The 57,671-nt window shown below is 49.8% G+C and carries 50 protein-coding genes and 1 tRNA gene (2 of these 51 running past the window's edge); 22 read left to right on the forward strand and 29 right to left on the reverse strand.

Features of this window, described 5'->3' with window-relative positions; all coding sequences use genetic code 11:
- The 3 genes in view from H6F93_RS32695 to H6F93_RS32705 are tightly spaced (at most 25 nt apart) and all read left to right on the forward strand, a layout consistent with a single transcriptional unit that may run on beyond the window.
- On the forward strand, positions 1-1,028 hold the 3' end of the coding sequence (locus tag H6F93_RS32695; RefSeq protein ID WP_190690379.1) for a glycoside hydrolase family 31 protein. It extends 1,420 nt beyond the left edge of the window; only the last 1,028 of its 2,448 coding nucleotides appear in the window; the start codon falls outside the window, past its left edge; the stop codon is at positions 1,026-1,028.
- Between the two features lie 3 nt (positions 1,029-1,031).
- The gene (locus H6F93_RS32700) at positions 1,032-1,265 is read left to right on the forward strand and encodes a hypothetical protein (RefSeq protein ID WP_190690382.1); all 234 of its coding nucleotides are present in this window, start codon (positions 1,032-1,034) and stop codon (positions 1,263-1,265) included.
- A 25-nt stretch (positions 1,266-1,290) separates the two neighbouring features.
- On the forward strand, positions 1,291-2,850 hold the full coding sequence (locus tag H6F93_RS32705) for a mercuric reductase (RefSeq protein ID WP_199314312.1): 1,560 nt from the start codon (positions 1,291-1,293) through the stop codon (positions 2,848-2,850).
- A 15-nt stretch (positions 2,851-2,865) separates the two neighbouring features.
- Here H6F93_RS32705 and H6F93_RS32710 read toward each other — a convergent pair whose 3' ends face one another.
- Positions 2,866-3,681 (reverse strand): tetratricopeptide repeat protein, encoded by an 816-nt coding sequence (locus H6F93_RS32710; protein ID WP_190690385.1) that lies wholly within the window; start codon positions 3,679-3,681, stop codon positions 2,866-2,868.
- 323 nt (positions 3,682-4,004) lie between these two features.
- Between H6F93_RS32710 and H6F93_RS32715 the strand changes: the two genes are divergently transcribed.
- Positions 4,005-5,411, forward strand: coding sequence for an aspartate ammonia-lyase (locus H6F93_RS32715; protein WP_190643459.1), 1,407 nt, complete (start codon positions 4,005-4,007; stop codon positions 5,409-5,411).
- 10 nt (positions 5,412-5,421) lie between these two features.
- On the opposite strand, the gene H6F93_RS32720 is transcribed toward H6F93_RS32715, so the two are convergent.
- A complete protein-coding gene (locus tag H6F93_RS32720; protein WP_190690388.1) occupies positions 5,422-8,034 on the reverse strand; it encodes a M1 family metallopeptidase in 2,613 nt (870 codons plus the stop codon).
- 138 nt (positions 8,035-8,172) lie between these two features.
- Here H6F93_RS32720 and H6F93_RS32725 point away from each other — a divergent pair, with 138 nt between their 5' ends.
- The 4 genes from H6F93_RS32725 to H6F93_RS32735 all read left to right on the forward strand — a co-directional run bounded on the left by H6F93_RS32725 (position 8,173) and on the right by H6F93_RS32735 (position 10,715).
- Positions 8,173-8,682, forward strand: a complete 510-nt coding sequence (locus H6F93_RS32725) for a GNAT family N-acetyltransferase (RefSeq protein ID WP_190690391.1) — start codon at positions 8,173-8,175, stop codon at positions 8,680-8,682.
- A gap of 168 nt (positions 8,683-8,850) precedes the next feature.
- Entirely contained in the window at positions 8,851-9,810 is a 960-nt protein-coding gene (locus H6F93_RS32730) for a class I SAM-dependent methyltransferase (RefSeq protein WP_190690394.1), read from the forward strand.
- Between the two features lie 251 nt (positions 9,811-10,061).
- Entirely contained in the window at positions 10,062-10,196 is a 135-nt protein-coding gene (locus tag H6F93_RS34900) for a hypothetical protein (protein WP_277882894.1), read from the forward strand.
- Positions 10,197-10,205: 9 nt separating this feature from the next.
- Positions 10,206-10,715: a hypothetical protein gene (locus H6F93_RS32735; RefSeq protein WP_190690397.1), complete on the forward strand. Its 510-nt coding sequence runs from the start codon at positions 10,206-10,208 to the stop codon at positions 10,713-10,715.
- Positions 10,716-10,730: 15 nt separating this feature from the next.
- On the opposite strand, the gene H6F93_RS32740 is transcribed toward H6F93_RS32735, so the two are convergent.
- The 8 genes from H6F93_RS32740 to H6F93_RS32775 all read right to left on the reverse strand — a co-directional run bounded on the left by H6F93_RS32740 (position 10,731) and on the right by H6F93_RS32775 (position 23,663).
- A complete protein-coding gene (locus H6F93_RS32740; RefSeq protein WP_190643454.1) occupies positions 10,731-11,597 on the reverse strand; it encodes a 6-pyruvoyl trahydropterin synthase family protein in 867 nt (288 codons plus the stop codon).
- Positions 11,598-11,869: 272 nt separating this feature from the next.
- Positions 11,870-13,783, reverse strand: a complete 1,914-nt coding sequence (locus H6F93_RS32745; protein WP_190690400.1) for a peptidoglycan D,D-transpeptidase FtsI family protein — start codon at positions 13,781-13,783, stop codon at positions 11,870-11,872.
- 5 nt (positions 13,784-13,788) lie between these two features.
- Positions 13,789-14,334: a hypothetical protein gene (locus tag H6F93_RS32750; protein WP_190690402.1), complete on the reverse strand. Its 546-nt coding sequence runs from the start codon at positions 14,332-14,334 to the stop codon at positions 13,789-13,791.
- Between the two features lie 596 nt (positions 14,335-14,930).
- Positions 14,931-16,814 (reverse strand): biosynthetic-type acetolactate synthase large subunit, encoded by a 1,884-nt coding sequence (gene ilvB, locus H6F93_RS32755; protein WP_524538057.1) that lies wholly within the window; start codon positions 16,812-16,814, stop codon positions 14,931-14,933.
- 216 nt (positions 16,815-17,030) lie between these two features.
- The gene (locus H6F93_RS32760; RefSeq protein WP_190690410.1) at positions 17,031-17,684 is read right to left on the reverse strand and encodes a hypothetical protein; all 654 of its coding nucleotides are present in this window, start codon (positions 17,682-17,684) and stop codon (positions 17,031-17,033) included.
- 5 nt (positions 17,685-17,689) lie between these two features.
- Positions 17,690-19,156 (reverse strand): glycosyltransferase family 2 protein, encoded by a 1,467-nt coding sequence (locus H6F93_RS32765; protein WP_190690413.1) that lies wholly within the window; start codon positions 19,154-19,156, stop codon positions 17,690-17,692.
- A 154-nt stretch (positions 19,157-19,310) separates the two neighbouring features.
- The gene (locus H6F93_RS32770; RefSeq protein WP_190690415.1) at positions 19,311-20,750 is read right to left on the reverse strand and encodes an acyltransferase family protein; all 1,440 of its coding nucleotides are present in this window, start codon (positions 20,748-20,750) and stop codon (positions 19,311-19,313) included.
- A gap of 630 nt (positions 20,751-21,380) precedes the next feature.
- Entirely contained in the window at positions 21,381-23,663 is a 2,283-nt protein-coding gene (locus H6F93_RS32775; protein WP_190690417.1) for a RelA/SpoT family protein, read from the reverse strand.
- Between the two features lie 370 nt (positions 23,664-24,033).
- Here H6F93_RS32775 and patD point away from each other — a divergent pair, with 370 nt between their 5' ends.
- The 3 genes from patD to H6F93_RS32790 all read left to right on the forward strand — a co-directional run bounded on the left by patD (position 24,034) and on the right by H6F93_RS32790 (position 26,522).
- Positions 24,034-24,396, forward strand: a complete 363-nt coding sequence (gene patD, locus H6F93_RS32780; protein ID WP_190643446.1) for a heterocyst frequency control protein PatD — start codon at positions 24,034-24,036, stop codon at positions 24,394-24,396.
- Between the two features lie 50 nt (positions 24,397-24,446).
- Positions 24,447-25,001: a zf-TFIIB domain-containing protein gene (locus H6F93_RS32785; RefSeq protein WP_190643445.1), complete on the forward strand. Its 555-nt coding sequence runs from the start codon at positions 24,447-24,449 to the stop codon at positions 24,999-25,001.
- 150 nt (positions 25,002-25,151) lie between these two features.
- Positions 25,152-26,522 carry a GH1 family beta-glucosidase gene (locus tag H6F93_RS32790; RefSeq protein ID WP_190690419.1) on the forward strand — a complete coding sequence of 457 codons (1,371 nt, stop codon included), beginning with the start codon at positions 25,152-25,154 and terminating at the stop codon, positions 26,520-26,522.
- Here the strand turns inward: H6F93_RS32790 and cax are convergent.
- From cax to H6F93_RS32820, 6 genes are all read right to left on the reverse strand, one after another.
- Positions 26,519-27,613 carry a calcium/proton exchanger gene (gene cax / locus H6F93_RS32795; RefSeq protein WP_190690421.1) on the reverse strand — a complete coding sequence of 365 codons (1,095 nt, stop codon included), beginning with the start codon at positions 27,611-27,613 and terminating at the stop codon, positions 26,519-26,521. The two genes, H6F93_RS32790 and cax, sit on opposite strands and share 4 nt — an antisense overlap.
- A 180-nt stretch (positions 27,614-27,793) precedes the next feature.
- Positions 27,794-28,117, reverse strand: a complete 324-nt coding sequence (rbp, locus tag H6F93_RS32800) for an RNA-binding regulator (protein ID WP_190643442.1) — start codon at positions 28,115-28,117, stop codon at positions 27,794-27,796.
- A 283-nt stretch (positions 28,118-28,400) separates the two neighbouring features.
- Positions 28,401-28,865: an ABA4-like family protein gene (locus tag H6F93_RS32805; protein WP_190690423.1), complete on the reverse strand. Its 465-nt coding sequence runs from the start codon at positions 28,863-28,865 to the stop codon at positions 28,401-28,403.
- Between the two features lie 71 nt (positions 28,866-28,936).
- Positions 28,937-30,655, reverse strand: a complete 1,719-nt coding sequence (locus H6F93_RS32810) for a diflavin flavoprotein (RefSeq protein WP_190690424.1) — start codon at positions 30,653-30,655, stop codon at positions 28,937-28,939.
- Between the two features lie 281 nt (positions 30,656-30,936).
- A complete protein-coding gene (locus tag H6F93_RS32815) occupies positions 30,937-32,163 on the reverse strand; it encodes an AI-2E family transporter (RefSeq protein WP_190690427.1) in 1,227 nt (408 codons plus the stop codon).
- A gap of 218 nt (positions 32,164-32,381) precedes the next feature.
- A tRNA-Gly gene (locus tag H6F93_RS32820) sits at positions 32,382-32,453 on the reverse strand.
- Between the two features lie 217 nt (positions 32,454-32,670).
- Here H6F93_RS32820 and H6F93_RS32825 point away from each other — a divergent pair.
- The 3 genes from H6F93_RS32825 to H6F93_RS32835 all read left to right on the forward strand — a co-directional run bounded on the left by H6F93_RS32825 (position 32,671) and on the right by H6F93_RS32835 (position 35,029).
- The gene (locus tag H6F93_RS32825) at positions 32,671-33,294 is read left to right on the forward strand and encodes a calcium-binding protein (RefSeq protein WP_190690430.1); all 624 of its coding nucleotides are present in this window, start codon (positions 32,671-32,673) and stop codon (positions 33,292-33,294) included.
- 219 nt (positions 33,295-33,513) lie between these two features.
- Positions 33,514-34,047: a Dps family protein gene (locus H6F93_RS32830; RefSeq protein WP_190643437.1), complete on the forward strand. Its 534-nt coding sequence runs from the start codon at positions 33,514-33,516 to the stop codon at positions 34,045-34,047.
- A 133-nt stretch (positions 34,048-34,180) separates the two neighbouring features.
- Positions 34,181-35,029 carry a FecR family protein gene (locus tag H6F93_RS32835; RefSeq protein ID WP_190690433.1) on the forward strand — a complete coding sequence of 283 codons (849 nt, stop codon included), beginning with the start codon at positions 34,181-34,183 and terminating at the stop codon, positions 35,027-35,029.
- Between the two features lie 48 nt (positions 35,030-35,077).
- On the opposite strand, the gene H6F93_RS32840 is transcribed toward H6F93_RS32835, so the two are convergent.
- The 4 genes from H6F93_RS32840 to H6F93_RS32855 all read right to left on the reverse strand — a co-directional run bounded on the left by H6F93_RS32840 (position 35,078) and on the right by H6F93_RS32855 (position 38,151).
- A complete protein-coding gene (locus tag H6F93_RS32840) occupies positions 35,078-35,434 on the reverse strand; it encodes an SPOR domain-containing protein (RefSeq protein ID WP_199314316.1) in 357 nt (118 codons plus the stop codon).
- 131 nt (positions 35,435-35,565) lie between these two features.
- Positions 35,566-36,336 carry an MBL fold metallo-hydrolase gene (locus H6F93_RS32845; RefSeq protein ID WP_190690438.1) on the reverse strand — a complete coding sequence of 257 codons (771 nt, stop codon included), beginning with the start codon at positions 36,334-36,336 and terminating at the stop codon, positions 35,566-35,568.
- Positions 36,337-36,394: 58 nt separating this feature from the next.
- Positions 36,395-37,051: a hypothetical protein gene (locus tag H6F93_RS32850; protein WP_190690441.1), complete on the reverse strand. Its 657-nt coding sequence runs from the start codon at positions 37,049-37,051 to the stop codon at positions 36,395-36,397.
- Positions 37,052-37,065: 14 nt separating this feature from the next.
- Positions 37,066-38,151: an ABC transporter substrate-binding protein gene (locus H6F93_RS32855; RefSeq protein ID WP_190690444.1), complete on the reverse strand. Its 1,086-nt coding sequence runs from the start codon at positions 38,149-38,151 to the stop codon at positions 37,066-37,068.
- A 186-nt stretch (positions 38,152-38,337) separates the two neighbouring features.
- On the opposite strand from H6F93_RS32855, the gene H6F93_RS32860 reads away from it, so the two are divergent.
- From H6F93_RS32860 to H6F93_RS32870, 3 genes are all read left to right on the forward strand, one after another.
- The gene (locus H6F93_RS32860; RefSeq protein ID WP_190690447.1) at positions 38,338-38,499 is read left to right on the forward strand and encodes a hypothetical protein; all 162 of its coding nucleotides are present in this window, start codon (positions 38,338-38,340) and stop codon (positions 38,497-38,499) included.
- On the forward strand, positions 38,483-38,677 hold the full coding sequence (locus H6F93_RS32865) for a hypothetical protein (protein WP_190690451.1): 195 nt from the start codon (positions 38,483-38,485) through the stop codon (positions 38,675-38,677). The genes H6F93_RS32860 and H6F93_RS32865 overlap by 17 nt, the downstream gene beginning before the upstream one ends.
- Positions 38,678-39,012: 335 nt before the next feature.
- A complete protein-coding gene (locus tag H6F93_RS32870) occupies positions 39,013-40,128 on the forward strand; it encodes an aromatic ring-hydroxylating oxygenase subunit alpha (protein WP_190690454.1) in 1,116 nt (371 codons plus the stop codon).
- On the opposite strand, the gene H6F93_RS32875 is transcribed toward H6F93_RS32870, so the two are convergent.
- Together H6F93_RS32875 and H6F93_RS32880 are read right to left on the reverse strand one after the other, a co-directional pair.
- The gene (locus H6F93_RS32875; RefSeq protein WP_190690457.1) at positions 40,121-41,296 is read right to left on the reverse strand and encodes an AI-2E family transporter; all 1,176 of its coding nucleotides are present in this window, start codon (positions 41,294-41,296) and stop codon (positions 40,121-40,123) included. The two genes, H6F93_RS32870 and H6F93_RS32875, sit on opposite strands and share 8 nt — an antisense overlap.
- A gap of 33 nt (positions 41,297-41,329) precedes the next feature.
- A complete protein-coding gene (locus H6F93_RS32880) occupies positions 41,330-42,553 on the reverse strand; it encodes a homocysteine biosynthesis protein (RefSeq protein WP_190690459.1) in 1,224 nt (407 codons plus the stop codon).
- A 105-nt stretch (positions 42,554-42,658) separates the two neighbouring features.
- On the opposite strand from H6F93_RS32880, the gene H6F93_RS32885 reads away from it, so the two are divergent.
- Positions 42,659-43,183 carry a hypothetical protein gene (locus H6F93_RS32885; protein ID WP_190690462.1) on the forward strand — a complete coding sequence of 175 codons (525 nt, stop codon included), beginning with the start codon at positions 42,659-42,661 and terminating at the stop codon, positions 43,181-43,183.
- Positions 43,184-43,539: 356 nt separating this feature from the next.
- Here the strand turns inward: H6F93_RS32885 and H6F93_RS32890 are convergent, their stop codons facing one another.
- The 3 genes from H6F93_RS32890 to H6F93_RS32900 form a co-directional block, all read right to left on the reverse strand.
- The gene (locus tag H6F93_RS32890) at positions 43,540-45,498 is read right to left on the reverse strand and encodes an ABC transporter ATP-binding protein (RefSeq protein ID WP_190690463.1); all 1,959 of its coding nucleotides are present in this window, start codon (positions 45,496-45,498) and stop codon (positions 43,540-43,542) included.
- Between the two features lie 133 nt (positions 45,499-45,631).
- A complete protein-coding gene (locus tag H6F93_RS32895; RefSeq protein WP_190690465.1) occupies positions 45,632-46,624 on the reverse strand; it encodes a pentapeptide repeat-containing protein in 993 nt (330 codons plus the stop codon).
- A gap of 62 nt (positions 46,625-46,686) precedes the next feature.
- Positions 46,687-48,015, reverse strand: coding sequence for a hypothetical protein (locus H6F93_RS32900; RefSeq protein WP_190690468.1), 1,329 nt, complete (start codon positions 48,013-48,015; stop codon positions 46,687-46,689).
- 697 nt (positions 48,016-48,712) lie between these two features.
- Here H6F93_RS32900 and H6F93_RS32905 point away from each other — a divergent pair.
- Complete coding sequence (locus H6F93_RS32905) at positions 48,713-50,512, forward strand: metallophosphoesterase family protein (protein WP_242043733.1); 1,800 nt, start codon at positions 48,713-48,715, stop codon at positions 50,510-50,512.
- A 103-nt stretch (positions 50,513-50,615) separates the two neighbouring features.
- Here the strand turns inward: H6F93_RS32905 and H6F93_RS32910 are convergent, their stop codons facing one another.
- Positions 50,616-51,464, reverse strand: a complete 849-nt coding sequence (locus H6F93_RS32910) for a M48 family metallopeptidase (protein WP_190690470.1) — start codon at positions 51,462-51,464, stop codon at positions 50,616-50,618.
- Positions 51,465-51,698: 234 nt separating this feature from the next.
- Here H6F93_RS32910 and H6F93_RS32915 point away from each other — a divergent pair, with 234 nt between their 5' ends.
- Complete coding sequence (locus tag H6F93_RS32915; protein ID WP_190643422.1) at positions 51,699-52,232, forward strand: DUF4330 domain-containing protein; 534 nt, start codon at positions 51,699-51,701, stop codon at positions 52,230-52,232.
- Between the two features lie 13 nt (positions 52,233-52,245).
- Here H6F93_RS32915 and H6F93_RS32920 read toward each other — a convergent pair whose 3' ends face one another.
- Entirely contained in the window at positions 52,246-53,757 is a 1,512-nt protein-coding gene (locus H6F93_RS32920; protein WP_190690474.1) for an EAL domain-containing protein, read from the reverse strand.
- 201 nt (positions 53,758-53,958) lie between these two features.
- On the opposite strand from H6F93_RS32920, the gene H6F93_RS32925 reads away from it, so the two are divergent.
- Entirely contained in the window at positions 53,959-55,083 is a 1,125-nt protein-coding gene (locus H6F93_RS32925) for an AI-2E family transporter (RefSeq protein ID WP_190643511.1), read from the forward strand.
- A 4-nt stretch (positions 55,084-55,087) separates the two neighbouring features.
- Here the strand turns inward: H6F93_RS32925 and H6F93_RS32930 are convergent, their stop codons facing one another.
- Together H6F93_RS32930 and H6F93_RS32935 are read right to left on the reverse strand one after the other, a co-directional pair.
- A complete protein-coding gene (locus H6F93_RS32930) occupies positions 55,088-56,023 on the reverse strand; it encodes a DUF4351 domain-containing protein (protein WP_190690477.1) in 936 nt (311 codons plus the stop codon).
- Between the two features lies 1 nt (position 56,024).
- A complete protein-coding gene (locus tag H6F93_RS32935) occupies positions 56,025-57,176 on the reverse strand; it encodes an ABC transporter ATP-binding protein (protein WP_524538058.1) in 1,152 nt (383 codons plus the stop codon).
- Positions 57,177-57,262: 86 nt separating this feature from the next.
- Between H6F93_RS32935 and H6F93_RS32940 the strand changes: the two genes are divergently transcribed.
- A protein-coding gene (locus H6F93_RS32940; protein ID WP_347277393.1) for an ABC transporter permease crosses the window boundary here: on the forward strand, positions 57,263-57,671 show its 5' end (the start). Its footprint extends 1,277 nt past the window's final position; 409 of the gene's 1,686 nt are visible here — the first part of the coding sequence; its start codon is at positions 57,263-57,265; the stop codon falls past the right edge of the window.

Here is a 57,671-nt window from a genome sequence, read left to right on the forward strand (position 1 = left end):
CACACAACGTTTATGGATTGATGCAATCCAAAGCAGGCTACGAAAGTCTGTGTCAGAACCAACCACACCAGCGCCCTTTTATTGTGTCACGGGCGGGCTGGGCAGGGCTCCAGCGCTATGCCTGGACATGGACAGGCGATATTGAAGGAAGCTGGGAAGCTTTGCGTCAGACTATTTCTACTGTTGTAGGGTTGGGACTTTCGGGTATTCCTTATAGTGGTCCTGACATTGGTGGCTTTCAGGGAAATCCTAGTGCAGAGCTGTATTTGCGCTGGTTTCAGATGTCTACTTTCCTCACGTTTTATCGAACTCACTCTTCAGTGGAGGCAGACCACCGCACACCCTGGACGTATGGTGAGCCAACCTTAAGCATCATTCGAGAACTGTTGAAATTGCGTTATCGCCTGATGCCCTACTTCTACACACTGGCATGGCAGGCAAGCCGAAAGGGATACGCCCCAGTCCGTCCACTGTTTTGGGCTGATCCGAGTGACCCCAATCTCTGGGGTGTAGCAGATGCATTCTTGTTAGGAGACAGCTTACTTGTTTGCCCGGTTTTGGAGGAAGGGGGGCGATCGCGCCAAGTTACTTTACCCAAAGGAAACTGGTATGACTTCTGGAACGGCAATCTGTTAGAAGGTGCCACAGAGGTTGATCTGGATGCACCTTTAGAAACAATTCCTGTGTTGGTGAAAGCAGGTAGTATTCTGCCAATGGAAGACTATCAACAACTCACTTTGCACCTTTACCCACCCGTTCAAGGAAATTGTGAAACATCAGTCTACAGTGATGCAGGGGATGGGTATGGAGAATGGCGGCTGGATCACTTCCAATTGGTTCGGTTTGAGCATGGATTAGATTTAATCTGGCACGAGGAAGGTGAGTTTTCTTTCCCCTACACCAGTATTCACATCCAGGTTCATGGCTTTGAGCTACAGCAAATGTGGGTTGATGACGTAGAAGTAGAATGTGAAGGGAATCAATGGAAGGGCGATCGCTTCCAAAAGATCTACTTGAAAGGAAACTAAACAATGAACCATCCATTTCATGATGAAAAAAGCCTGTCGCAAGCGGCTGAAGAATTGGGTAATGAGGCATTGGCATTAGGGTTGATTCGTAGTTTTGTTGTGCGTCATTTTTCAGACAGCAAACAGTTTTATATTCCTGATGAAAACCAGTCTGAGCCACTCACCCCAGAGGAGGCATACCTACGTTTGAAGAAGATAGTTGAACAAGCTGCTGCAAAGCGGGATGATGAAGGGTAGAACCTGACTCCAAGAGGACTGATCCATGACACAGACTCGGACTGAATCTACGGGCGTTGGACCCGTGATCGTGAGCCCAATGGATCATTACAACCAGGAGCTGATTGCAAATCTTCATCCTGCCGATTGGGTCAATCCTACACCCACTCAGCGATATAACCTGGTTGTAATCGGTGGAGGCACTGCCGGGCTGGTGACGGCGGCAGGAGCAGGGTTGCTGGGCGCAAAAGTTGCCCTGATCGAAAAACATTTGCTGGGCGGTGATTGCACTAATGTTGGCTGTGTTCCTTCCAAGGCGATGATACGCTCGGCGCGAGTGGCAGGTGAGATTCACCGTGCCAAGCACTACGGGATTGATGTGCCCGAGGGAGTGACGGTAGATTTTTCCGCCGTGATGGAGCGACTGCGACGAGTTCGCACAGAGATTAGCCCAAACGATTCTGCAACACGATTTCAGCAAGAGTTTGGGGTAGATGTGTTTTTTGGAGAGGCGCAGTTTTCAGGAGCAGATGCCGTAGAGGTAGCGGGACAAACGCTGCGGTTTAAGAAAGCGGCGATCGCCACAGGTTCCTCTCCCGCTCACTTGCCAATCGAAGGATTGGAGGAAGCCGGATATCTCACCAACGAAACGGTATTTTCACTCACCGAAAAGCCTGATCGTTTGGCTGTCATTGGTGGCGGCTACATTGGCTGTGAATTGGCTCAAACCTTTCGGCGATTGGGGTCAGAAGTCGTTTTGTTTCAGCACGGCTCCCGCATTCTTGAGCGGGAGGACATTGATGCATCAAATATTGTGCAGCAAGTGTTTGTGCAGGAAGGCGTTCGACTGGTCTTAAAGTCGCAAATCAAGCGAGTTGAGAAAAAAGATTCTGTCAAAGTGATCCACTATGAAGCAGACGGGCAGGAGAATGCTGTCACGGTGGACGAAATCTTGGTGGGGGCAGGCAGAACGCCAAACATTAAAGGCTTAAACCTGGAAGCAGTGGGAGTTAAGACCGATCCCAAAAAAGGAGTGATCATCGACGATTACCTGCAAACCACAAACCCTAACATCTATGCAGTCGGTGATGTCTGCATGAAGTGGAAATTTACTCATGCTGCCGATGCTGCCGCCCGTATCCTAATTCAAAATGCCCTGTTTGCGGTTGCTGGAATTGGGCGCAAAAAGCTGAGTGTGCTAAACATGCCTTGGTGCACCTATACCGACCCTGAAGTAGCCCATGTTGGTCTCTATCCTCACGAGGCTCAGGAACAGGGGATTGAAGTTGATACTTTCTGTGTCTCTCTTAATGATATCGATCGGGCCGTCGTCGATGATGAAACGGAGGGCTTTCTAAAAATTCACGTCAAACAGGACACAGACAAAATTGTCGGAGCAACGCTGGTTGCACGGCACGCTGGCGAAATCATTAGCCAAATCACCCTGGCAATGAACCATCAAATTGGGCTGGGGGCGATCGCCAACACTATCTACCCTTACCCCACCCAAGCAGAAGTGATTCGTAAAGCTGCCAGTCAGTATGGACTCAAGCGCTTAACCCGCTTTAAGCCCCTTGCGACTAAGCTGCTGTCTTGGAGACGTTGACCGGCAAAGCTAAACCTATCGGTCTTGGGTTAGCGCCTGGAACTCTTCATTGGTTCGCAGCGGTTCTAATGTGTGGTCGGTTCGAGCCATGATGCGGTAAAGGTTTGGGCTGAGAACTAGCGCCCGATGCAGATTTTTGATTGCCATCTCGACATCGCCTTGCAGGGTGTATGAGCAGGCTTTGCCATACCAGGCGTTGGGGTTGTCGGCATGATGCTTGAGGGAGCGATCAAAGCTGGCGATCGCTTCCTCGTGTCGCCGCATTCTACTCAACACCAGCCCTCGATAATTCCAGGCATAGTAGCAGTTGCTCTTAATCAAAAGCGTCTTATCTAAGCTAGTCAGCGCTTCTTCGTAGCGTTTTAGGGCAGCCAGAGAGGTGGCCCGATTGTACCAGGCGTGATAATCGTCAGGCTTAAGCTTGACCGCTTTGTCAAAATTTTCGATTGCTTCACTGTAGCGATGCAAACAGGCGAGGGCGTTGCCCCGGTTATACCAGGCTTTTTGGTCTGCGGGATTGAACTTAATCGCGACGCTAAATCCGTCTATGGCTTCTTCATAACGTCCTAATCGTGCCAGGGCAATGCTTCTGCCGTGCCAAGCTAAGGCAAGTTTGGGCTTCAGTTTCAGTGCCTTGTCAAAACTGGTAATTGCTTGATCATGCGCCCCGGACTCATACAGCGCATAGCCCCGATGCATCCAGGCCTCGTAATTCTCCGGATTAACTTCCAGAAGTCGATCTAGCCTGGCGATCGCTCCTTCATATCGCTTGAGTTCGTAGAGCGCACTAGCCTGACTAAACCAGGTGTGCAAGTCTTGATCCTGACTCATGACAAACCTGAGCAAAGACGAAATGGGGTGAATTATTTCTGAAAATACTGGATGCAATGCCCTGATCTGCCTGAGTAGGAGTAATTCGTAAAACTCTCCTACCAAATCTAGCCGAAACTGCGTAACGCCATAGATTGAGTATATGGGTATTTTCTACCTCAGTAGTATTCCCAATTCTCAATATTTGCCACCAGAGCGAGGAAGTATCAGGATTTTATTAGTTCACATATACTGTCGTGGGCAAAGCTGCAATTGTTAAGATCTTGGATTGCACGAAGCTATATCCTATCTTCGGAGCAAAAAATTAATTCAAGAACCGCAACATGGCTGAACTGAAATCGCACCGCATAGAGAAAGATTCGATGGGTGAGCGGCAGCTTCCGGCAGAAGCTTACTACGGCATTCAAACTCTGAGAGCAACCGAGAATTTTCCGATTAGTGGACTAAAACCGCTGCCGACCTACATTGATGCCTGTGTTTTGATCAAGAAGGCGACAGCGATTGCCAATGGAGAATTGGGCTGTATCTCTTCAGAAATCAGTCAAGCGGTTGTGCAGGCAGCGGATGAAGTGTTGCGGGGTAGCCTGCGGGATCAGTTTGTGGTAGACGTTTATCAGGCGGGTGCGGGTACCTCCCATCACATGAACGTGAATGAGGTCTTGGCTAATCGCGCTCTGGAAATTTTAGGGGATCAGAAGGGTAACTATAAACGGGTGAATCCCAATGACCATGTGAACTATGGACAGTCCACCAATGATGTGATTCCCACCGCAATTCGGATTGGAGGTTTGCTGGCGCTGGAGCATTCGCTGTATCCGGCACTAGATGGGGCGATCGCGTCTCTCAACCAAAAAGCTGACGAGTTTCACGATGTGATTCGATCAGGGCGAACCCATCTGCAAGATGCTGTTCCGGTGCGGCTGGGCGAAAACTTCCGCGCTTGGGGACAAATTCTCGCCGATCACCTAACGCGAATGAGAACAGCCGCAAAGGATCTGACGGTATTAGGTTTGGGCGGTAGTGCTGCTGGAACGGGACTGAATACCCATCCTCAATACAGATATCGGGTCGCCGAAATTCTGTCGGAACTGCTGGGGCAACCTTTGCAGCCTGCGCCTCACCTGATGGCAGCAATGCAGAGCATGGCACCGTTTGTAAATGTGTCCGGTGCGTTACGGAATCTAGCTCAGGACTGCGCCAAGATTTCCCACGATTTGCGCCTGCTCGATTCTGGACCCAAAACCGGATTCAAGGAAATTCAACTGCCACCCGTGCAGCCCGGTTCCTCCATCATGCCGGGAAAATACAATCCGGTGATGGCGGAAATGACTGCAATGGTGTGCTTTCAGGTGATGGGCTACGACGCGGCGATCGCCCTGGCTGCCCAAGCCGGACAGTTAGAACTGAATGTGATGATGCCGCTGATTGCCTACGATCTGATTCACAGCATTGAGATTTTGGGTAACACATTAGTCGCCTTGACCGAAAAGTGTATTCAGGGAATCACGGCTAAGGGCGATCGCTGCCTAGCTTACGCCGAGGGCAGTCTAGCACTGGTGACAGCGCTGAATCCTCACATTGGCTACCTGAATGCTGCTGCGGTTGCTAAGGAATCTCTGGAAACAGGCAAATCTCTTCGCCAGATTGTTCTAGAACGAGAACTGATGAACGAAGCCGAGCTAGCCCAAGTTCTAGACCTGGAAAAAATGAGCCTGCCTCCAGAGGTTTGATTCCCAATTCCTAATCTCCTACCTTCGTCTTCGCCTCCAGGCTTTCCAGACGGCTCTTTAGCTCCTGGTTATCTTTCTTAAGCTGGTCTAGATCCTGCTGGAGTTTTTTCACAGCCTGATCTTGTCCAGCATTTTTTTGCACCCGCTGTACAGCTTCTTCTGCGATGCGACGTACCCGACCATCGGGGGTTTGGTCTGCTAGCGTTTGCAGAATGCCGACCGCTTTGATGGTTTCCATTTGCCCCAAGGCGCTGGCGGTTGCCACCTGGGTGAGGAAGAAGGTTTCACCGGACAGTTCTTCTAGGCGATCGAGGATGCGTTCCAAGTTGAGGTTGGACTGTCCGGTGGAGATTGCGCCCAGTGCCCGAATCGCTGCCAACCGCAGCGCTTGCGGAACGCCAGGAGCAGTGTATTCCAGGATCAGATTCAGGGCAGCTTCGGAGGTTTTGAGTTTGCTGAGTCCGGCGATCGCCCCACTCCTCACCGTTTCATTCCAACCTGCCCGTTCCTCTAGCACTGACCTCAACAGCTTCAGCGCTTTCTCTTCCTTAGATTTGCCATTCAGGTTAGAGGCTGCGACCGTTCCCAGCACGCGAATAGCTGCTGCCTCGACGTAATAGCTTGCATCTCCTTGTTCAACGATGGGTTTGAGCGCTTTGTAGCTCTCCAGGGTTTTGATTTTTGCCAGTGCTTCCACAACTGCTCGACGGACTCTGGCTTCGGGGTCTTGCAATCCTGCCACGAGTCCGGTGAATGCCTGGTCGAGTTTGACCGAGGCAAGCTGTCCGGCAATTTCTGCCCGCACTCCCCAGAAGGGATCGGCTTTGAGTGCTTCGGACAAGGCTTTGACTGCCTCTAAACCGCCTTTTTTGGCCAGCGCTTCGGCAGCATAGATGCGCGAAACCGGATCGGGGTCATGCTGAAGTTGAGCTTTCAGTTCTGCCACTGGATATTCCAATGTCACAGTTTTGAGGTAGCGATTGTCTACGTCAAAGCTGATGAACTGAGGCTTTTCAGGCAGAGGGAAGTAGAAGGTCTGCTCTCGTTCATGCAGCCGCACCGTGAAGGTTTGCAGAGAAGGCTTAGCTTGCTTATCTCCGTCCTTGATGTAGCCAAAGCCGATCGGTAGCTTCAAGTCAAACAGGGTGCTGTTGCTGCCGTTGCCGTTTTCCTTTGCCTGGGTTTGAGTGACGGTAAGTTTCACCAGTTTGCTGTCGCCGTCCCAGAAATAGGCGATTTTGAAGTCGGGGTGTCCACCCCGGAAGACATACTGGTCAAACAAGAAATGCAGGTTGCGTCCGGTGGCTTTTTCGATCGCCCTCAACAAATCAACCGTTTCGACGGTTTTATGAGCGTTGTCCTGAACAAAGGTATGAACCGCTTTGAAGAATAGCTCATCGCCTAACTCGGCGCGGATCATGTGATAAACACAGGCTCCCTTTTCGTAGAGGTGGCGATCATAAAGTTCGATTGCTTCTCGGTAAATGTGGGTGACGATGGGGCGGCGATAGCGAGAACTGTCTTCAGAAATGTAGCTGCGAGCTTCGTTCAGCATGTAGTAAGCGGCAGCGTCGGCTCCATATTCGTGATCCGTCCACAGCACCTCGGAATAGGAAGCCATGCCTTCTTTGATCCAGGCGTGTGACCAATGTTTGATCACGACCAGGTCACCAAACCATTGGTGGGCTAGCTCGTGTGCGACCAAGCTCTCGGTGCCGCGATTATCCAGGGCCGCTCGTTCGTCGATCAAGCAGCGATCGGTGAGCAGCGTGGTGGAGGTGTTTTCCATACCGCCGAAGATGAAGTCATCGACGCAAACCTGAGCGTATTTGGGGAAAGCGTAGGGATAGCCAAATGCCTGACTGAAGAATTCAATCATTTCAGGCGTTTTGCCCATGCTGCGACGGGCATCGTCTTCGCGCCCTTTTTCGACGTAATAGGTGACGGGTTTGCCCTGCCATTCGTCTCGAATCTCGGCAAAGTCGCCAACTGCCAGGGTCATCAGGTAGGTAGGATGCACCTGCTGCTGTGACCAGTGATAAATTTTGTCGTCTCCAACGGCTTCGGTGTTAGTCAGTTCGCCGTTGGAAATTGCCATAAATTGCTTGGGGACGCGCACCCGAATTTCGGAGGTGGCAAGCTGTCCGGGATAGTCAAAGCAGGGAAACCAGAAGCGGGAGTCTTCGTCTTCGCCCTGAGTCCAGACTTGGGTGGGCTTGTTGGGATAGTGCTGGTCAGGAGCGATGAAGTAAAGTCCCCGCTGAGGATTTTCGACACGGTAGGCGATCGCCACTACAATCGGTTGTCCTGCTTCAGTTTCTTGCTTTAGCCGCACCTGAAGCTGTTCGCCATCATAGTCGAAGGGTTGCTCTACTTCATCGACCTGTACCAATTCAATTTGCAGGTTGACGGCATCGAGCGTCAAGCTGTCAATGCCACTGCGAACGGGATTAATCCGAATGCTACAGGTGCCTTGATAGCGCTGATTGGGAATATCTAGCACCAAATCTAGGAAAATATGCTCGACCTGTCCAGGGCGATCGGGATTGTAATGAGGTCTGGCTCCCGGTAGCTCAAAGGACTTGTGACCGTTGTTTTCAGAATCAAAGTAGGACTGTAGCATCGAGAAGTTAATCCTGAGAAGCTAAAAAGTACAGATGGCGGTTAACGAATAAGTCGGAATCAGTCTGACTACCAGATTAGCGCGATTGGGGAAGATAAGTGGAATGGTGGATGTACGTCAACAGTAGGCTGTTCGGCTATGAGAGTTGTTGAAACAGAGCGTTTAATCCTTCGTAGGCTGACGGTTGAAGATAGCGAGTTTATTCTTGCACTCTTGAATGACCCTTTGTGGTTGAGATTTATTGGTGACAAAGGTGTGAGAACACTTGATGATGCTCGTGACTATATTTTGAAGAACCTAGTTGCTATGTATGAGCGTCTTGGCTTCGGACTGTATTTGACTGAGCTAAAGGGTACGGGTGTCTCGATCGGGATTTGCGGTTTGATAAAAAGAGATTTCTTGGAAGATGTGGATCTTGGATTCGCCTTTCTTCAGGAGTTCCGGGGAAAAGGATACGCATATGAATCTGCTTCTGCCGTGATGGAGTATGGGAGAAGCAGTTTTGGTTTAAGTCGTATTGTAGCGATCGCCTCACCAGACAATTTCGATTCAGCAAAGCTGTTACAAAAGCTGGGATTTAGGTTTGAGAGAATGATCAAACTGGCTGATAATAGCGAAAGTGTGAGTTTGTTCGCCTCTAACGTCTAACACTTCACGGTAGTGGAAGGATAAAAGTCTCCGACGTTCATCCAAAACCTGATCGGCTTGAATCTCAGCAGATTAGGGTGCCTTGCTAGAAACGAGAATTTCGCTCAAGCTCTTATTTGAGATAATAAGCCTATCTGTTTATAAATCCTTGATAGTAACCTTTGCCCTATGACTGCTGTAAATGCTGCGCCTCGATTGGCTTCTCGTTTGGTAAATGGAGTGCTAGCGGTTAAGCCGCTAGCAAATTTGGCAAAACACCAAGCCCGCACGATGATGATTAAGCGGGCTGAATCGATTGGGGTGTACTGGCGAGAGGAGGTGAAGGCGTTGCGATCGCGCCGTCCGTCAGGTACGCAATCTGTCTCTGATGCTGAGCTTTCCCCCGACTGGGAAGCAGACCTGACGCGGATTCAGAATCCTGAGTTGACCTATCCAGAGTATTACTTGCGTCCTTTCCATGCCTATGATGAAGGCAACTTAGGTTGGGAAGCCGCAATGGAGGTAGATGTTGCTGCCCACGCAGTTCACGCTCGGATTTGGCCAGAGGCGGGAGCGCAGGGGGATGCAAAGCTGCGGCAAAGCTATCACGATGTGCTTAAGGCGCAACTGCCTGCTGAACCTACAGACATTCTCGATCTCGGCTGTAGCATTGGCATGAGTACGGTTGCACTTCAGCAGACGTTTCCTCAAGCAAGGCTGACGGGGTTGGATCTGTCGCCCTACTTTTTGGCGATCGCCCACTACCGCACTTCTTCACTCCCTAACTCTCCCACTTGGCTCCACGCTGCTGCTGAATCCACAGGTTTACCCGGTCATTCTTTTGACCTGGTTTCAGCTTGTCTTCTATTCCACGAGTTGCCTCGTGCGGCTTCGGTTGAGATTTTTCAGGAGGCTCGACGATTGCTGCGTCCGGGTGGACACTTGACGATCATGGATATGAATCCAAAGTCAGATGTTCACGCAAAGATGCCGCCCTATGTGTTGACGTTGTTGAAGAGTACGGAGCCGTATTTGGATGATTATTTTACGTTCGATATTGAGGAGGCGATCGCTGCGGCAGGGTTTGCGCGACCAACAGTAACTTGTAATAGTCCTCGCCATCGGACTCTGATTGCTCAGGTCTGCTAAAGCATCTCTGTCTTTTTATTCTGTTTCTCGATTCAAGTCCTTTTTTGGGGGATTTGGGGGCAAAGCCCCCATTGGGTGACGAAGCGCGTCCCCCAAACCCCCTCCGCAAGAAACTAGGATAGGCGGCATAACGCGCTTCGTCACCCAATGGGGTGGCAAGTATTCTGGTGTGGCGATTGCAGGGGTGGCAGGTATTCTGATGTGGCGTTCACTCGATTGGGCGAGTCTATAGCATGAGGTTGAGGATTGGAATGGGAGGCTACATTGATAGTGATCAGCAGCTCAGCCTAACACTCCAACCTTTAATTCCCAGTCTCAATCACGGGCACATTTTGGCTGAGGCGATGTCAAGTTGTTTAGAGGCTTTATCTCTTCACCTCACCTAAAAAACTATTATGAAAACTCTTTGGCTTTTATCAACGTTGGTTTTACTTGAGTTGATTAATTTAACGACTTCAGCTCAGGCGGCGCAGTCTCAGTCAGACATCGGTTCTGCAAGTCTAAATCAAGGTTCGAGTGGCGACATGGTTGTTGCAGATGCCCGTGAGGATTTTGAAGATTGGCTCGAACGCAACGAGCGTGACCGGGATGATGACGATGATGACGACCGTCGTGATCGTGACCGGGATGATGACGATGACGACGATGATGATGACCGTGTTCGCGATCGCCAGGATGAGGCGCGTGAAGATTGGGAAGAGCGGCGCGATCGCGGAGATTGGGAGGACGATTGGGAAGATCGGTTAGGCGATCGCGACCGGGATGATGACGACGACGATGATGACCGTATTCGCGATCGCGATAACAACCCCAGTCGGACTGGACGCGAGAACTGTGTAAACCCTAGAGACGATCATCAGGGATGGCGTTGGATCTTAGACCAAATCGGTAGGGGCTGTGAGTAAGCGCACCGCTCAATCCTAAACTTCTGCGAGGACAGGTTCCTGTTGTTCTACTGGATGTTCTACTGTCTCTGTTGCATAAACCTCGCAGGAGTTATTTGGGCTTTCGATCAACTTAACCTTGTGTAGAGATGCCCCAATTTCTCGAATCGGCTCTTGCAGCAGGTCGCGAATGTGGATGGCAATGTTCTCTGCTGTCGGCACTACCTTTTCAAAATAGGCAATATCTTTGTTGAGAAAAGTGTGGTCAAAGGGTTCTACAACGTAATCGTCTACTGCCTTTTGAAGGGCTACCAGGTCAGCAATCATACCAGTGCGCGGATCGATTTCGCCTTTAATCGTGACTTCCAGATGATAGTTGTGCCCATGTCCATTGACGCGGGCACATTTGCCATAAATTTCTGAATTTTGCTCTAGTGTCAGGTGGGGTAGTGCTAGACGATGCGCGGCGCTAAAGTGAGTGCTAATCGTTAAATACGCTTCCATGTTGTTTCCTTCATATTCAGCCCAAAGTTCGGGATGTTCAAAGAGTTGAATGCGGACAAGAGGCAGGTGTGGTGAAAGTCGCTGCCAAATCACCCGCGCCATATTTTCGGTGGTGGGTAGAGTTTGCTGAAATTCTGGCCAGGCATCGTTGAGATAGGAGAAATCTAGCTGGCTGGTGACTTCTCGCTTGATTACCTGCTTTACATCAGACAGGTTTAGCACCATGCCATATTCGTCTAGATCCCCTTCCATGGAGACATAGAGGATGTAGTTATGCCCATGTCCAGGCGCACGAACGCAGGGTCCAAACCGTTGAGCGTTCTCTGCATCGCTCAATTCTGGTAGACAATAGCGATGGCTAGCCGAAAACTGGGCACGGCGATTGATAATGCACTTCATAGGTGAGGAAATGTATTAAGTTCCGTAAATCTGCTCCACTGTCAGGATAATCCAATTGCCACTCTATTTTCATCTGCAATTGGATGTTGTGCCATTTCCCAAAAAAGGATTACAGATGGAAAGGCACCCCGCGTCGTGTGGGGCCTTTCCATCTGTAAATTTTTCGGCAATTCTTGCAAGTCGGCATTGTGATGGGAACCAGTCCGCTGGCGCTTTCGCTCGTGCAAATCACACCGGTGGAAGGATGAGAATAGTGTCCATCGCTATAGTGACTAATACTCGGTTGGTTCCTCTACCACTTGAGGCTGGCTTGGTGGAATGCCCTCGATCGCAATCAGGGCCTCCATCACTCCTCTAGCGATCGGGGCAGCAACGGTAGAACCGTAGGCATCTTCCCCTTGCGGCTCGTCAATCACGACTAGTACCACGTAGCGTGGTGATTCGGCAGGGAGAATGCTAACAAAGCTGGTAATGCGAGCTGACTCATAGTAGCCTCCATCTGGGCTGGGTTTTTGGGCGGTTCCAGTTTTGCCTGCAATTCGGTATCCCAAAATTTGGGCTGACTCACCTGTACCTTCTTGAACGGCTACCTCCATCATGCCCAAAACCGACTGGGCTGTTTGGGGGGAGAATAGTCTGCGGGGAGCGGGCAGCTTGGGTCGCCAGTATGCCTGTCCTTCGGCGTTATATAGTCCTCGCACCACATGGGGAACGACCATTTCACCCTGATTGGCTAGAGCACCATGCAGTTGCAGCAGTTGCATCGCCGTGACCGAGAAGCCATGCCCAAATGCGGTTGTGGCTGGTTCTACTGGAGAACCTACAAATTGCTCCAGGCTCTTGATCTGTCCCTGGCTTTCAAAGGGTAGGTCGATGCCCGTAGGTTGCCCCAGACCAATTTTCTCCAGCCAGCCGTAATAGTCTGCTGGATCAAGGCTTTCCATGATGTGAACCATGCCAACGTTGCTGGAATATTGGATGATTTCTTGAACGCTGAGCGATCCCCGTCCGCCTCCGCGTTCATTGTAGTCAGAGTTCTGAATCGGCCAGCCATCGACTTCAATCCGGCCTTCGTCATAGAACACGTCATTGGGGCTGACGGCTCCCGACTCCAAAGCGATCGCCACATTAATTGGTTTAAACGTCGACCCCGGTTCGTAGGAATCGGTCAAAACCCAAGTACGAAATAGGTCCAGGTCAAATTGGTAATATTGGTTGGGATCGTAAGATGGCTCAGTCACCATAGACAGAATTTCGCCAGTTTGCACGTCCATCACCATCACGGCTCCCCGCTTGGCACCAAACTGCTGCATCTGCTGTTCTAGCGCCAGACGGGTGGCGCGCTGCAACCGACCATCTAGCGTAATTTGCAGCTGAAGGTCGTCCTGGTGCAAAAAGCTGCCCGACAGTTCATCGGGAATAATTGCGCCATCTCCAGCACGGCTAACCTGAACAGGCTCTATCGATCGCTCTAAAATACTTTGCTGGCTGTATTCCAGTCCTGCTTGACCCTGCCGCTCTGTGTTGACATAGCCAACTACCGTAGCAAACAGATCCTGCTGCGGGTAAAACCGCTGTTGATGTCGCTCTAGTTCCAGTCCATCCAAGCCCAGGTTAGTGATGCGGTTGGCTGTCTCCTCAGGCAGGTCATACTCAACTCGGATACCACTGTCACTTGAAGAGAACAGTTGAAAAAGCTCTTGCTCTGGGCGATTTAGGATTGGGGCAAGTTGAGTGGCCATCTCCTGCCGCGACTGCTGAAACAGAAATGGGTGAGCGTATAGCGTGTGAGCAGGTTCGTCGATCGCTACTACATTACCCTGGCGATCGATAATTGGGCGACGGGGCACAAATGGACGCAGCGCAACAGTCTGCTGGTTCTCTGCTCGCTGGCGCAACATGGGAGCTTGAACGATTTGTAGCCTCACCAGGTTGAGCGCAAGCCCAGCCCCACCGATCATTAGAACTCCCCAGACTGCTAGCAAGCGCGATCGGTTAGAGGGACTGATGGGCGATCGCTCCCGAATTTCCCGACCTGAACCGTCCTCCAATCCGCGTTGGGGCGATCGCTTCAGCGAAGGCTGAGTCAAAGCGCTAGCGGATTGCCCACCTCGTAGGCGCTGCCCTTCCTTCTCAGCAGCTTTACGGCTACGGAAGTTGCGAAAGGGAGGAAAAGAGATAGCCATCTCGATCAATATCCTAAAGGTGCCGTCTGGATCGGTTGCGGTGCAGGTGCCGCCTGCACAGGTGCAGGTTCGGTGAGGGGTGCAGGCTGTAAAAAGATCGCGTGGGTCGGATCGGGTATAGATAGCCCAGATGCCGGATCTTCTGCCTCTTGAGCCATCCGATCCTTTAGCACCTCGGTTGCTGCGGTCAACTGACGCTCTTGGCGCTGTAGAGCGTCAAGTCGATCATATTCCTTGCCCCAAAGCTGTTGTGAGTAGACTGTCCAGCCATAGACCGCTAGCGCGGATGCAACCAGGGAAAACGTAACAACTGTAGAAGTTCGCTGGGCAAAAGTTAAAGCTCGGAGCCACAGAGGATTAGCTGCTTGAGTGGGTAGCTGCACCGTTTGGCGAACCGCCGCCTGTGAACCAATGGGCTGAAGCTGAGACTGCCCAGATCGCCGCTCAATAGAGGGTTGGAATTGAGCAACTTTAGATCCCCCCGCGTAACTGCCGGGTTGTCTGGGTGGAAAACGTCGGCTAGAAACATTGGATCTAAGTGCAGCAGTCATGACTTTACTCCTCAACTAATGACGATGATGCTAGCCGCCTTTCTAAACATTGATGTCCACAGCAAATGTGTTGGCAACAGATGTCTTTAACAATAAAAGCGATTTGGAGCGCTAGCGCAAATGAGAATTATGCTTTCACAATCTCGCTTAATGGGACTTTTAACCTTACTAATTGATTCGCTAATAGATTCACAAACTAATCAATTCGCAACAGGTTCTCAACAGGGCTGCTCGAATTAACAATACTCAAGTATCCAGGTAATGTAACAAGTAAACTACTAAATTTCCCAAAATTTCCGATTAAACTCTAGCCTTTCGGAAAAACTCTGAGGTTTTGCGACCAGGAGAAATGCTGGAGCAGCAGCTTGCCCTTGCACAAAGAATAGGCTGCCTGACTTTATGAGAACTTCTTTGATTGCTTTGGGTCGTTTAGCGAGGTAGATGATGCCTAGTGCGAATCTAATGCAGACCCGACAAACTAAATAATTACACGATAATCGCTGATTTCAGCAAAATCTTGCCCACAAAATTAGAAGGGGTACCTCTAAGAGATACCCCGATTTGATGATTTAGTTTCGCGCTGAATCCAGTAGTTCCTAAATTTTGGTGCCGCACTTGGGGCAGAAGTTATGAGTCGCCGAGTTCTCGGTGCCACAGCTGCTACATGGGATCACGTTAGGCTGCTGCTTTGACTTAGGACGCTCTGGTAGACCAATCATTTGGGCATTGCTCTTGCCAGGGGCAACCATAGGGTAGCAGTTTTCATCTTTTTTGACGCGGATATCCATCAGCACAGGACCGTCGTGAGCCAGCATTTCGGCGATCGCCCCCTCCAACTGATCCCGCTCAGTCACAATCATGCCCTTGATCCCAAATGCTTGAGCCAGGATGACGAAATCTGGCATCCCAATTTCCATGTTGGAAGAAGAGTACCGTTCTCCGTAGAATGCTTGCTGCCACTGGCGCACCATCCCCTGCCAGCCGTTGTTAAGAATCACGGTCTTGACGTTGATCCCATACTGAGAAAGCGTTGCAAGCTCTTGTAAGTTCATTTGGAAGCTGGAGTCGCCGCTCACGCAGATCACCTGCTCATCAGGCAGTGCCACCTTTACACCCATTGCAGCGGGCATTCCAAAGCCCATCGTGCCCAGACCTGCACTAGAGATCCAGCGACGCGGTCCATTTTTGAGAAACTGCGCGGCCCACATTTGATGCTGTCCCACATCAGTCGTGTAGTAAGCATCAGGAGCTTGATGGTTGAGTTCGACAATAACTTCCTGAGGGGCAATGCTGTCTGGGTAGCTGGGCACCACTAGCGGATAGTCCTCTCGCCAGCGGTTTATCCGACCAAGCCATGCTTGCGTCAGGTTGGGATCAGCCGGAACGCCGTCTTCCAGGTCACGGCGCAGCAGATCGGTGAGCACCTGGCGCACGTCTCCCACAATCGGCACATCAGGAGTGCGATTTTTGCCCACTTCAGCGGGATCAATGTCAATGTGAATGACTTTGGCATGAGAAGCAAATTCATCAAGCTTGCCCGTGACGCGATCGTCAAATCGCGCCCCAACTGCGATCAGCAAATCACACTCACTTACCGCAAAGTTGGCGTAGGCTGTGCCGTGCATCCCCAACATGCCGACGGAGAGGGGATGGTTTTCGTCAAAGACACCTTTGCCCATCAGAGTTGTGGTAACGGGCAACTGAAAGCGTTCTGCTAAGGCATGAATTTCTGCATGGGCATCAGCAGCGATCGCTCCACCGCCCACATACAGTAGCGGCTGCTTTGCCTGCCGAAGCAGCTTCAACGCCTGACTCAGCTGACGCGGATTCCCCTTCACCGTAGGACGATAGCCGGGTAGCTTAACACTTCCGGGTTCCACAGGGGTGTAGTCAAATTCTTGCAGCCCAATGTCCTTTGGCACATCAATCAAAACTGGTCCTGGACGACCCGAACGGGCAATGTAAAACGCTTCTGCCACAATCCGCGCCATATCCTGGGGATCGCGCACCACATAGGAGTGCTTGACGATGGGCAGCGTAATGCCGTAGATATCTGTCTCCTGGAAAGCATCACTGCCAATCGCAGTACTGGGAACCTGCCCAGTCACAATCACCATTGGAATCGAGTCCATCTGTGCTGTCGCAATGCCTGTAACCAGGTTGGTCGCACCAGGACCAGAAGTGCCAAAGCAAACGCCAACTTGTCCAGTTGCCCGTGCGTAGCCGTCCGCCGCATGGGAGGCTCCCTGCTCATGTCTGACCAGAATGTGCTGAATGCCGCCAGCTGCCTCTGCTCGATAAAGCTCGTCATAAATTGGTAATATTGCGCCGCCGGGGTAGCCAAAAATGTGCTTTACCCCGTGACGCTTCAGGCTATCAATTAAAGCAAATGCGCCAGTTGCGCGAACTGCTGTCGGTTTAGGAAAGGGAATTGTGGATGCAGACGTAGTTTGAGCAGGTGCAGCAATTTGGGAACGCACAGGGAAAACCTCACGCATAGCTTAGATCTGTATCTAATGATGCACTAAATCGTTAATGATCCAGTCTAGTTCTGATACTAGCTCCTGTCGAGAGTTGTAGAGTTATCTCGCTCAATGTCGCTCAGAGTGCTACAACCTCCTGCAGGCTCGGGTTTTGACGTTTAAGCAAGGCTTGAACGGAGTGATGCAGTTTGTCAGTGTTTTTTGACTTAAAAATCAGCCCGTCAGTCTGGAATCAATTTGACGAGTTAGCAGGTCGATCAAAAATGCGGCAGCAGTGATAGGGGCTCGGCGGGGGCTGTTAGGAAACAGAGATGGCGATCGCTCCTCCCCTTTAAGCTGATACCCCCAAACGGTTTGGGGCGATCGCCATAGTTCTAGATGCGGTACGGGTGGGTCAGCATAAAAACTTTCTGCTGCCGCACCCAAAGGCGCTGAACTCCAGTGCGTAAAGAAATCGTGGCTCAGGCGGTATAGCGGAAATTCACCCCTCAGAGGTACACCCCAACCATCCACTGCAATAAATGCTTTCACCTGTCCACCTGATCGCTGCCAGGTTCGGGCTGCCCCAATTGCCCCGACGACTCCAGCACTAAAACTGAGAAAAACTAAAGAAGCATGAGAGGAACTCGGTAATAGATTCGTGGATAGATTTTGATCAGGCTGTTCTGAATTCTTGCAAGGTTTCCCTATCCACGCGTAGAGCGTTTCTAGAATGTGAAATGCGGAGTAGGGGGGATAGCGATCGGATGGAAAAATGAAGTAGTTCGTTAATTCTCTCAGAGGTGTCCGAGTGACATCTTCTAGACCTGCCAAAAAGCTCGCAGTTAGCTCTGGTGGATGAATTCCTGGACAAATAATTAGGCTCATAAAAGTCAGGAACTCGAACTCGAACTCGAAGCCAAAACTGGCTCTGGTTGGGGTGTGGGTTTGCGACTATGCTGCTTGCCTCTGGGAGTAATTAGCCAATTGTTGTTGCCATGTAGGTGATCGTATAGCCCCACCAGCGCGATCATGTTTTTGAAGGTGATATACGGGAAAAACAACAGCATGTGCTTGATGTAATAGGTCACTGGGTAGCGCACAAAAGCAATCTTTGCTGTTGCTAAAGTTTGATAAATTCCGCTAAACAGCGCCACAACTGTACTCAAAAATAGATACTGATTGTCAGAAGATTCAAATGATCCCTGATAAAGGAACAGACTTAGGACAATCGGAATAATTTGGATGGCAGTTATGGAATAAAGCTCACAAAAATAGAGTAAATAAGTCCAGTAAACCTTTTGCCACAGACTCAGCTTGGGCGATCGCCAGACTCGGCGCTGATATTTGAGGCTAACTTCTAACCATCCCTGTGCCCAGCGTTTGCGCTGAAACCAAAAAGATTGTCCATCAACAGGTGCAAGCTCCGTGGTGATGATGCTGCGGTCATGCAAAATGCGATAGCCGTTTAGCAAGGTTCGCAGTGAAGCATCAATGTCTTCAGTCAGCATCATTGGGTTAAAGCGGATCTGTTTTAACACCGAGGTGCGCCAGTAGCCGTTTGAGCCACCAAAAATGCTGGAGTCTGTCAAGAAAGATTTGGCAGGATGGCTAATCCCGTAGAGCGTCTCAAATTCTATCGCGACGTTTTCGGTCAGCAGGTTTTGACCGTGATTGCGAATAATGTTGCGTCCTTGAATGACGTCATAGCCCCGCTCAATCCAACGCCAGGCCCGAAAGAAGCAATCTGGAGCAGGATGATGGTCTGCATCCAACACACACGCAACTTCACCCGTAACAATATCTAATGCAGCATTGAGGTTTTCGGCTTTGGAGCGACTGCCCTCAACTCGCAACAAACGTAACTCCGGATAAGACTGAGCAAGACTGTGCAGGTCATCTTCCACAGGCAGGTCTATCGGCGTGTTGTAGGTGAGAATCACTTCTAACCCACCTTCAGGGCGCTGTACGTTGAGCAAGATGTGCCTGAGTGTATCCAGGATGATCGACTGCTCGTTAGGCAAATAGGCCGCAATTAAAAACGAGCAACGCGGCGTGGGACGCTTTGGCTCGGGGAGCCTGGAGCCACCCATCCCTAACAGGGATTTGGTGCGTTGGTGAAACTGACCTAATCCTGGCTTGGCGTTGTATTGGTCTGTGGCAAAGCGGCGAAATAGGGCGTTGGTGGTTTCTGCAATGATGATCAATGCACTAGCCATGTAGAAGGTGGCGATCGCCATGTGCAGGTTCATCAAATCCCATCCTCCTACTCGCAAACAGTAGTAAAAGATGGTGGGGACACCAATCAACACAACGTGGGTATAAATCAGCTTGTGTAGCTCGATTGTCCACTTCGTCACTTAGTTACCCTCCGGAGGTTTTTTAGATAAATCTTGAATCAACAGGTGTTTGATGGCTAGAGGAGGTGAAAAGAAAAGGTGAGGGAAGAAGGTGCCTAGTAAAGTCGGTTCAGGGACATAGAATGCGACAAAAAAATAATAGTGTGAGGAGTAACTAAGAGAGTGAGTTGTATTTGGAGCCATTACGACTGATTGAGGAGTCATTCAAGGAGGAGTGGGTGTCCGGTTCCAGGTCATCCTCGTTTAGCCACAAAATTCTTTGACCATCAGTAATCTGACAGAGAAAAACCTCCTTGTCGTCTAGCAGTCGCTCTATTTTTATCACGGTCCAGCCTGCTTCGTTCCGATAGCGGACGCGATCGCCAACCTGAGGCAACCAGGACCGAATTTGAATTTTGGGGGCGATCGTCAGCACATAGTCAAGATCACGCAGTATGCCCATGACCACTCGCTGAAGCAGCGGAGTCGCATGGTCTGCCACCATAGCCAAAAGTAGCGTTGCAACAATCATGGCTGGCAGCAGCAGCCAGTACAACACGCGGCTATCTTCAACCACCAGATTGATGGTTCGATCCAGCACAAAATCGTGGATCAGAAAGTAGCTGTAGCTGTGTGCCCCCAGCCAAAGCATCGTTGATTTAGCGAGGCGAATTTGTGCTAAAGCCTGAAATGCCACCATGCAGCAAAGGGTTAGACCAATCGGCAGCAGCAAATCAGCAAACACCCAGCCCAGGCGCGAAAACTGGCAGATGAAACCCATTACGTAAAACAGGATGCCAAATCCCAGCACCCATCGTGTCGGCCAAAACAGTGGCCCTTGCCCCGCGCGGTAAGCCCGTGCCACCACCATGCCTAGAACAAAGGTGCTGAGCTTAGCAATAAACGGTAGAAATGGCAGCCAATCTGTGGCTGTATCTAGAACAACATAAGTGGGATGTCCGTCAAATTTGTAAACTGCCAGTGCTCGATAGCCAAGCGTTAAAGCAAGGCTAATAATTAGCAAATTGCGAGATCCCCACCGCCGGAGCAGATGCCACAGGAAAGGGAAAATCAGGGCAAAACTGAGAATGAGAGGCACAAACCACCAGGGTCCACTGCTCTTTAGCAGCAGTTCGCCGGAGTACTCAAACAGCAGCGGAAAGCTAGCACCCGCGAAAACGTACCACAAGTCGGGTCTGTAGCTGTTTGTTGCGATTCCAATTGCCCATAGGAAGGGGTAAGACAACCAAGCAACTGTCCAAAGGGGCCAGAGAATCCGTAAAAGCCGATGCTGCAAAAAACTGCCGACTTCTAAGGGTTTCCCTTTTAAGGACAACACCAAACTAAATCCGCTGATTAAAATGAAGACATCAACAAACTGAAACCCAAACCAGGCTGGAAAGCTAAGAATATAAGTTAGCAAGTTGTGCCCCAAGCGATCGCTTGCTACCTCAATCAAGCGGAGATTCGCAGCTAAGCCCAATGGTTTTGGGGTAAATGCATAGTCTGTAAACAGAAGCTGAGCGTGATAAACCAGAAGCATCACTGCGGCAAAAATCCGAATTCCTTCTAGCCACGCTAACCGTTGTGATGATGAGCTTTTCACAGCAGCCATAGATCCTTACACCTCTTCAAGAAGGGCTTAAATTTGGCAGTACAAGCTGTCTGGAAAAACTTGCATTTCCAGACACCAAATGCGGCTACTTGCGCTAAAAGACCAAACTCGAAGCTAATTGGGTTAAACGGTTTGAACTAAATCAATCTGAATCCAGGATTTGAGACTAAAAGATACAAAATCTCAATGACAAGCTGGTTTCAAAACAGCCTTTTTGTGCAAACAAAAGGGCGACCCTACTTGGCTGAGAAAAACTCTCAGCATCTACTCACATATGCTTTTCTAGAAAATTGTCACGGTTCATAACGGGTCTTCTCGCTAATTCGTCACTTGTAACAAAAATACGTGTATATTACATCACTCCGAAGTTGTACATATTTCTTCATGTGTTGATGAAGAATAATTGAAGAATAATACCATTTTTCCTTTGGACTGCTAAATTTCCAGTCCGCGACCACTGAAAAGTATTGCTTATCACCCTTGGTAAAATTTTTGGGGACAAACAAATAGCAGTAGCAGGCGCAACCCCCTGCCAAAGCAAAGGGATTAGTTCAATTGCTTCTGCTATCAAACAGAGAGTGCTAGTGGAGCGCTTCGTCTCTACCAAATCTTGAAGCCTAACGACAGTCTCTAATCATCAACCTCACTGATGCGGCGCAGGTTGATGACATCGCTCATTTTGCGGATTTGAGTGAAGGTGCGATCGAGCTGCTGATGATCGCGAATGTCAATTCCCAAATCGATAATGGCGGTCTGCCCAGGAATGGTTTTAACTTGAGCACTGCGAACATTAATGTCGTGATCGGTGAGGCGAGACAAAATATCCTTTAGCACGCCCACTCGATCAATCACTTCAATCTGAATTTGCACCAGGTAGGTGTGGACGCGACTGCCATTTGTAACGGTTGAATTCCAGCTAACGGGAATGAGGCGATCGCCCGGAATGCTCTCCGTATTTTGGCAACCCTGCCGATGAATGGAGATGCCGCGACTGCTGAGGGTAACAACGCCAATAATAGACTCGCCTGGTACTGGATTGCAGCAGCGGGCCAGGTGATAAAGCAACCCTTCTACGCCAGTAATAGGGGAGTCAGATGGACGTGTGACTGGACGAGGGGCAGCGGTTGTACTGCTGGGCAATAAAACCATCTTGCCATCATCTACTTCAATCGCAGGCGCAATCGGCTGTTGGGCTTTAATGGCTTCTCTGATCCGGTTTACCACCAGATTGAGCGTCATTTCCCCGTAGCCCAGAGCAGCCAGCAGGTCTTCTACAGACTGGTAGTTACATCGCTCTGCCGCACTTTGCATCGGGTCAGATTTGAGCAAGGCCTCAAAGCCCTTTTTGCCTAGCTCTTTCTCTAACATCTCGCGGCCGCGCAGAATGTTTTCGTCACGGTGCGATCGCTTGTACCACTGACGAATTCGGTTTCGTGCCCCCGTCGTCACCGCAAAATTGAGCCAATCTAGACTGGGGCGAGAATTTTTCTGGGTAATGATTTCGACGATGTCGCCATTTTTCAATGGAGTGTCCAGGGTGACAATTCGACCGTTGACTCGTGCTCCAGCGCAGTGATTGCCAATCTCAGTGTGAATGCGATAGGCAAAGTCCACAGACGTTGCACCCCGACTCAGCGGCACCACATCTCCGTGGGGCGTAAACACATAAACATCATCGTCGAATAGATTGTCTTTAACGCTTTCCAGGTATTCCTGGGCATCTTTAAGGTCACTCTGCCAGTCCAGCAGTTGTCGTAGCCAGGTAAATTTTTCATCTTCAGCAGTCATTCTGGAACTGCTGCTGCCCGTCTCTTTGTATTTCCAGTGAGCTGCAATCCCGTATTCTGCAACGTGGTGCATTTCCAACGTGCGAATCTGCACCTCAACGGGTCTACCTGTGTTACCGATGACTACCGTGTGCAGCGATTGATAGCGGTTTGGTTTCGGCAACCCAATGTAGTCCTTAAACCGACCAGGAATGGGTCGAAATGCATCGTGGACAACGGCTAAGGCGCGGTAACATTCATCATTGTTTTCGACAATCATCCGGATTGCAGCAACATCATAAATGTCGTGGAACTCTTTCTGCTGCCGCTGCATCTTTTGGTAAATGCCGTAGAGATGCTTGGGGCGACCGCTGATGTCATGACAGTGAACCCCCAGTTCCTCAAGGCGATCGCGCAACAGTGCTGCAACTCGTTCTAACCGCGCTTCTCGATCGGCTCGCTTGTCGCTGACAAACTGCTGCATCTCGCGATAAGCTTCAGGCTCCAAATATTTAAACGCCAGATCCTCAAGTTCCCACTTAAACCGACCGATCCCCAATCGGTTTGCGAGAGGGGCAAAAATTTCTCGCGTCTCTAAAGCAATACGGCGGCGTTTGTCGTCCGGTAGGTGTTCGAGCGTCCGCATATTGTGCAAGCGGTCTGCCAGCTTAACGACAATGACACGAATGTCTTGTGCCATTGCCAGAAACATCCGGCGAAAATTTTCTGCCTGACGCTCTTTCTTACTGGAAAAGTTGAACTTTGAGAGCTTGGTCACGCCGTCTACCAAACGTCGCACTTCAACTCCAAATCGCTGCTCAATTTCTTCGGGGGTTACCTCTGTATCCTCTACCACGTCGTGCAAAAAGCCCGCCGCAATCATGACAGGACTGCCGCCTAAATCTCGCAACAGCCCTGCAACGGCGATCGGGTGGCAAATGTAAGGTTCACCAGAGGCACGATATTGACCTTCGTGAAGACTGTAACCAAATTCAAATGCCCGACAAATTAACCCCGCATCAGCCGGGGAGTCACTTGAATCACCACTACTGGAACTGGCACCGTCACTTCGCGTCCGCAGGCATTCTTGTAGCCAGCTGGGCAAATTCAAGCTGATAGGGAAGGGGGTAGTAGCCGTCACGTTCATGCTGTCACGCTTTAAGAGCTTGGAGGGCTCTGGAGTAGATGTTTGCTGATTCTACGGTATTTAATGTGATTTAGTATACAAACTGATGAAGCAGGTTTTAGTCCGCTTCAAATCTGGTGTGCTGCTGGAGAAGGCAGCTAGTAAAGTTAAAAAGTTTCTTCTAGAGAAAAACCTTGGCATCTAGCCAGGTCACGATGATAGAGAAGTTCTACCAGAACTATGCTGGAGTCTCGTGAAACTGCTGCTTGATTTTACAGTTCACCTTAAAATGCAAAACTTTGAAGTCCCTGTTCTACTAATATATACAAACTTCTTTACGTCTGAGCCTGATTCAGAAGTTCTAATTCAAATTAGACCTTAGAGGTGTTTTATGTTGTCGGGCTTGTCTTATCAACACTATCAACAGTTTCAAAATGCGCTGCGGCAGCTAAAGCTCACGGTAACTCGGTCAAACCCTGACCTTGCTTCGCTTCATGCCGACTTTTTGGAGGTGCAGCAAATGTTTCAATTGCGAATCATGGGGACAGATTTGGATCAAATTGATCCGGCGGTGGTGTCGCAGGTGCAGTCTTATCAGACAGAGATCAATAAGCAGATGCGGCTGTTAGGGATGGATGTGATGTTCTTGCAGGCAGCCCGTCAGCCTACTACAGCCCAGCAAAGACAAGCTCAAATGAGCGATCGCATTGTTACCCTGATCCGCTATTGCGATGCTCTGTTGGGGTCTGAGTAGTGCTAAAAATGTCATGATTTTGTGAAAAGAATTTGATTGGAGAAGTCGCTGTGCAGTGCCCTAAAGATAAGAAAGTAACCCTAACCGAGAGCCGCTTGTCCAGCGAACTGCCAGTGCAGTGTTGCCCCGACTGCAAGGGAACCTGGATTCCGGCTGAGGAATATCAGTCTTGGCAAAATCGCCAGCCCCGTTCAAATTCCTACCCAATGCCTAAAACGTTGGATGTCGATTATGTGCAGTCTCCGTTCGATACAAAAGCTGCTCTTTGCCCAGAATGCAACTGTTATTTGGCGCGGGCTAGAGTTGGGCTAAAAACTCCGTTTTATGTAGAGCGCTGCCCCAACTGTCATGGCATCTGGTGCGATCGCGGCGAGTGGGATGTTCTAGAGAAATTGGGGCTACACACCTCAATCGAGCAGCTTTTTTCTAGCGAATGGCAGGCACGGGTAAAAGAACGAGAATACGCTGCCCGCGAACGCCGTGCCACTGTCGAAAAATTGGGCGAAGATTTGGCTGAAAAAGTATTTGAACTAGCAGAATTACTGGAAAATCATCCTAACGGCGATTTTGGCGTAGCTTATTTGATGCGACGGTTTGATAAATAGGGGTTGGGGATTGGGGACTCGGGGTTGGAGTTAGGAATTAGAAATAGCGACAGATGCAGGAGTGACATCTGGCAAAATTAGAGGTGGCGAACTAACATGAGCCAGGATTCAGTCTTTCCTAACTCCTAATCCCTAACCCCCAAGCTCCTCATGCCCAGCTATCAATTTCCTGACTCCTTCCTTTGGGGATCTGCAACTGCCTCTTATCAGATTGAGGGCGCGGTCAAAGAAGATGGGCGCAAACCTGGTGTTTGGGATACGTTCAGTGCGAAATGGGGCCGAGTGATAGATCGGCAGACGGGGGCGATCGCCTGTGATCACTACCATCGCTATCCAGAGGATGTGAAGCTAATGGCAGACTTGGGGATCAAGCACTATCGCTTTAGCATAGCCTGGCCGCGAATCATCCCTGATGGGCGAGGGGCGGTGAACGAAGCAGGGGTGGACTTTTACAGACGGCTAGTAGACTGCCTGCGGGATCACGGAATTACCCCACACGCCACGTTGTTTCATTGGGATAGTCCTCAAGCATTGGAGGAGCGGTATGGCTCCTGGCGCAGTCGAGAGATGGCGCGAGATTACGCTGATTATGTGACGGCAGTGGTAACGCGACTGGGCGATCGCATCACTCACTGGATGACAATTAACGAAATTCCCTGCTTTACCCACATGGGCTACGGCACCAAGCAACCGCCCCACGCTCCTGGAACCGTCGTCAAAACTTGGAAGGAAGTTTGGCAAACGTCTCATCACGCACTGCTGGCACACGGGTTAGGCTGTCAGGCAATTCGGGCAGCTTCTCCAGTTGCCTGCTCGGTGGCGTTAGTGGATAATCCTGCTGTAACGGTGCCCATTGACGAATCGCCTTCTAACGTGGCTGCTGCTCAAAAAGCCTTTCCCACCTGCGGTCAAAACGGTGGAATCACTTTTCCGGCGCTGACGGGTGCCTACAGTCCCGCCATGCTAGAGCAGCTTGGGGATCAGGCTCCCGATATTCAGGATGGCGACTTGGCAACTATTCACCAACCGCTCGATGCTATCGGGTTAAACATTTACACCGGAACTTACGTCCGAGCGGCAGACAATCCGCAAGGGTACGAACTGCTCAGCTTTCCTAAAAGCTATCCTCGACTGCACATGCCCTGGCTGCATGTCGTGCCGGATGCGCTGTACTGGGGCATTCGCCATGTCAGCGAAACGCTGGGGCGGGCAGATTTGCCCGTGCTAATTACAGAAAACGGCTGTGCGGCTGAAGATGAGTTGACTCGCCAGGGAGAGGTGCTGGATTGCGATCGCATCCTCTACCTGCGCGAGTACCTCAAAGCCGTTCACCGAGCCGTCAGCGAAAACTATCCCATCCGAGGCTATTTTGTCTGGAGCCTGATGGACAACTTTGAGTGGGCATGGGGCTACAGCCGCCGCTTTGGAATTACCTACGTAGATTACAAAACCCAGGCTCGGATTCCTAAATCCAGCTTCAACTGGTACGCCGAGTGCATTCGGCAAAATCGAGTGGTTTAGCCAATGCCTTCAATAATGGGATGGAAGAAGAATGCAAGCCCCAGGATCGCGTAGGCAGCTAAGAGCAAAGTTCCTTCCAACCAGTTCGATCGCCCATCTGAGCTGATCGAGTTGGCAATCAGCACCGCGACCGCGACTGCAACTAACTCAAATGGATTGAAATCTAGATCCATCGGTTGTCCCATTGCCCAACCTGCCAGCACCAGCACAGGTGCAACAAATAGAGCAATTTGCAGGCTGGACCCGACTGCAACCGAAACAGACAAATCCATTTTGTTTTTGATTGCCACCGTTACGGCTGTCGCATGTTCAGCCGCATTGCCAATAATAGGTAGCACAATCACCCCCGTAAACAGTTCCGTTAGCCCTAAGCCAGAAGTGGCCTCTTCAAGCGAACCGACTAAAAACTCAGATTCGATCGCCACAAATACTGTAGCAACGAGCAATACCACCACCCAAAGCCACAAATTTGGCTTTTCTGCGTGTCCTGCCTCGCCTGCCTCAAATTCAGCTTCTCCGACATCACATAGATAGCTGTGAGTTTTCATCGAAAACAGCAGGGTCAACCCGTAAACCAAAATCAACACGATCGCCACTGCAACAGACAAACGTTGCTGCGTCACCTCATCAATCCCGCTAGAGGTGAAATTTACTGCCGTAGGCAGCAACATCGCAATCACCGCCAAATTCATGGACGACGCATTCACCCTAGCTACCACAGGCTGAAAGCTCTGCTCCTTAAACCGCAACCCACCCAACAGCATCGCAAGACCCATCACCAATAGCAGGTTGCCAATGATCGATCCGGTGATACTCGCTTTGACCACGTTCACCAGTCCGGCTCGCAACGCAACTAAAGCGATAATCAGTTCTGTCGCATTTCCAAAAGTCGCATTCAACAGTCCTCCCAGTGTAGAACCTGCAACCACAGCGATTTCCTCGGTTGCCGCACCCATCCAAGCTGCCAGTGGCAGAATGGCAATGCTTGCAGTCACAAACACTGCAACTGCCCCCCATTCCAAATAGTGAGCCACGATTGAAATCGGCACAAAAACCAACAGGACAGTGAAAATCAAGTTCTTTGTTGACATGCAAGTCTCTAACCTTTTGGAAATGAACGAAGAACTATCGCTTGGCTAAACAGAAACCGCTGTAAACCTCACGCAGTTAGCATTAGACCATATTACTTCGCAGAAAATTGCCGTCCTGGAAAAGACAAAAAAAAGGAAGGCTAAACCCTCCCTCTTTTCTGCCCTAACTTAAACGTGTGCTTAGAAGTTGCGAGAATAATTACCGCTCTTATTGCCCCAACCGCCGCCGCCGCCACCAGAGCGTCTATCGTTACTTCCTTCTTCGCGGGGTTTGGCTTTGTTGACGCGAAGGCTGCGTCCCATCCATTCAGCGCCGTCTAGCGCCTCGATCGCTGCATCTTCTTCTGCCTCAGCAGACATTTCGACGAATCCAAAGCCACGAGGACGGCCTGTTTCGCGATCGGTAGGTAGGTGTACTCGTTGAACGGTACCATACTCCGCAAAAACAGTACTCAGATCATCCTGAGTAACATCGTAGGAAAGGTTACCTACATAAATTGACATGGAATATCTCCAGAACTTGAGAAAAAGGGTGTAGAGAGAACTTGATCCGGAGAGTAGCCTGTCATACTGAAAGCCAACACTGCAACCGAATTCATACTCGGCTAGTAGTCTAACACAACCGATTCAATCGGCAAGGTTTCAAAGTTTTGGATTGATTAATATCGCAGTCCTAAGTTAGTTGTGAAGTGAGTGGTTCATGAGAGGCAAACTCCCCAGGAATGCGCCTCCCAGGACCCGTTTAGGATTACCATTTTTTCCTAAAAGGCCGTTTTGCAAAGCTATGTTAAGTTGCTGGGTCGGGACTGGTTTCGTCAGCTGTAGTGGCTTTAGAAGAGAGAAATTGACTAATCCAGTAAGTGACGATATGAGAGAGCAGACCTAGAGGTCCTGCAAACAAGCAAAGAATGAGAGAGTGAACCGTCCAAACGCCTGTCCGCTGACCTTCCCCGTAAATCCAGCGACCTACAAATAGATCCATCACTAGAAAATGAACCCAACCTGTTGCAGCAACCTGTTCACTCGAAAATAGGCGGGCAATGTCAGCCAGTTGAGGGTTAGAGAAATCTTGAGCAGTCTCAGGAGTAATGCTGCCTGCGAACAAGTAAACATATAAGCTAGCCAGCACCACAAATGGCAGAAAAGACTGCATTACTTTGCGAGTTACACCCCAGTTGGGTAATAGGATCATCAGCGCCCAAAAGGGCAGGACAAAAAAGTTGGCGACGTTAAAGAGGAGGTCGAGAGACATAAGGGAGAAATGAGGAACGAATAGTAGGTGGGAAGTAGTAGGGAAGACCTTGCTTTTACCGATCACCTACCTTAATAGTGAGTGCCTGTTTTGCGATGATGGATAGCGGTTTTAGCTTCGGGGTCTAGCACTTTACCGCGATCGACCGTGGCGTAAACGACCCAGTGGTCACCACATTCCATTCGTCCACTCACGGAGCATTCTAGATAGGCAGAAGCCTGATTGAGAATCGGTGAGCCATTTGGTGCTGTATCTGTATCTACGTCAACGAAGCGATCTTCTGCTGGGGCAAAGGGTTTGAGGAAATGCTTCATTAAACCCAGGTGCTTCCCTTCTGCCAAGATGTTGAGGACAAAGGAAGTGCCAGGATACATTAAGGATTCGATCGCCCGCTCTTTTGCAACTGCAATCGTAAGTCCGGGTGGGTTAAACGTAGCTTGAGAAACCCAGGAAGCTAGCATGGCACTGGCAACATCGCCTTGTTTAGTGGTGACGATGCAAAGCGAACCAACAATGCGCCCAACAGCTTGTTCTAAAGTGGTGGCGGGTTGGCGCGGCTCTCGTACTTTTTTCGCTTTTTTGAGAGCCTGAGCGAAGTCTGTACCAGCTTCTTCGCAGTATTTTAGGGTTACGTCGGTGGGTGTGAACTTAACGCGAATGGGGTCAAAGCCAAACCGAAAACCAGCATCTTTTAGCTTCCCTTCGAGCAGATCGATCGCCTCCCCACTCCAGCCAAAGGAGCCAAATACGCCCGCCAATTTGTCTTGTGGCACGGTGGAGAGAATCATGCCCAGAGCGGTTTGGATTTGGGTTGGGGCATGTCCGCCCAGCGTTGGAGAGCCGATCGCAAAACCATTGCACTTTTCCAGGGCAGTCTGAATTTCGGTAGGTTCGGCCGCTTCACAGTTGATTGATTCGACGGCAACTCCAGCTTTGGTGATGCCACGGGCGATCGCCTGAGCAATGGTTGCGGTGTTGCCATAGGCAGAGGCATACAGCAAGGCAACAGATAGATCTTGAGCCTTTTGCTGCTGGCTCCAGTTTTGGTAAGCGTGCGTCAACTCGGTGAATCCATAACGCACCAACGGACCATGACCCGGCGCGTAAAATTTGACCGTGAAGGGGGCAATTTTTTCCAGTGCCGTGGTGACCTGACGAGCATTGGGAGCCATCAGACAGTCATAGTAATAGCGACGGTCTTCGCTCAATACAGACCAGCCTTCGTCAAACACCTGATCGCCACAGACATGCGCTCCAAAGAACTTATCTGTATATAAAATTTGGGTCTTGCTGTCGTAGGTACAAAGGCTGTCGGGATAGCGCGGACTGGGGGTAGGAATGAAGCTCAACTGGTGTCCTTTGCCCAAATCAAGGACTTCGTCAAGTGTTCCGCGCATGATGCTAATGGTAAGCGGCACGTCTGGCAATGCAGAACGGAGGGCGATCGCCCCTGGATTTGAGCAAACACAAGTAATCTGAGGTGCCAGTTCTAAAAGCACCTTCAGCGTTGCCGCTCGGTTAGGGTTGACGTGCCCCAAAATGACGTAATTTATCTGCCTGGGGTCAACGTGGCGCTGTAGCGCGGTCAAATAGATTTCAGTGAATGATTCACCGGGTGGGTCAACAACCGCAATCTGGTCTGCCGCAATCAAAAAAGAGTTGGCGGTCGTGCCTCGCTCCAAAGCATACTCAATCTCGAACCGGAGTCGATTCCAACTGCGCGATCGCAAAATCGTCGTATCCAGAGCGATCGGCAAAACCTGCACATCCCTCGGCTTTGACTCTGACATAAACACCTCATCAGCTAAGCAGTTGAAACCACAGCAGCACTGGTGGCAAGATTCATTCCTCCTCACTTTATCGTCAAATGGAGATATCGATGGGGGATGGTTGATTTGCAATACTTTCAGCTCTCAGAAGCATTGCAAATCAAAAGCGAATGTTTCCTCTAAGGGCGTAGCATTCGGCAGGTCAACCCCGGAACAGACCAAAAATTTCTGCCCGAATGTCACGCTTCGACAAAGCCCTAGGTTACACCAGACTCCTCAAACATGCTCTAAAACTAAGCTTTTCAGCCAGAAATTTCTGACTCTTGCTGGCTAACTTCTGGGATTTGAAGTTGCCTTGTATCTCCGTTTGTCTCTTCTCTAGAAGGGTCAATTTCAGGTAAAGGATGTTCTGCTACCGGATGGGTATGATCGTCTCGATGAGTCACAGTGCGAACTGCAATCAGGAATTCTTTGAGCAACACTGCAATAGGAACGGCGACGACAACGCCCAGCAATCCTCCAATCCTGGCTCCAGCAAGAATGGCAATGAAGACCCAGAACGGATTTAAGCCTGTAACAGTGCCTAATACTCTAGGGGCAATAAAGTTCTCAACAATTTGCTGCACAATCAGCGCAGCTGCCAAAAGTTGAAATGCCAGTCCAATATTTTGCAACGCGACGAGTAGTGTTACTAGCACAATCCCAACGGTGCCGCCGAATGGCACCAGTGCCATCAGCCCAATCGTCAAGCCAAACAGCAACCCAAAAGGAACCTTGAGCAGCAAAAATGCTGAGGTGAGTCCCAACCCCATGCAGGTCGCTGAGATGATTTGCCCAAAGAAATAGTTTTGAAAGCTGAGCCTTAACGTTCGAGAAAAGGGTTGCTGAAGGCGGGCGGGCAACCAGCCAATTAAACTGCTCCAGATGGCATGGCTGTTTTGCAGCAGGTAAAATGTCAAAACTACTGTCAGTAGAATGTCTAGCAGCCTGACTACGGTAAACACAGTCAGGTTTAGCGCCAGGTTCAGCGTTTGTCCGGCAACACCCTGCAATTCCCCTGTGAGTCGAGCATTAAGCTGAGCCGCCAACCCATCCAGGCTGATCGGTAAGCCTAATACGCTGATACGCTCGTCTAGCATGACGAGTTGCCGTCGCCCAGAGTCAATCCATTCGGGTAATCGTGCGACTAGCTGTTGAGCTTGCGTAAAGGCAAGCGGCACCAACGTCACGCCTAGTGCCAGCACAATTAGAATCGCCACTAAAAAAACCAGAATCGCTGCCTGTCCTCGCTTGATTCTGCCCTTTTCTAACCAGCGAACTGGGTAGTTCAGCAAAAAGGCAGACAGAGCCGCTGTCAGCAGGACGATGAACAGAGAGCGAAAATAGCCAAAAATTTCAGAAAACGCCCAGGCATTCAGCACAGTCAAAGGTGCGGCTAAGGCGATCGCCAATAGCCGTGAGAGTGGGGTTAGTGCTTCCCACCACCTGACCAATCTGCTTTTGGGTGTGGATGATCTAGAACCAACCATGAAATCTGATCTTGGAGTATCCTATTGGTTATTATGCGGGACTCCAGTACCAGATGCGTGTGTCTGAAGAGGAATACCAATTTTCAACTGCCTCCAAACTGCAAACTCAGTCTGAAGAAGCTAGCGTCCTCAAGGTTCCCTCTTCCCTGAACTTCAGGTTGGAGAGCTTGACCTCAGCAAGAACCGCTAGAAATAGCCAGGAAAATGGGTTTAAAGGAAGCGGGTGATGGGACTCGAACCCACGACATTTAGCTTGGGAAGCTAACGTTCTACCACTGAACTACACCCGCGATTTAAAGCACTTTCAACGAGAATTTGTGCTTATCAAGAATAGCATCTGTGTGATGCTATTCAATTACTAAACGGCTGTCTGTAAATAGCTGTCTGAATGCCGTAAACAACTGTAACAAGACTACCCGGTGAGGTTAGCCAGAGGGGTGAAGTAGAAGGGGGAGCGATCGCCATAAAGTAGAGGAAAGATCACCCCTTATACACAGGTGTATTGATATGGCATTCGGCATTGGCATTGACGACGTTTTTGGTGGCGTTGGCGATTTGATCGATTTAGTTGATCTCGACGACCTGATCGATAACATCAACGACATTGATCTGGATGACTTAGGCAATCTGTTTGATGACTTGAGCGGCGACATTGGTGACGTATTTGACGACCTGATTGACGACATTGACAATGCCGTCAACGGCAACAACGGCAACAATCGCATTCGAGGCAACCGTCGAGACAACCTCCTGGCTGGGCTCAACGGCAACGACACCTTGCTCGGTCTGGGTGGCGATGATTTGCTTTTGGGTGGTGCGGGCAACGATCGCCTGGAAGGTGGTACAGGGGATGATGTTTTGCTGGGTGGCAGCGGCAGTGACACCTACGTGGGCGGCAGAGGCAGCGAAGTTTTTGTCTTAGAAATTGGCAGAGGGCGAGATTTGATCACAGATTACAAAGACGGAACAGACAAAATTGCTCTGCTCAGTGATTTAGAATTTAGCGACCTCAAGATTAGCCAAAGAGGAAGCAATACCTTAATCAATAAAGGCAGTGATCTGCTTGCAGTTATTCAAGGAGTAAGAGCCAGTACCATTACTGCAAACGATTTCACAAACTTCACCGTATAGCAGAATGTGTAGCAGCTTTTGGAGCAATATAAAGCAAAGCGTGGGATTGAGGCTGTTTCCTGGAATGCATGCTGAGTCAGGTTTTTGGCGATCGCTCCGCCTATCTAATTCCACTTGTCTATGCCATTCAGCCTACTACAATCCCTCATTTGGTTGATGCCTCTCTTGGAGTAGTTTGGTGAGCTAGTAAATGGAGTCGATTTGAAAATACCTAAAGCAATGCGTAAGTTAAACATAGGTCTCACTGACGAACAGCGCCAGGGCGTAATTACCCTGCTCAACCGGGATTTGGCAGATGCTTACCTGCTGCTAATCAAAACAAAGAAATATCATTGGGATGTTGTTGGTCCTCAGTTTCGCTCTCTGCATCAGTTGTTAGAAGAGCACTATGAAACATTGACTGAGACCATTGATGCGGTCGCCGAACGTGCCCGCGCTTTGGGTGGCTACCCCATCGGTACGGCAAGAGAATTCTTGGAATACACTTCGATTAATGAGCATGTAGGTGACCTGCCTACAGCTACGGAAATGGTAGCTCGCCTGATGGAAAACCACGAGCAAATCATTCGCAACCTGCGTGGACACATCGATCAGTGTTCTGAAGAGTTCCATGATGAAGGAACCGCTGACTTCCTCACCGGATTGATGGAAGGACATGAGCAAATGGCTTGGATGCTGCGTTCCTTTATTGAAGGCGAATCAATTCAGCCTTCTGGCGATCGCGTTGGTACAGAAACCGTCGGCATGAAGTAAGGCAGTCTCTTAGCGTAACTACCTCCTCCTAATTCAATCTTCTTAACACAGTAGCTTAGCAGCCCTTAACTGGGCTGCTTTTTTGATCCGGTTAATTGTAGACTGCGGAAGGATACAAGGGTTGATGCGATCAATGAAAAAATATTGGCTGCCCTTAGGTTGGCTGCCCTTAGGTTTGCTGCTAGCACTAAGCTTCCCTGATGCAGCAAGACAGGTAGACGCCCAGTCTCTCCAGGTTCGGGTAGATCGCTGGCTAGAGGTGCGCGAAGCGACAGGGACAGTCACTTATCAACAGGGGCAAAATTCCCGCAACGCCAGGGTGGGCACGAGGTTACAAGCCGTAGGTGAAACAATCCGCACGGGACAGGGAGCAAATGCCGTATTAGCGGTAGATACAGGGATTGGGTTCGTCAACGTTTCGGAAAACACGACCTTGCGGGTGCAAAGCCTGGAAGCGACAAACAGCGGCGGTCGAATTACGCAACTTCAGGTTTTAGGTGGGCAAGCCCGTTTACAAGTGCGGCGATTGACTAATCCTGACTCCAGATTAGAAATTCAAACACCTGCAGGCGTGAGTGGTGTTCGGGGAACTGATTTTGGCGTGAGTGTTCAACCCGACGGTAAAACGGGGGTGGTGACCTTAGAGGGAGGGGTCGTTGCTTCTGCTCAAGGAGAGTCAGTTGCTGTGAATGCAGGGTTTCAAAGTCTGGTCATTCCAGGTGAACCGCCTTCGCCTGCGGTGCCCTTGAGAGATGATCCAGGTTTAGATTTGCGCCAGCTTACCGCAGAACCAAACCGAACTGCCCGCATTGCCGGTCAGGTTGACCCGGTAAATTTAGTGCAAATTGAGAATGAACCGTTGGTGCTCGATCGCCAGGGCAATTTTGATGTAACCGTTCCTCTACCTGCCAACAGAAGCATTGAGGCTGTCGTCACAACTCCGCTGGGCAAACAGCAAGTTTATCAATTGTTGATTCCCTAACACAGAGCATTTCAATCGCAGATCATGAATGTGTAGACCCTGCGTAGCTCAAAAGTAAGCGACTCGTGCGTCTAGTCCTCGCGATCGCAGTACTCGCGATAGGTTTTCTGCACTAGAACGATTGGGAAATGCCCCTGCCTGGACATAGTCCCCTAATCGTGAATCTGCCAGAAATGCATCAGGCACACACTGCCGCACCACATTCAGGGTGTTGTCTCGGCGTGCAGGCACAACCACTACATACCGAGAGGTAGGCGATCGCCCCAACACAATTACATTTCCCTGCTGTGTCGTGTTAAAGCTACTGCTTGTTGCACAAACCGACTCGGCAGTTTGAGCCTGCACAGTTGCTGTGAACGGCCCAGGCAAACAGCTGAGTGCAGCGATCGCAAGCAATCTATGCAAAGTTTTATGGATCATAGACCAGAGGCAGAGTAAGTGCGTTCTACCTTTATACCAATTCCAAAAATTAGGGCTACAGATGGAAGGGCACCCCGCGGAGCGGGGTGCCCTTCCATCTGTTTAAAGAAACGCCCTTATAAACGCTGCTCCACAGGACAGCCAGGTTTACGTTTAGCCTCTATATACTCTGCCATGATTTGCTGATAGCGCGATCGCCCAAAAATGCTGTAGTGACCTGGATAAACAGTGTCAACCGGAAGTTTTTGCAGTCGCTCATAGGTCTGGATGTAAGTCGGAATGTCGCTGCAGTGGAGTTGGTCTAACAATTCGCCGTCATAAACCACATCACCTGAAAACAGATCTTGAGACTTAGCGTTGTACAACCCAATACAGCCTGGTGAATGTCCTGGCAAATGCAGCACCTCAAAGGCGCGATCGCCCAGATCCAGCACATCCCCCTCTTTCAAAACCTGAGTTGGCTCAGCCGCATGAAGCGTGTATTGAGTCACGGTGAAATCAGCATGGGGCAGTTGCTCAAAGTGTTCTTCTAACACCCAGCCTTGCTCAGCAGTACAAAGCGCTTCGTGGTCATCTCCCGTTTCCAGGGCTTTTGCCTCTGCTGCATGAATGGCCCGGTGGTCAAACTCATGCATTCCACCTGCGTGATCAAAGTGAATGTGAGAGGCGATCGCCAACAACGGCTTATCGATCAGCGAAGCAATGTGCTGACGCAAGCTAGAAACGCCAAGCCCCGTATCAATTAGCAAGTCCTGCTTCTGACCTTTGATCAGCCACAAATTGGCTCGATTCCACCAGTAATAGTGAGGCTCGCTGATCAGATAGAGCCAGTCATTAATCTTTTCGGTAGCAAACCAGCTTTCACAGACAGGTTTTAAGGTTGACACAATAATTTTTCGAGGTGTAAAGGATGTTTAAAAAAACAGTGAGAAGTCAAGCTTGTACTCAAGCCTTTAGCACTATGTAATCAACCCGCTCCAGATGCGACTTTTCAAGGAGAATTTTCTTGCCCCAGGGCGCAGTGGCAGCTATTGTCAGAATGACACGCTGACCGCCATCTAGGTAAGTCATAGGGTTTAAATCGAGAATGTAAATACCTTGTTCTCGCAGGAAGGAATCTGTGAAGTCATATTTGTCCCTATCTTCAGTCTCAATATCTTCAATTGTCAGCGATCGCAATTGAGACTGAAATGTGTTGCCGTTCTCATCAAAAAGCAGGATTTCTAAGAGCTTACCGTTTTGAAAAAACTGATATCCAAGGCGCTCGCTGCTATCACTTACTTGATAGTACATTGCACAAGTTTGCAGAGAATCAGAAAGCGCTTGAGCATCCTGCTCATTACATCTGTCGATCCAACCTAAATTATGAATTAGTGTCCAATCGTTTCCTCGCAATTGAAGAATCAGCAAGCCTCTATGCCTGATATCCACGTTGTCTGCGTAGACATCACGCTTCCAGAAAATTACTTTCTTCTCCTGGTTGAGGAATTGTGCAACTGCCTCAACTGATGCTCGAACAAGAACTACAGAATAGATTCGATCTATAGACCCAATTCCGCGCCATTGTTCTACAGGTTGATTTTCCGGTTCCTCAAATAGCACAATCTCTTTCGTTTCTAGCTGCTGGTTTGAAGTGCTTGTACATATTTTGGCTCAAGCCGCGCCTCCAGATCCGCAGGAGCCTCCGGAATTTGTTCTTGTGTGACCAAAAACTCACCTAAAGACTGTAAGTGTTTTGCTAAGTAGATGTCGCTATCAGGGTTGCTCAGCATTTCAATATTCTTTTCTAAACTGGTCAGGTCAACCCCTTTTAGCTCAGTTCCAACGTCTTCTGGCGCTAGCTCTAGGCGATCGCCCACAATCGCATACGCTTCGTCAGGATTGGTTTTCAAGAACTCGATGCCTTTGAAAATGCCGCTTACAAAAGCCTCACCCGCAGTCGGATTTTCTTCCAAAAATTGAGGACTAAAGATGTACACATCCAAAATGGCGGCTGGCATCTTAGAGGTGTCATAAATAATTCGTCCATCCGACTGAGCATCATTGGCTTGCTTTAAGAAGGGAGAATAGGTCACGGCAATATCAATTTGACCTGCCTGATAAGCCGCCGCTGCTGCATCGGGCGTGACATTCAAAATCGTCACATCATCAGCGGTCAAACCCGCTTCTTCTAACACTTGAAGCAAGAAAAAGTGACTGACCGCACCTATTTCAACTGCAATTTCTTTCCCCTTAAACGCAGCAATATCGGCAATGCTATTGCGGGCTAGAATTCCATCTCCCCCTAGTGAAGAGTCTGCAACTTGGATAATGCGATAATCCTGTCCTTTTGCCGCTAATGCTACTGCTTCGGAGGTGACGTTGTTTTGCCCCTGAATTTGGTTTGAGGCAAACGCCGCATCTGCTTCTGCGCTGGCACTAAACACGTTGTAGGTAAGATCTAAGCCACCTTCTTCAAAAAAGCCTTTTTCCAAGGCTACATACAGGGGCGAGTAGCCAATCCAGAGCGTGCTGCCTGTAGAAGCCGCAACGGGTTCTGCTGGTGCGCTGGCAGTGTCTGTTGCTTCAGAAGACGCTTCTGAGGTCGTTGGTGTAGACTGGGCGCAAGCATGAAGGGTCATCCCTCCGGCAAAGCCACCCATCAGATACATCGCTTGACGACGACTAAGACGACGAGTAAAAATCTGTGGCTTTTGTCCCATTCTTGCTACGCTCCTCTCTTGAGTGCCTGAATCACACCTGGGATGTGTCCGAAGCAGTGATAGGGACTAATTAAGCTGATTCTGTCGAGAGAAAATGTTAGGGAAACTACAGTTTGCCGTCTGAATATTACGGTTGTCATAGAATCAGGTTTGATAGCATGAGCATAATTCTGTATTCATGCTCCAATGTCAATTGCCATTACTGAAGCTATTACAACAATTGCCGAGGCGGAACGACGATTTAAACTGTTGCGGACAGAAGATGAGGCATTCTTCTTAGAATGGCAGACCCGTTGTCCAAACCTTTCAAACCCTGAGCAGACGGGAATAAATGAGTTACGACGATGATATTTGTATCAGCGGTCTGAGGAGCATTTATTTAGAGAGAACAGTCACATTGCTGTTAGCATCTCCGCTACTGACCCTTGCAGGCTTTTATGACCCGTTTACCTCAAGCCAGGAACTCTATGCAGCTTTGCAGATTTTGAAGCGGATTGGGCAGGTGATTGGGGAAGCAGGAAGGTAGGGGCGATCGCTCATACTCTAAAATCTAATCCGGATCAATACCTTGCAATCGCCTCAAAGCTCCTTCATTACAAATCAGAGTGTGATTCAAGTCATCCAGAATGCTTTTGTTGGGGGTCAGATCTGCTTCGTTGGGTAGTTATTGCCTTCTGTTGCAGTTTCAAGAGGCTCTGTCGGTAATCACAACCTTGTGAATGCGATCGCCTTCCTGGGATTTACGGATAGTTTGTTTCTAGTCGCGTCGTTTTTCGTAGTACGCAATTCGTGATCAATAGAGCAGTAATCTTTCTCTCTCGTGACTAGATTAGAAAAAAGTTTTGAGAGGGCGATCGCACCATGCACAGTCTCAATACCTGGCAGCCTCAATCTTTACCTACAGAAGCTATAACTCTTCCCGCAGAACTGTACACCTCTGAAGCAATTTATCAGTTGGAACAAAGGCTGATCTTCGGTAAAACCTGGTGCTATGTCGGACATGTAAGTCAGCTTCAGGGTGCAGGTTCATACTTTACGGTAGAGCTTGCCGAACAGCCTTTGATCATAGTGCAAGACCAGTCAAACAATCTACGCGGATTCTTTAACGTTTGCCCTCATCGTGCTGCACCTTTAGCCACAGACAGCGGCAAATGTAACCGTCTCACTTGCCTTTATCATGCCTGGAGCTTTGACTTGGAGGGCAATCTCAAAGGCATTCCTGATATGCAAGAGGCAGAGAATTTTAGTTGGGCAGATCAGGCGCTAACACCCATCCAGGTTGATACATGGGGACCATTTATTTTTGTCAACCTTGACTTGAATGCGCCCCCTTTGGGGACTCAGTTAGGGGAATTGCCAGAGTTATTTAAGTCTTACCAGTTTAATGAATGGGCGAGAGTTCACAGCGTTGACTACTACACCGATACAAACTGGAAGCTGTATGTAGAAAACAACGTGGAAAGTTATCACGAGTTTTCGGTTCACTCCAGCATTGCCAAATACTATAAAGCGACAAAAGCTGAAGCTAGACATCACTACTATTTACAATACGCCCCTTTCCCACCCGATGATGAGTACTACTCAATGGACGCAGATCTGATCTTTTCAGGATTAGGAGAGGTGGAGAAACACGGTAAATGGACCGTTAGTCTGTTTCCTAATTTTGCCTGGATTATTCGTCCCTGGATTGCAATTATTTACCTGATTGATCCACAGGGGCGATCGCGCACTCGTATTCGTTGGGATTGGCTGGTGCCAGATACAGAAGCCGCAAAATCACCCCAAAATTTGGAGCCACTGATTCAGTTTTTTGACAACATTCAGCAAGAAGATCTGCGGCTGTTGCCTGCAATCCAAAAACGGATTCAGTCCTCAGGCTATCGTCCTGGTCGCCTATCGCCCACCCGTGAAGTGGGAACTCACTTGTTCCAAGAATTAGTCATGCGGCACTTGACTCAAACTGTAGATTCTAAGTGATTGGGGCAACTTCACTATCCATTAATTCTTCTAATTCTTCAGAATCTGCTTCACAGGCTTCGGGGTCGAGGATGCACTCAAGCTTGGTGTTAGGCTCATCGGGGTCAAGCGGATTGACGAAAAAAGCCCCTGTTTGCGGCGGCAAGGTTGGGTCGAGCAATAGTTCTGCGATCGTTTTCACCATTCCTGCCAGCGGAATTGCCAAAATTACGCCCAATAACCCGCCAACTTTGCCACCCACCAGCAATGCAGGTAGCACAATAGTGGGGCTCAGTCCTGTCAGGTTGCCCAGAATGCGCGGTGCAAGCAAGTTATCTTTGACTTGTTGAAGGGCGATCGCCGTTCCCACAACCTGCACTGCCAACCACCAATCAATAAATGCCACCACCAGTCCCACAACCACAATTCCCAAGGTTGCGCCAATGAAGGGAATCACTTCCATCAAGCCAATAAATGTGGCAAACACCAGGAAAAATGGAACTCGCAACCACCAAAACGCAAGTGATAAAGTGACTGCCATGAACAGCCCTAACAGCAGTTGTCCTGAGAAAAACCGCTGCAAATTACGCCGAAAGGAGTCGGTCAAGTATTCTTGAATGGGGGGCGCAAAAAAACTGGTGACACCATTCCACAGTCGCTCTCCATCAAGCAACATGTAAAACGAGATCACCAGAATCAGAATTAGATCTACTACCCAGTTAAATGTGCCTAACAGCAGCCCTACTCCACTAGAGGCAATGGTTTCAGCTTGACCCTGTAGCTCAGTCAAAAGCTGCTCCTGCAATAGCGGAATTGCAAATCGTATTTGGTGAACCTTGCTCCAGTTTTGCAGCCCTTCTAACTGTTGTTGCCCAGAAGCGATAAGTTCTGGTGAGTCAACGATGAGTTGTTGTGCTTGAGTCAGAACAGGAGGGGCGATCGTAACTCCAATTAGCCCAACGGCAGCTCCAGCAAGCAGGTAGACCAGTCCAGCAGCGAGTCCACGCGGCATGAGGGTATGCAGTCTTGCAACCAGATAGTTGAGCAAAAAGGCAATTAACCCAGCCGTCACCAAGATGCTGATTAACTCACTAAAATACCTCAATGCATTGAGGGTCATCCATCCTGTAATTAAAATCAGCGCCCAAGTGATGAGAAGTCGCTGTAGTGGCGTAAATAAACGATCCATTATTTTCAATATAAAAACTCAATTCTAGATCTATTACTCTAGACTCACCTGAGCGCCAAGTTGATCCTGCGCCAAAAAAGTTCTATCCATTGGAATAGGGGCCACAGGCTCAGTTAGAGTGAACTTTCCGGCTTCTATCCATTGCTTTAGCTCTAGTGCGACCTGCCGCGACAAAAAGATACTGGCAAGAGGAGCAACTCTTACACTTTTACCGTCAATGGTGAGACGACCCGTTTTCAGCTGAGCATAGCTAACCAACCCGAACGTAGGACGAACTCGTCGCGGAATCGAGAAGTCTACCACAGGAGCTACCAGGTCTTGATCCTGAACAGCACAGCGAACGACGACTTCCTCATTCAAAACGGGTAGCGGAATGCCTACGCCAATCATGATCGACGGTCCGTAGCTTTTGAAATAACAGCCTTTAACCCAACGGGGACTCATCTGTTTTGCATCGCCGATCAGGGCCAGGGTAGCGGCAGGTCCAATAGGGGTACGGTTAGGCAAGCGCTTTTGTAGCGGAAAGTGCTGAGTGCCTTCCCAGGCAACATAGCCTTCACCACCGCCCAGGAAGACGCGAGTGCCAATGCCAATCAGCTTCAAGTCGGGGTCATTCAGCAACGGGGAAACAGCCCCAGGGTTGGAATAAACAGCATTTGCTAGCTGCGGTTGGAGTGGACCTAAGTAGGTGAAGAGAGGGCGATCGCCTCCATTCACCCCAACGATAAAATTTTGGTAGACGTTGCGCGGGTTATACAAATAAAACTGATTGATCGTTTCGCGGGTAATCGTCGTTTCCAGAGAAGCGCGAGAGTAGCAGTCAGTGACCTGCCCGATCGCCCGTAGATGAACCGGTTTGCCCGCAATCAGGTCGGCGATGACATGACCGCCGCCGCGATCGCGCACTGCATTACGGGAGCGAGAATCGCGCTCATCTGCGTCAGCCAATTCGCCCATGCTAGAGTATTCTGTCATTTGGGTTGCGCCCAAATACAGGTCAACCGCGCCAAACCCAGAATAAGCTAGCACCCCATCCATCCAACATTGACGAATCTTGATCGGCGGATCAGTGTGTCCCAGGTTGAGTACCGCGCCTGAAGACTCCATCGGCTCAAAGGTGCCGGTGGTTACTACGTCCACTTCTTTAGCTGCCTGAGTCACGCCTACTTCTTTAACTCGCGCCTTGAGTTCTTCAACCGTCCAAACGACTGCCTGTTGTTGCTTAATTTTGTGATTAATTTCATTAACGGTACGCATGAGTAAAGCGGCTTATTCCTTGAGGCAGTTGTAAATGCAGAGTCAAAAGAGGAAACTCTGTGCAATAGCTTTATCACAATTCTGCAGAGCAATGCAGGTCAAGGCATGGTAAAACCGAACGGAGTTGGGAGAAAACTAAACAGGGGTGGGAGAAAAAGACGAGACGAGACTGGAAGTGAAGGTCCCCACCAGAGACCTCGGCTACTCTTACGAGTTCTGAGCTTTTTGGCGATCGCACTCTGTATTGGTGTCATAGCAGGTTTTCTCATTAGCTTCATTGTTGAAGCCTTTTCGATTAGTTTAGGACAGGGAATTCAGAGTTTGTGTGCGGGTGCCCTGCCCTTGATCGTGATTTCCTACATCACTTACTTCACACCGCTGCTGCAGCCCCCTCGCATCATTCCCACATTCAATATCTACTTCGTGTTTGCCCTATGGACGCTGGCACTGTTCATTTTGTCAGCACTATGGCGAGATGGAGGAAATGATATTCCAGTCGCGGAAATGCTATTTTCATTCACGCTCAGCATGATTTTGTCGATTTCTAATCGAATTTCTTTCGAAGCATTTCTGGCTTGCGCCTACGGCGTTCTCACTGGCTTTCTGCTGTACGTCGCGCTTTCAAATTAACGGGGCAAGGAAATCTCCTACAGAGAGGTGGAGGCGCATAACGCCTCCACCTCTTTCATTTGTAGCTGGTTGAGATGAAGCGGTAACAACTAGAAATCTAGCTCAGTAGACCTCCTGCATGAATCACTTTTTGAAGCGTGAATGGTAGCGCGGCGGAGCCGCGCTACCATTCACGCAGGAAGTCTAGTAAACAGTTCTGCTACAGACAGCGTGAAGCCTGGAATGATATCTTCTCCTTCCAAGCTGTCAGTCAGTTTGAGTAATTTGTCGGGTTAGGCAAGAAGCATCATCGTATTCTTCAGCAATGCCGAGTGGGTCTATGTTTATGCTAACTCCGGTCAGGATTGCCTAAGCGACTAGTTGACTGCGATACCCCGTTTTGCTTGGCGATCGCGAATATGCTCCAGATCGCCCAGCGGAATGGCTGAAATCAGTTGACGCGTATAGGGTTGCTGGGGTGATCGGTAGATTTGGTCGGCGGGTCCCATTTCCTCAATCTTGCCTCGGTTCATTACCATGATGCGATCGCTCATGAACTTCACCACCGCCAAATCATGGGAGATGAAGATGTAAGTGAGTCCAAACTCCTGCTGCAAATCCTTCAGCAGGTTTAGCACCTGCGCCTGCACTGACACATCCAGCGCAGACACCGACTCATCGCAAATGATGAACTTAGGATTCAGCGCTAGGGCACGGGCAATGCAGATCCGCTGTCGCTGTCCGCCAGAAAACTCATGGGGATAGCGATCGATGCACTGAGGGTCTAGTCCTACCCTTGCCAGCAAATCTGCCACTCGTTCTCGCTGGTTGCGACGACTTGCGCCGATTGAGTGAATCTTCAGCGGCTCCATTACCGCTTCGCCAATCGAAATACGTGGGTCCAGTGAACTGAAAGGGTCTTGAAAGATAATTTGCATATCTCGGCGCAGCTGCCGCAACTGCTTTGCGCCCAGCTTTAGCACATCTCGCCCTTCAAAAAAGATTTGACCACCCATCGGCTTTACCAGTCGCAGCAGCGTTCGGGCCAGGGTAGTTTTGCCGCAGCCTGACTCGCCCACCAATCCCAGCGTTTCACCCCGATAGATGTTAAAGGAAACGTCATTCACTGCCATCATGTAGCGTTGAGTCTGCCCAAACATGCCGCGCAGAGGAAACCCAACTTGCAGATTTTGCACCGAAACGAGAGCGTCTTGCCGCTGCAACTCACTTAAGCGCTGGTTGATGTCTGCTTCGCTGACCTCAGCATTCATCCGCAAAGCCTGATTTACGTCCAGTGACTTTTCTCGAATGATTGGCTCACCTGTAGGTGTGGTGGTGACTTCCATGAAGTCCGAGATGGTGGGCAAATAGCGCAGACGACGGTTCGGTTGCGGACGACAAGTTAGAAGTCCTCTGGTGTAAGGATGTTGTGGGTCAGAATAAATTTGCCAGACAGAGCCGCATTCGACAATCTTGCCCTGATACATCACCGCAACCGTATCGGCAATTTCGGCAATGATGCTGAGGTCGTGAGTAATGAAAATCATCGACATGCCCCGGCGATCGCGCAACTCTCGCAGCAGGTCGAGAATGGTTGCCTGCACCGTCACATCCAGCGCTGTAGTTGGCTCATCCGCAATCAGCAGCGAAGGGTTGCAAGAGATCGCCATTGCAATCATCACCCGCTGGATCTGCCCACCCGATAGCTCATGCGGATAGCGTTCTAAAATCGCGTGCTTCTGCCGGTTTATTTCCTGTAAAATTTCCCGTTCCGAAGGCTGCTCAGCCACGGGTGCTGAAGCTCGTCCTGCTCGGACGGGCACATCCGCAACTTTTTTCTGCCATTCCTCCAGACAGCGCTGCTTGAGTTCCTCATCGCTGGGCAACAGCTTTACCTCTTGCAGCAAATTAATTGCCCTACGCCGCGCCTCTGGCACAGGAATATCCTCATGCTGCCGAATCGCCTCAATCAACTGAAACCCACAGGTAAAAACCGGATTCAGCGAACTCAGCGGTTCCTGAAAAATCATTGACACCGCTCCGCCGCGATATCGCTGCATCTGTTCTGGAGCTAAAGCCAACAGATTGATGGGTGCTGCATCCTCTTCCAGGTTGCGAAACCAGATTTCGCCGCCCGTCACCCGACCGGGTGGGCAGGGAATTAACCCCATTACAGCAAGGGAGGTGACTGACTTGCCCGACCCCGATTCGCCCACAATTCCCAGGGTTTGACCACGCTGTACTGTAAATGAGATGCCATCAACCGCTTTAACCAGGCGATCTTCTGCGCGAAACTGCACCTGGAGATTGCGAACGTCGAGAATAGTGTCACTCATGGGAATCAAACAAAAGTCAGCACACGAAATTTAGATGGATCTTAACAGTGTCAACTGGTTTGTGCTGTTAATTTAGGTATGTTTTGTTGGGGGCAGTAGACAGTACTACTTTCCATTCCCATCCTTCATCCCTCTAGTCATATACCCTGCCATCGGGCAACGTTGCGCCTCTCAAGTCTGCCCCCATCAGGTTGGCGCTGCTTAACTCTGCCCGGACCAGGTTGGCGTTAGTTAAATCAGCGTTCGTCAAATTAGCTCTGGCAAAGTAAGCATCAACCAGTTCTGCCTCCCGTAGATTGGCCCCCTGGAGGTTTGCCCGACTTAAATCAGCCCGAGTTAACCGAACTGCGATCAGCATTGCCTGCCTCAAGTCTGCTTTGATTAGCTTGATGTCCGGCATTACGGCTCCCTGGAAATTTACGCCTGCCAGGTCAGCTTCGGTCGCATCAGCTCGCTCTAGCTTAGCGTTTGCCAGGTTGGCTCGACGTAGATTTGCGCCCACCAGCTTTGCTTCGGTTAGGAATGCTCCTTTCAAGCTAGCTTCATCCAGATCGGCTTCGCTCAGATCGGCTCCCCGCAGTGTTGCTTCGCTTAAATTTGCACCCCGCAAATCAACTCTAGAGAGATTTGCGCCTGTCAGGTTTGCGCCGCGCAAGTCTGCCTTCCGCAAGTTTGCGCCACGCAGGTTGGTGCTGTAGCGGCGATTTTCTTCGCGCATGTTGGCTCCCCACAGGCAGGCTCCGGTCAAGTTTGCGCCGCTCAAGTTGGTGTTGCGTAAATCTGCATCGATCAGGTTGGCATCCAGTAAATTCGCCAGGGTCAGGTCAGCACTACGGAGGTCGGCACTTTGCAGCATGGCTCCGTGCAGGTCGGCATCGCGTAACTTAGCCCCGATTAAGTCGGCTTGGCTCAGGTTGGCACCACTCAACCGGGTAGACAACAAGTTTGCCTTGCTTAAAGTGGCTCGATTGAGATAGGCAAAGACCAAAATTGCATTGTGTAAGTCTGCTTGGCTCAAGTCTACGCCGATTAAATCTGAACCTGATAGGTCTGCTCCAGATAGGTTTGCACCCACAAATTTTGTTTCACCAGTTGCATATCGACTGAGCAGTTCACTTGCATTCATGTCCGCAGTGTTCCGAGAACGGTTGAATCTGATTGGTTGGAATAAAAGATTTTTGGCTAAGCCTAATTCTTGAAGAGATCTTCAACTGCGGTTAAAAAGGCTTCATAAGCCTGTTGATGAGAGTTTTGTCGCTCTAGTGAACTGTCAAGAATGGTGCTAGGAATCACTGGTGAGTTTAGTCCAGGTTGGGGATAGTCTAATGGGTTAGATGGTTCAGCAACGGGTGCAGTTGGTGGATATCCCTGAATTGGGAGCTGGGGTGGGGAGTTGATTTGAGTTGTAGAAGTGGAACGGGGCGATCGCTCAACCATCTGAGTTGAGCTGGGCATCTGCATTTGCTGCAGACCAGCAGCATAAAAGGGTTTGGCAGCTCGGAGAATAGCACCTGCTGCTTGATGGTACTGATCAGGCTCCGCTAAAGCTTTAGCCGTATTTTCTAGCTTTACCTGAAGCTCATTCAAGCTGAGATGATTGAGGAACAGGTCACGCAAGAGGTCATCCAGAGTTTGTAACTTGAAGGCCGTCCAGCTTTCATCATTTTGGTCAAACTGATCATAAAGTGTGGAGAAGATCAGAACTTTGGCCCTGAGTGGATTGGTCTGTTTCATTAATTCCAGGCGCAGATCAAACCAGTCAAAGGAGCGCCTGATCTGCTCAAGCACCTGTGGATTGGAGTCGGGGTTAAATTTGGGAGCAGTCGTAAGCTTTGAGGGAAAGGTAGGAAGCTGGGGCAGATTGGTAATTTGAATAGGCTCTGGCTGGTCCATGCTATCGGGCAGAAGTTCGTTGTAGAGCGGCCCAAAGGTGACGACAATTTTGTTGGCGATTGGAGTGTACTTTGACTGGCGATTGAGCGTCTTAACGATGCTGTAGAGGACGTTTTTCAGCTCTTCTAACGTAGGTGCCAGTTCGTGAATGTGCTGAACTAAATTGAGGAAATCAATATTGTCTAGAATCGCTGGATTATTTTCCCAGTGATTGCCGCTGGCGCAAAACAACAGCTTTTTGATACCTAGCTGCTCGCGATCGCGAGCTAGCTCCCGTGCAATTTTGCGGTAATGGCTTTGGAGTGACACCTCTTGAGGCAGCGGCTCATAGTCGGGATAGGCTTTCCTCAGCGCGTTGGTGATGGCATTGGCGACTAGCGTATATTCTGCTTGCTTGTTTAAGGTTTTGACTACTCCGTTCAAGAAAAGCCTGAGTTGCTCCACCGTAGGGGCGGTATCCAGCAGGCTTTCCAGTAAGTTTCGCAAGTCAAACTCATCTAGACGAGCCTGATTGCTCTCCCAGATATCCGTACAGGCATAGACGAGCAGCTTCTTAATTCGCGTCAGGTTTTGATCCTGCGCCAACTCCTGTAAGACTTCATTAAGGGAGCATGGGGTTGCCATTGTTTCCTCTAGAAAAAATGCACCAAAAAAATTTACTTGATCACTTTTTCCAACGTCAGACCGATTTTATCGGGAACTTTAGGTAGAATGCCAAGACCAGTCTGCGCCAAATCGAGCTACATTCGATTTAAAAACACTTTCTTTACACCATCTTTAAATAAGCTGCCCCAGATACTACTGAACCTGAGGATGAATTTGGGTGTAGAAGAGCTTAGAACATCTCTTTCGTACGGAACTTCTACAACAGTGATCCGACAGGTCGTTCAGAGAAGTCCGTTCGGACAAGTCTGTTTGGACAAGTCTATCGATGTGGGCAGGATGAGACAGCGCGAAACCTATTGCTCACCTAAGATTCGCTGGGTCACGCAGTCGCTTTGCCCAGCCTGTATGAAGTAATTTTGAGAGCTACCACGACGTATCATTCGTGGATAGCAGCGCTAACTGGTTCCCACTTCTAGCTCTAATTTCTAAAAGTCGTTTGTCAGCTTTGACTGAAGCCGGACACTCAACCCGTTCGCGATCGCACCCTTCTACCTACGTACACCCATTGTAGAGGTATTATAAGCTTCATTTTCATGACTACAGCTATATCTTTAGTGCAGTAGGATGAGGGCGGAAGTTGAGACCACCGGGGGGAAGAACTACGCGCTCTCTTAGAAGGTTAAGGATTTCTAGCTATTCCAATGGTCGCATTCTAATGATGACGATCGCCCTGCTGACCTTTCTGTCCTATGGGGTCCTGGTCGTTAGTCTAGTGACACAGCAGTTCATGGTTTCTACGTCCAGACTTTTAACCGATCCGTTTTTGCAGCTACCGACCGAAAACTCGGTGCAGGTAGTTTGGTTTACAGAATTTGAGGGCGATCGCCACCAGGTGGAGTATGGAGAAAATTTTGAGCAAACGGCGATCGCAGCCACCACTAAGCTGAGCCGAGTCCGAGAAGATCAGAAATCTCGGGTTGGCGAACAAACCGAAGATGGACAGATTTACAACGCGCCAGTGATGCGGGATATTTGGCGACACGAAACTGAAATCATAGGGTTAACTCCCAACATTCGAGTGCCCTATCGGGTGAAGAGTACGGAGGGAATTGGAACGGTTAGCAGCGATGAGTTCACCCTTGCCGCCCGCCCCCAAGCAGGCACGCCGCTCAAAATTTTGCTGACTTCCGATCACCAGTTGATGCCGCTCACGCCAACAAATCTGCAAAAGGTGGTAGAAACCGTTGGGCGAGTCGATGCGGTGTTTGCGGCGGGCGACCTGATTAATATTCCCGATCGCGCTTCAGAATGGTTTGACGACAATCGGGGTGGGGCATTTTTCCCCAGCCTCCAGGGACGCGCCAATCAACAGCTAGATCAAGACGACCTAAAAATTTCCTCCAATGGTGGAGAAATCATTCAACATGCACCATTATTTACGGCGATCGGCAATCATGAGGTGATGGGTCGATTTTCGATGGAGTCTGACTTAAACGAGCAGTTCAACGATCCTTACCCTCAGCAGGCGGCTGAACAGCTTTATGCTCAAATCAAGACCCAAAATTCTGCTCAGAGCAATACTCAAAACGCGAAGCAGCTTGACCCTAAAGAGCAACAGACCCGCGAACTGTGGCTAAAAGACAACACGTTCAATACAGATACCTATCAAGAGATTTTTACCCTGCCAGAGAGTCAATCGGGTGGCGAAAAGTATTACGCTGTGAGCTTTGGTGATGTGCGGCTGGTGGTGCTATACGCCACTAATATTTGGCGCGTTCCCAGTCTGGAGCCAAATGCTAAAGGCAGATACCGGGAGCGGCAGGATGACCTGGATGACTCGACTCGCTGGGGCTATGGACAGCATATTTTTGAGGCGATCGCCCCAGGCAGTCCGCAATATATTTGGCTGGAGTCAGAGCTAAACAGCCCAGAATTTCAGCAAGCTAAATACAAAATCGTCATGTTTCATCACCCTCCTCATTCCCTGGGTGACAATATCGTTCCGGCTTACACCGATCCGGTGCAACTCATTGACCGCGATGTTGAGGGGCACATTCAGTCCGTGCGCTATGAGTATCCCAAAGAGGCAGACTATCTGATTCGAGATGTGGTGCCGCTGCTGGAGCAGGCAGGCGTTCAGCTTGTATTTTACGGACACTCCCATTTGTGGAATCGCTTTGTCGACGCCAGCGGCATAAATTTCTTGGAATCCTCTAATGTCGGCAACACCTATGGAGCCTACCAAGAAAAGCAGCGGGACGTACCCACTGGTTACCAGGAAGAATATGTCGCAACGGGTGATCCAAATAACCTTCAGCCCGTTGTTCCTAGCCTTGCTCCCCTACAGGGAGCCAATGGTCAGTTCTTGCCCTATATTTCCAGCAATAACATCACTGTTTTTAGCATTCTGGATACGGAGACGGGAACTGTGGACAGCTACCGCTTTGATGCAAAACAGCCAGAACAAGGGGTAGCCAAGTTTGACGAATTTTCACTAACAGAAGGTCGAGAGTAAGGGTATTAGCCGCCAGTCATTTTCTATATAAAGCTGAATATTTTGGAGCGTGTCCTGCGTACGCAGGACACGCTCCAAAATATTCAGCCTTGAAGAGTCAGAATTACAACAATGGGCTAATACGATTTCGGTAAGCAGCAATGTCTAAGCCAGTGCCACTATTTGCCGTTGCTGGATCGATCGCCGCTTCTAGTGCCTCAATGCGAGCGTCCGTTGCGGGGTGAGTACTCAGGAAAGTCGGTACGGAGCCTTGCCCCATTAGTTTTTCCATGAACGCAACCATTCCACTGGGAGCATAGCCTGCTGATCGGAGCGTTTCTAGCCCGACGGCATCTGCTTCGAGTTCGTCCTGGCGACTGTTAGGTCGGCTGATCGCGAGTTCTACGCCAATGTTGACGGCGGTGTTGCGGTCAAGTCCGGCGGCGCTTGCAACCCCAGAGGCGATCGCCCGCTGCCGCATTTGTTGAACCGCGTGTCGCTCTGAGATATGACCAATTTCATGGGCAATGACGCTGGCTAGTTGCGACTCATTGTCTGCAGTTTTGATCAAACCTGTGGTGACGTAAACATAGCCACCCATCGTTGCAAAAGCATTCACCTGATCGTCACTCACGACCTGGAAAGTATAGGGAATATCAGGGCGTCCACTATTAGGGACTAATTGCTGCCCAATATCATCCACGTATTCATTAATGCTGCTGTTGGTGTAGCGTCTAAACTGTTGGCTAAGTAACTGCTGATTAATCTGTCCGCCTAACGTAACTTCCTGGTTATCAGACAGGCTAGAAAGCTGAATCACCTGAATTCCGCGAAAAATCAGATCGAGCCAGGGAATTGCTTGTCCAGGTTGGGGCGTACCGATGATGCATCCCAGTGATACGATGACCGAAATTAAGCCATAAAACCAGCGCCGACGGATTTGGTAGGAGAGGCGAGAAAGAAGCTGGGACATAACAGGTTTATGAAGCGAATGGTAGAAGGATTTACTAAAAAGTTCTAGAAAGCAAGGACGAAATCTTGGATACTTATGTTGCCATTCTAAAATTTCTGGTGGCATTCAATTTGGGCTTGAGGGGTTGTAGTGATGCCCAGTTGTGATAGGCTGACCAGTGTTAAATCAGTGTTCTTGGGCTTTTAAGGCGATCGCCCCAAAGCAGAATGCTGTCATAGGTTTGAGATGCGTCTGATGGCTATTCTGGATTCCCAAGGTCGATTATTTGGCAAACTCAGCATCCTGGACATTGGGGCTGCTCTGATTATTTTGCTAGTTGTGGCAGGTATTTTTCTGTTTCCTGGCACGTCTGGCTCTGTGGCTCAGTTAGGCATTCCCACCAAGCCGATTGAGGTCGATGTGATGGTGCGAGGGTTGACGGTTGCTGACCCTGAAGGTCTGCTGGCAGATCTGGAGGAAGCCGGAGAAACCAGCATCATTATTCGGAATCAGCCGTTTGGACGAGTCGACATTAAATCAATTCGGACTTTGCCCAGAACAGTTGCGACGCCCCAGCCTGATGGTTCCGTTACTGCGCTGGATGACCCCAGACCGGAGCTAGATTTTACAGTAGACATGCTGATGACGCTGGGTGGCGATGCCGAAATCACCAGCGATGGTCCGGTTTTAGGTAACAACAAGGTCAAAATTGGGGTGCCGATTGAGGTCGAAGGCCCAACCTACCGATTCAATACCTCCGTTGTGGGCGTGCGGGTGCTAGAGGAATAAGCTTACCAACAAGTTACCAACAAGGCGATGTGGCGATCAGGGTTGCGGCAGCTTCGTGACTGAGCGGTTCTGAGAAAAGGTAGCCCTGCCCGTATTCGCAATCCAGCGATCGCAACATTGCTAACTGTTCTTGAGTTTCAATGCCTTCAGCGATCACGGTCATGCCTAAGTTGTGGGCCAGCGTGACGATGGCACGAACGATTTCATTATTTTCCTCGTCTAGCCCAATGCGGCTAACAAAAGATTGGTCAACCTTAAGCGTGTCTGCCGGAAAACGGTAAAGATGGCTGAGCGAAGAATAGCCTGTACCAAAGTCGTCGATGCCTAACCGTACATTCAGCGCTTTAATCTGCCCAAGGGTGGCGATCGCCGCTTCAATATCCTCCATCACCATGCTTTCTGTGATTTCTAACTTTAGAGTTTGAGCATCTAGCCCGGTTTCTGCCAGGACACATTCAACCTGGTTGATCAAATTGGGCTGAGCAAACTGCCTGCTAGAGAGATTAACGCTGATCACCATCGGTGGATCAGCCGGAAACTGCTGCTGCCAGGTTCGCAGTTGTTGACAGGCTTGCAGCATTGCCCAATAGCCAACTGAGGTAATCAAGCCGCTATCTTCAGCGATCGGAATGAATTCCGCTGGTGAGATCAGTCCGTGTTTAGGATGCTGCCACCGAGCTAGTGCCTCAAACCCAGTAATCTTACCTGTTTGGAGCGACACCAGCGGCTGATAGTGTAGGCGCAGTTCTTGTCGCTCTACGGCTCGCCTCAAGTCAGTTTCGATTTGCAGCAGCGTCACGGCTTGTACTCGCATACTCGGCTGAAACAGGGCATAGCGTGCCCGCCCTAGACTTTTGGCGTGATACATTGCTGTTTGAGCATCGCGCAGCAGATCGTCAGACCAAACATAGCCTGTAGAGCTGAGCGCAATGCCAATGCTGGTTGTCAAACAAACTTCGTGGGCATCAATTTCAAACGGTAAGTTGAGCTGAACTTGTAGGTGATGTGCCGCCCAGCTTGCCTGATCGGTAGACTGCACCTCGCGCAGCAGGATAGCAAATTCATTACCTCCCACCCGTGCTAGGAAATCCTGGCAGCCGATGCCGGTTTTGAGCCGATCGGCAATTTTGACCAGCAGGCGATTGCCATTCTTAGAACCTAATTTCTTATTGACAGACTTAAACCGATCAAGATCCAAAAACAGGACAGCAAACCCATCTTGCTTGTACTGATTGGTTTGCCGAACGCTGCACTCTAGCTGCCGCATAAACAAGGCACGATTGGGCAAGCCCGTGAGGCGATCGCGAAATGCGGAATAGTGCGATCGCCAAGCTAGCAGAATTCCCCCTGCCACAATCAACCCCACGATTTGCGTCAGTAGAATGCCTTTTAGCAGCAACAAGACTAGCCCAACCCCAACTGAGACACCTAGTAGAACAGGTTGCAGCGAAAAAGTGGTAACGCCACTCAGGTTGCTCAGCTTTGAGCGGATTAAATTAGGAAATCCAGATAAGTTGGAAACCACAGAGATTTAGAATAAGCCAAAACTGTAAACAACTTTTTCTTTTAATCGAAATGTAATCAAATGTAAATGATATGCAAGATCGGGTTGATTAAAAAAATCTCCTTTTCCCTTTTTCCATTCCCCCTTCCTAACCCCTACACAATCTCGAAGTCCTGGCAAAATTAAAAGTATTGTTTCAGTGAGGCAGTTCGATTGAAAGTTGTGCCTGAGCAGCGTATCTCTATTTCCCTGTCGAGCGTGTTGCTCATTTTTGGGATCATCCCGCTGCTAATCGTACTGTGGCAACTGCGAAGCCTGATCGTGCTGTTGATGATCTCGGTTGTGCTGGCAGCGGCGATCGCCCCTGTAGTGGATTGGGCCGAGCGGTGGCGGATTCCTCGCTGGCTCACAGTTGTTTTGGTATACCTCGCCCTGATTGGTGGACTAACTGGGGTCAGTCTCTTGATCGGCCCAACCGTCTTTACCCAGATCGAGCAACTGATCAGGCAGTTGCCCATCTACATCAACAACGTACTCGCTGTTGTAGAAGATCGGCTGTTTACCCTAAACAACACCCGTCCAGAACTGGTCAACCAGATTGAGCAGTTTCTCAATTTTCAGGGAATCACTGCTTGGGTGATCCGATCGAGTCAGCAGCTACTAATTCGGTCCTACAGTCTGACTACAGGGATCGTGGGTGGAGCTTTTAGCCTAATTCTGTCGATATTTGTCTCAGGCTACATGCTTTCCGATAGCCGCACCTTGATTAATAGTTTGACACGCCTTCTGCCAAAGCCTTGGGATGAGCGACTGGCTGCACAGGTTGACCCCATTGCCTATCGAATCGGTAGCTATATCCGTGGGCGAGTACTAGTTTCAGCAATTTTAGGGGTGGTGATTACCACTAGCTTGAGCTTTCTTGGACTCTCGGATTTTGCGTTGGGTTTGGGGGCGATCGCCGGGGTCACCAACCTGATTCCTTTCCTCGGCCCGATTTTGGGTGCTGTCCCTGCTTTAGTTGTAGCCCTCTCCCAAGGCTGGTGGACCTTACTCTGGGTATTCCTGCTATTTGTAATCATTCAAAATGTCGAAACCTACGTGCTAGACCCGTTGCTAGTTGGCAGTTCAGTTGGAGTTCATCCGCTGTATCAACTGCTGGCAGTACTAGGTGGCACTCAGGTTCTAGGAATCATTGGCGCAATCATTGTGCCTCCCTGGGTCGCTGGAGCCGCCGTTTTGTTAGAAAATCTCTACCTGCAACCCAAACTTGCGGCTGAAAGGCAGGCGAGGATCAGCTCAGACAGTCCAACATCGGACAGTCCAACAACCGTTGCTTTAACAAAATAGGAACTTATCTATTCTGGTTCAGCCAGGTCACCAAATCAGTCTCATCAGAAAAATCGAGCAGCGCTTCCCCTAGCTCTTCTACCCGCTGAATTGGAAGATTGCGAATCTGTGCTTCCTGATCAGAATTAAGCTGCCCTAAGCGGCGGTGAAGTTGACGCAGAATAACAGAGACTTCACCTTGCTGAATGCCCTGCTGAATGCCCTGCTGAATGCCCTGCTGAATGCCTTGTTCCATCCAACTTGTAACGATCTCCATGACTTGCTCTCGCTCGGTTAGCCCCAGTTTATCAATCTCAGCCTGGAAAGTTTGTTCTTCGGCTGCGTTTAACTTTAGATAGGTATCGACAAATCCAGAAATCAACTGCATTCGAGCCGGATCAAGGCGCAAGGTTGCTAGTAAGCGCAAGCATTCTGCCTTCACTTTGGGTCTATCCTTTGGAGCAATCTTCATTTTTGCCATCAGTGCAGCAGCAACGGGATTACGCCGTTGAAGGAAGTCTCGCCAGTTCAGGCGATTAAGCTGAATTGCAGCGTAGTTAAAATCGAGAATTTTGCGATCGGGAAACTGCACTTGATAACGGGACGGCTCTGCTCGCTGAGGTGCATCAAAGGAGAAAATTACGACTGGGTAAACTGGCAGCTGATATTTTTCGTGAAGCCGAGCGAAGTAGTGAAACATTCGTCTGGCAAACTCAGCTTGAGCTTTGGACTGATTTTCCAGATGAATCAGGAAACAAGTTTCTTGTCCTTGAAATCGAACTTTTGCCAGCAGGTCAACCTCTCGACGCTCCCCTGAAGTTAGGTCTGTGAAGATTTCCTGATTGAGAAATGTGATGGAATTGGGTTCTAAATAGGCAAAAACTTTGGGTAAGAATAGCTGAATAAACTCGGCAAAAAAGGTGGAAAGCAATTCCTTAAACAGCCGATCGTGGTCAATCATGCTATTGCTTGATCCGGTCAATCGAAGTGGCTGATGGTCGAGCAGAATTTTGAGCGGGAAAGAACTTCAGTGCCGAATTTGTGACGGATAGCTGCACGGATTGTCCTACAGCAAGCAGCATGGAGGTAGGCGTGCGGGCTTGAAGGATGCGGCCTGATGAGGTGTAGAGACGGTAGCTGTATTCCCGTCCCAGAAATTGGCGATCGCCCACTGTCGCGTTCCCTTCAGCATCGGGATGCAGAATCAGGTCTTCCTGCCGAATCATCAGGTCGCCACTTATGTTTTCCGGTTCTGAAGGGCGATCGCAACTGCAAGCGCAAACAACACTGTCTGCATCAAAGTGACCAATTTCGGTTTGCCACCTTTGGTTGTGGTATTGGGCAGGCACAAAATTAGCCTGAGTCACAAAGTCAGCCACAAAGCGTGAGGCAGGTTCCCGGTAGATTGCCTCGGGGGTACCAATCTGTTCCAGGTGCCCTTGTCGCATCACAGCAACCTGGTCAGAAATAGAGAGGGCTTCTTCCTGGTCATGGGTGACAAAGATGCCAGAAGTGCCTGTTTTCTTGAGAATATCTCGGACTTCCTGTCGCAAATAAAGTCGCACTTGCACATCTAAGTTGCTTAGCGGTTCGTCGAGCAGCACCAGGGTTGGACGCGGGGCTAGGGCGCGAGCTAGGGCGACTCGCTGCTGTTGACCCCCAGAAAGCTCGTGGGGATAGCGGTTTTCCATGCCCTGCAAGCCAACCAGGGCGATCGCCTCAATCGTTCGCTCTTGCCACAGTTTTTTGCTGTCTCGCTGCTTCAAACCAAACGCGACATTCTCGGCGATGTTTAAGTGAGGAAATAGGGCAAAATCCTGAAACACCATGCCAATCGAGCGATTTTCGGGCGCGATCCAGGTGCCATTTCCGGCAACGAGCCGTCCGGCTAGCTCAACCCGTCCGGCTTGGGGTGACTCAAACCCCGCAATCATCCGCAGTAGAGTCGTTTTGCCGCAGCCAGAAGGCCCCAACAGCCCCAACACATCTCCTTCCTGCAAAGTAAGCGTTATATCATTGACTGCAGGCGCGGCAGCCCTGGAAAACTGCTTTGTGACGTTTTCGAGATGCAGGATGGCAGAGGGCAGCATAGAGGCGCAGTTTGAATTGTTCACCCTTCCCATCATTCATAACTCCGGCTCCGTAGTAAAGTAGGATTTGCCAGAAATTCTCATCAAGGGCGATCGCCTGGAGGGGTGGAGTGTCTTTATTATCTAGACGAGCTGAGCGTCGCGCTGTCGCGTTTCGGCTACCGCTGGGTGGTTGGACGCTGCTGGTTTGGGCGATCGCTTGCCTGATCTCGGTTCCGGTCATTTTTGTTGTAGGCAGCATTTTTACGCCCGCTGCGGATGTCTGGAGTCACCTTGCTTCAACCGTTTTGCCCCGTTATGTGATGAATTCTTTCTGGCTGATGCTGGGTGTAGGCAGTGGCGTTTTGCTGATCGGGGTTGGAACGGCCTGGCTGGTGACGATGTGCCGCTTTCCGGGTAGCCGCTGGCTAGAATGGGCACTGTTGCTGCCTTTGGCGGCTCCAGCCTATATCCTGGCTTACACCTACACGGAACTGCTGGAATTTTACGGGCCAGTACAGCGATCGCTCAGAAGCCTGT

It is taken from the genome of Leptolyngbya sp. FACHB-671 (assembly GCF_014695745.1).
Classification (GTDB): domain Bacteria; phylum Cyanobacteriota; class Cyanobacteriia; order Elainellales; family Elainellaceae; genus JAAUTN01.

Excerpts from the sequence above, each read along its gene's own strand:
- H6F93_RS32700 (WP_190690382.1), top strand. The coding sequence starts at position 1,032 with ATGAACCATCCATTTCATGATGAAAAAAGCCTGTCGCAAGCGGCTGAA.
- H6F93_RS32705 (WP_199314312.1), top strand. The coding sequence starts at position 1,291 with ATGACACAGACTCGGACTGAATCTACGGGCGTTGGACCCGTGATCGTG.
- H6F93_RS32710 (WP_190690385.1), bottom strand. The coding sequence starts at position 3,681 with ATGAGTCAGGATCAAGACTTGCACACCTGGTTTAGTCAGGCTAGTGCG.
- H6F93_RS32715 (WP_190643459.1), top strand. The coding sequence starts at position 4,005 with ATGGCTGAACTGAAATCGCACCGCATAGAGAAAGATTCGATGGGTGAG.
- H6F93_RS32720 (WP_190690388.1), bottom strand. The coding sequence starts at position 8,034 with ATGCTACAGTCCTACTTTGATTCTGAAAACAACGGTCACAAGTCCTTT.
- H6F93_RS32725 (WP_190690391.1), top strand. The coding sequence starts at position 8,173 with ATGAGAGTTGTTGAAACAGAGCGTTTAATCCTTCGTAGGCTGACGGTT.
- H6F93_RS32730 (WP_190690394.1), top strand. The coding sequence starts at position 8,851 with ATGACTGCTGTAAATGCTGCGCCTCGATTGGCTTCTCGTTTGGTAAAT.
- H6F93_RS34900 (WP_277882894.1), top strand. The coding sequence starts at position 10,062 with ATGGGAGGCTACATTGATAGTGATCAGCAGCTCAGCCTAACACTCCAA.
- H6F93_RS32735 (WP_190690397.1), top strand. The coding sequence starts at position 10,206 with ATGAAAACTCTTTGGCTTTTATCAACGTTGGTTTTACTTGAGTTGATT.
- H6F93_RS32740 (WP_190643454.1), bottom strand. The coding sequence starts at position 11,597 with ATGAAGTGCATTATCAATCGCCGTGCCCAGTTTTCGGCTAGCCATCGC.
- H6F93_RS32745 (WP_190690400.1), bottom strand. The coding sequence starts at position 13,783 with ATGGCTATCTCTTTTCCTCCCTTTCGCAACTTCCGTAGCCGTAAAGCT.
- H6F93_RS32750 (WP_190690402.1), bottom strand. The coding sequence starts at position 14,334 with ATGACTGCTGCACTTAGATCCAATGTTTCTAGCCGACGTTTTCCACCC.
- H6F93_RS32760 (WP_190690410.1), bottom strand. The coding sequence starts at position 17,684 with ATGAGCCTAATTATTTGTCCAGGAATTCATCCACCAGAGCTAACTGCG.
- H6F93_RS32770 (WP_190690415.1), bottom strand. The coding sequence starts at position 20,750 with ATGGCTGCTGTGAAAAGCTCATCATCACAACGGTTAGCGTGGCTAGAA.
- H6F93_RS32775 (WP_190690417.1), bottom strand. The coding sequence starts at position 23,663 with ATGAACGTGACGGCTACTACCCCCTTCCCTATCAGCTTGAATTTGCCC.
- patD (WP_190643446.1), top strand. The coding sequence starts at position 24,034 with ATGTTGTCGGGCTTGTCTTATCAACACTATCAACAGTTTCAAAATGCG.
- H6F93_RS32790 (WP_190690419.1), top strand. The coding sequence starts at position 25,152 with ATGCCCAGCTATCAATTTCCTGACTCCTTCCTTTGGGGATCTGCAACT.
- cax (WP_190690421.1), bottom strand. The coding sequence starts at position 27,613 with ATGTCAACAAAGAACTTGATTTTCACTGTCCTGTTGGTTTTTGTGCCG.
- rbp (WP_190643442.1), bottom strand. The coding sequence starts at position 28,117 with ATGTCAATTTATGTAGGTAACCTTTCCTACGATGTTACTCAGGATGAT.
- H6F93_RS32805 (WP_190690423.1), bottom strand. The coding sequence starts at position 28,865 with ATGTCTCTCGACCTCCTCTTTAACGTCGCCAACTTTTTTGTCCTGCCC.
- H6F93_RS32810 (WP_190690424.1), bottom strand. The coding sequence starts at position 30,655 with ATGTCAGAGTCAAAGCCGAGGGATGTGCAGGTTTTGCCGATCGCTCTG.
- H6F93_RS32815 (WP_190690427.1), bottom strand. The coding sequence starts at position 32,163 with ATGGTTGGTTCTAGATCATCCACACCCAAAAGCAGATTGGTCAGGTGG.
- H6F93_RS32825 (WP_190690430.1), top strand. The coding sequence starts at position 32,671 with ATGGCATTCGGCATTGGCATTGACGACGTTTTTGGTGGCGTTGGCGAT.
- H6F93_RS32830 (WP_190643437.1), top strand. The coding sequence starts at position 33,514 with ATGCGTAAGTTAAACATAGGTCTCACTGACGAACAGCGCCAGGGCGTA.
- H6F93_RS32835 (WP_190690433.1), top strand. The coding sequence starts at position 34,181 with ATGAAAAAATATTGGCTGCCCTTAGGTTGGCTGCCCTTAGGTTTGCTG.
- H6F93_RS32855 (WP_190690444.1), bottom strand. The coding sequence starts at position 38,151 with ATGGGACAAAAGCCACAGATTTTTACTCGTCGTCTTAGTCGTCGTCAA.
- H6F93_RS32860 (WP_190690447.1), top strand. The coding sequence starts at position 38,338 with ATGTCAATTGCCATTACTGAAGCTATTACAACAATTGCCGAGGCGGAA.
- H6F93_RS32865 (WP_190690451.1), top strand. The coding sequence starts at position 38,483 with ATGAGTTACGACGATGATATTTGTATCAGCGGTCTGAGGAGCATTTAT.
- H6F93_RS32870 (WP_190690454.1), top strand. The coding sequence starts at position 39,013 with ATGCACAGTCTCAATACCTGGCAGCCTCAATCTTTACCTACAGAAGCT.
- H6F93_RS32875 (WP_190690457.1), bottom strand. The coding sequence starts at position 41,296 with ATGGATCGTTTATTTACGCCACTACAGCGACTTCTCATCACTTGGGCG.
- H6F93_RS32880 (WP_190690459.1), bottom strand. The coding sequence starts at position 42,553 with ATGCGTACCGTTAATGAAATTAATCACAAAATTAAGCAACAACAGGCA.
- H6F93_RS32885 (WP_190690462.1), top strand. The coding sequence starts at position 42,659 with ATGGTAAAACCGAACGGAGTTGGGAGAAAACTAAACAGGGGTGGGAGA.
- H6F93_RS32890 (WP_190690463.1), bottom strand. The coding sequence starts at position 45,498 with ATGAGTGACACTATTCTCGACGTTCGCAATCTCCAGGTGCAGTTTCGC.
- H6F93_RS32895 (WP_190690465.1), bottom strand. The coding sequence starts at position 46,624 with ATGAATGCAAGTGAACTGCTCAGTCGATATGCAACTGGTGAAACAAAA.
- H6F93_RS32900 (WP_190690468.1), bottom strand. The coding sequence starts at position 48,015 with ATGGCAACCCCATGCTCCCTTAATGAAGTCTTACAGGAGTTGGCGCAG.
- H6F93_RS32905 (WP_242043733.1), top strand. The coding sequence starts at position 48,713 with ATGATGACGATCGCCCTGCTGACCTTTCTGTCCTATGGGGTCCTGGTC.
- H6F93_RS32910 (WP_190690470.1), bottom strand. The coding sequence starts at position 51,464 with ATGTCCCAGCTTCTTTCTCGCCTCTCCTACCAAATCCGTCGGCGCTGG.
- H6F93_RS32915 (WP_190643422.1), top strand. The coding sequence starts at position 51,699 with ATGGCTATTCTGGATTCCCAAGGTCGATTATTTGGCAAACTCAGCATC.
- H6F93_RS32930 (WP_190690477.1), bottom strand. The coding sequence starts at position 56,023 with ATGATTGACCACGATCGGCTGTTTAAGGAATTGCTTTCCACCTTTTTT.